This is a genomic window from Aquitalea magnusonii (genome assembly GCF_002217795.2).
Taxonomy (GTDB): domain Bacteria; phylum Pseudomonadota; class Gammaproteobacteria; order Burkholderiales; family Chromobacteriaceae; genus Aquitalea; species Aquitalea magnusonii_B.
The window spans coordinates 3726284-3783954 of record NZ_AP018823.1 but is presented as its reverse complement, the minus strand read 5'-3'; the positions used below and the strand labels follow the sequence as shown (position 1 = coordinate 3783954).

The window sequence follows — 57671 nt, the reverse complement described above, 5'->3', positions numbered from 1 at the left end:
GATTGCTATTGGCGTTTGTTGTGACTGGTTTTTTTGGTCGTAGCTTGGTGGATAGTAATATCCGCGATCATATGCTGGAGCAGTTTATGTTTTTGCTTTGCGTAATGCTTGTTTTTTCTCTGGAAAGGGACTCGATTGAATCCTGAAAAAATTCTGGTCATCCGTCGGGATAATATTGGTGATTTGGTTTGTACAACACCATTGATTCATGCTTTGAGGAAGCGCTTTCCAGAAGCTAGACTGGATTTGCTGGTAAATAGCTATAATGCCCCGCTTCTTGTTGGCCATCCAGATGTCGATAACCTTTATGTTTATACCAAGGCGAAACATCGTGAAAAAGGTGAAAGCGTATTGGAGGTTTACTGGAAACGCTTACTATTACTACTGAGGATGCGTAGTACCCATTATGATGTTGCCGTGCTTGCGAACGGGGGATGCATGCCCAGGCCATTGCGTTGGGCTAGACAGATTGGTGCCCGCTATATCCTTGGCTTTAGCGAACCGGGAAATCCGCTTTCCAGCCAGATCAATTTACCTGTGTCCAGTCCCGCACAAGTCATGCATGAGGCTGAGATGCTGATGACACTGATGCAGCCGTTGACGGGAGAGGTTGTACCAACGCCCCCCCTTTCTCTGGTAGCAGATGCAGATCTGACCGAAGCATTACGTGGGAAATTGGTAGATATTGCTGGAAAAAAACTGATTGGCTTGCATATCAGTGCGCGCAAACCTAGTCAGCAGTGGCCGGCTCAACGTTTCATTGAGTTGGCACACGCCATTGCCAAAGATAGTGCTGTTCATCTTATGCTATTTTGGTCACCAGGTAGTGCAGATAATCCTTTTCATCCTGGAGATGATGAAAAAGCAGCCATGATTTTGGAAGGCTGTGCTGGTTTGCCGCTTACTCCGTTGCCTACTCATCAACTGGATGAATTGATGAGTGGTTTGTCATTACTAGATGTTCTGATCTGCAGTGATGGTGGTGCCATGCATGTAGCTGCTGGCCTGGGTAAGCCTATTGTCTGCATGTTCGGTGATAGCGATGTAGCCAAATGGCACCCATGGGGTGTGCCATACAAAGCGTTGCAGCCCGTGAGCAGAAATGTTGTCGATCTATCGGTCATAGACCTGCTCTCTGCTTATCGGCAATTGATGGAGCAGGATGCCGACCAAGTGTCTACGGAAATTTCTGCATGAATAAAAATGGCAGCGAGAATCTTGGCTGGGTAACTTATCGTCGTCTGATTCGTTATATCTGGCAGTACTGGAAGGTCTTCGCCCTGTCGCTGGTCTCCATGACCATTGCCGCTTTGACCGAACCGGCGTTTGCCCGGTTGATGAAGCCGCTGATCGACGGTGGTTTTGTCAACAAGGACCCCCAAGCCATTGTCTGGGTGCCGATGGCCATCGTCGGGGTATTCCTGGTGCGTGGCATCACCAGTTTCATCAACGAATACACCTCCAGTTGGCTGGCCGGACATCTGGTTCAGACCCTGCGGCAGCAGATGTTTGCCAGAATGCTGCGTCTGCCGGTGCAGTACTATGCCGATAATCAGTCTGGCCGCCTGGTATCGCGGATCTCCTTTGATGTGAACCAGGTGACCGAAGCCGGTTTCAACGTGATTACCGTGACGGTAAAGGATGGAGTGACCGCGATCAGCCTGTTGGCCTGGCTGCTGTATATCGACTGGCAACTGACCCTGATTTGCCTGGTGGTGATGCCGGTGGTGACTGTGTGCATGCGTATGGTGGCCAGGCGTCTGCGCGGTCTGGCACTCGAGAACCAGCAGCACATGGCCGATCTCACCCAGATTCTGGGCGAAGGCGTGGATTGCCAGAAAGTGATCAAGGTTTACGGCGGCGAGCCGTATGAGGAAGCCCGTTTCAATACGGCGGCCCAGGCCATCCGCCGCAATGGGGTAAAACAGAGTGCTGCCAGTTCGGCCAATACCGGGGTAACCCAGCTGATGATTGCCTGCGCGCTGGCGGCAATTCTGTATTTTGCGGCCATGCGGGCACAGCACGGTGCATTCACCGCCGGTGATTTCATGTCTTTCCTGACCGCGATGATGTTGCTGTTTGCGCCGGTCAAGCGCATTACCGGCATTTCCCAGGCCATGCAGCGTGGCCTGGCGGCTGCGGAAAGCGTATTCAATTTCCTGGATGAGCCGGGCGAACCGGATCATGGCACGCAACGCCTGCCTGCAACGCGCGGTCAGTTGCGCTTTGAGGACGTCAGCTTCCGCTACCCCAATGCCGAGCGCGTGGTATTGCAGCAGGTAAGCCTGGAGGTGAATTCCGGCGAGACCGTGGCGTTGGTGGGGTCTTCCGGCAGTGGTAAAACCACGCTGGTCAGCCTGATCCCTCGTTTTTACGAACCGTTGTCAGGGCGTATCACGCTGGATGGCATACCACTGGACGATATCGTACTGGCTGATTTGCGCCAGCATATCGCCATGGTGAGTCAGGATGTCGTGCTGTTCAATGATACCGTGGCCGCCAATATTGCCTATGGGGCCGGCCCGCAGATCAGTCGCGCACAGATTATCGAGGCGGCGCGCGCGGCCAATGCGCTGGAGTTCATCGAGGCCATGCCCGACGGGCTGGACACCCAGATCGGCGAAAATGGTGTCCGCCTGTCTGGTGGCCAGCGCCAGCGGCTGGCCATTGCCCGCGCACTGTTGAAGAACGCACCGCTGCTGATTCTGGATGAGGCGACGTCGGCACTGGATACCCAATCCGAGCGCCTGGTTCAGGCTGCGCTGGAAAACCTGATGAAGAACCGTACCACCATCGTGATTGCCCATCGGCTGTCCACCATCGAGAATGCGGATCGCATCATCGTGATGCATCAGGGCAGGGTGGCGGAGCAGGGCAGCCATCAACAACTGATGCAACTGGATGGCTTGTATGCCCGCCTGCACAGTCTGCAATTCCGTGAGCCGGAGGCCGATGCCGGCTGAGTATTACGGTCTGTTGGCCAAGTAAAACAGGCTGCCCGCGGGCAGCCTGTTTATGTCGGGAAGAAGCCTGGCCTCAGGCTTTGGCGGCAAACAGCGGATCTTGCGGTGCCAGCAGACGGCCATTTTCCTGAATGGTGCGCCATACCGGCTGGTCCTTGACCTGAGCCTGCACATCGCGCGCCAGACGGCAGTAGGCTTTGCAGTTACCTGCGGAGGAGTAGGCACGCAGCAGCGTCACCTTGATGGAAAGATTCTGTGGCTCGTCTTTCATTGCCTCTTTCAGTACCCGCACTGCATCGCTGCTGCGACCGTAAGCCAGAAACACCTCGGCCTCGCCCACCGGGTCGATCCCCCGGGCCCGTGGCTTCTTGTAGGTTGCCTTGCGCCACAACTGGCGGGAAATGTAGTAGCTACTCATCAGGCCGAAACTGGCCAGTAATGCGGTTATTGCATCCACCTTGGCTTCCCTCCGAGATTCTCTCTCTGCTTGAATTATGCAGTCGATTATTCGGGTAGCCGAACATCCCCGCAATCCGTAAAAATCCTTAATGGCACCGTGGTTTCAGGATTTGCGGGGCGGTGTGCTCAGTGCGGGATGGTGGCGTCGATATGCGGGCCGCTGAACAGGGTGTCGAGCAGAGCCGGTGGCAGACCGGGCTGGATGACTGCCTGGCCCAGTTGTTTGAGCAGGATAAAGCGGATGACGCCGCTTTCCACTTTCTTGTCATGGCCCATGTGACGCATCCATTCGTCCACCCCAAAGTCGGGGCTGCGCACCGGTAGTCCGGCAGCGTCTATCAGTGTCACCACCCGCTGTACATCCTCTGCCGACAGCCAGCCCAGTGCCTGGGACGCGGCAGCCGCCAGCACCATGCCAGCCCCTACGGCTTCACCGTGCAGCCAATGGCCATAACCGAGGCCGGCCTCAATCGCGTGGCCAAAGGTATGACCCAGGTTGAGCAAGGCACGTACGCCTTGTTCCTTTTCATCCTGGCCGACAATTTCTGCTTTCATTTCGCAGGAACGACGCACGGCGTATTGCAGGGCTGCGGGATCGCGTGCGCGCAGTTTGTCCATATTGGCTTCCAGCCAGGCCAGAAAGTCGGCATCGCCCAGCAGGCCATACTTGATGACCTCGGCAATGCCTGCCGACAGTTCCCGCTCGGGCAGGGTGGCCAGCAGGTCCATGTCGGCCAGTACCAGCTTGGGCTGGTAGAAAGCACCGATCATATTTTTGCCCAGCGGGTGGTTGATGGCGGTCTTGCCGCCTACCGAGGAGTCCACTTGTGCCAGCAAGGTGGTGGGAATCTGGATGAAGGGGGCGCCGCGCTGGTAACAGGCGGCAGCAAAGCCGGTCATGTCGCCGATGACGCCGCCACCTAGTGCAATCAGCGTGGTCTTGCGCTCGGCATTGGCACCCAGCAGGGCGTCGAAGATCAGATTCAGCGTCTGCCAGTTCTTGTGTGCCTCGCCATCGGGCAGGATGACCGGAATGCAATGCACGCCGTGGCTTTCCAATTGTCTGGTCAGGCGCTCCAGGTAGAGCGGGGCAACAACGTCGTTGGTGACGATGGCAACCTGGGGGATGGGCAGGTGCGGCAGGATCAGTTCAACCTGATCAAGCAGTCCGTGGCCAATGTGAATGGGGTAGCGGGTATCCGGCAGGGTCAGGTCTAGCGTAATCATGCGTCAGGTCTTGGCTGGAATGTTATGCAGCTGGTCGAGCAGGCGGCTGACCAGCAGGTTGACGTTCTGTTGCGAGGTATCAACCACGATGTCGGCGACTTCGCGGTACAGGGGGTCGCGCTGCTCGAGCAGGCTTTGCAGTTTGGCACGCGGGTCGGCGGTTTGCAGCAGTGGGCGGTTCTTGTCGTGCATGGTACGCGCCAGCAGGTCGTCAATGGAGGCGCGCAGGTAGATCACCACGCCGTGTCTTGACAGCTCGGCCCGGTTTTCCGGACGCAGTACTGCACCACCACCGGTGGCGAGCACGATATTGTTCATTTTTGCCAGATCGGCAATCACGCTGCTTTCGCGGTCACGAAAGCGCAGTTCGCCTTCTATCTCGAAAATGGTGGCAACGCGAACGCCAGTGCGCGCCTCGATTTCATGATCCGAGTCGTAGAAGGTCTTGCCGGTCTTGCGTGCCAGTGCCCTGCCAACGGTGGTCTTGCCGGCACCCATCAGCCCGACAAGAAAAAAATTGCCTGCCATGTTCTCCATGGCAGGCATTGTAGCTGATGCTGACTGGGTCTGTCTGCGCAGGCAGAAGACAAAATGCGCGCAGATGCCCAGTGTTTAACGATTTTGCAGGTTCAAGTCCTCAACCACCTTCGGCGTGATGAATACCAGCAGTTCGGTGCGGTTGTTCTTGTCCACCTTGCTGCGGAACAGCGCGCCCAGGAAGGGGATATCACCCAGCAGCGGTACCTTGTTGATCGTGGTATCCAGTGTTTGCTGGTAAATACCGCCAATCACCACGGTGCCGCCGTTTTCCACCATCACCTGGGTTTTCACCACCTTGGTGTCGATGGCCGGGGTGCTGTTGACAAACAGGGTGCTGCTGACGCTGTCCTTGTTGATCTGGATTTCCATCAGCACACGGTTATCCGGCGTGATTTGCGGCGTGACTTTCAGGCTGAGGTTGGCCTTTTTGAACGACACGGATGTCGCACCGCTGGAGCTGGCTTCCTGATACGGAATTTCCGTACCCTGTTCGATACTGGCTTCAACCCGGTCGGCGGTCATGATGCGCGGACTGGCCAGAATCTTGCCCTTGTCGGCGGTTTCCATGGCATCCAGTTCCAGGCCGATGGCTGCACGGGAGCCGGCACCAAATACGGCACCGATGGAGTTATAGGTACCGGACAGGCCTAGATTCACTCCGGAGCTCAGTGGAATCGATCCGGTAGATGTGCCTTTGGCGATATTGAAGCTGGTGGTGGCATCACTCAGTGTGCCACCAATACTGGTACCGCCACTGCTACGTGCCACGTTGAGCTTGACCCCCAGGCTCTTGCTCCAGTCATCGGTGGCTTCGACGATGCGTGCCTCGATCAGCACCTGCTTCACTGGAATGTCGGTCTTGGTGACCAGATCGCGGATCTTGTCGATGACGGTTTGGGTGTCATTGATGATCAGGGTATTGGTTTTCGGGTCGATCAGCGCACTGCCACGTGAGGAGAGTAACCCGTTATTGGCGGTATTGTTGGCACCGCTGGTGGTACTGCTGCCATCCAGAATCTTCTTGAAGTCTTCCGCCGAGCGGTAGCGCAGCACAAAGGTTTCCGAGCGTACCGGTTCCAGTGCGTTCAGTTGCTGCTTGCCTTCCAGAATCTGCTTGTCACGGCTGAGCAGTTCTTCACGCGGGGCAATATTGATGATGTTGCCATTGCGGCGTTGATCCAGGCCCTTGGTTTGCAGAATCAGGTCCAGCGCCTGATCCCACGGCACGTCTTTCAGGCGCAGCGTGATGTTGCCGGTGACCGAGTCGCTGGTGACGATATTCAGCCCGGTGAATTCAGCAATCACCTGCAGCACGGTGCGTACTTCGATGTTCTGGAAGTTGAGCGACAGCTTGTCGCCCTTGTATTGCGGCTTGCTGTTCAGCTCATTCTTGCTGGCACTTTCCACCACGGCCTTGCGTACTTCCACCACCAGCTTGCGCTCGGTCTGGTAGGAGGAGAATTCCCAGTCACCCTGCGGCTGCACCACGATTCGGCTGTTACGGCCCTGATTGCTGGCAATCACCTTGTCTACCGGGGTGGCAAAGTCGCTGACATCCATGCGCTTTTCCAGCGAGCGTGGCAGGTTGGCATCCATCACGTCCAGCACCAGGTTCTTGCCTTCACGGCGCACATCAACCGGTGTGCTGTCGGAAGGCAGCATGATTTCCACGCGCCCTTCGCCACTACGGCCACGCCGGAAATCCAGGCCCAGCGGGGTGCTGGCCACCGCAGCCTGGGCACTGGCCTGGTTGGCGGCAGAAGCTAGGTTGGACGGCTGCTCCTGCGAGGTGGCGGCCTGCTGTGGCGAGGTCATGCTGTTGTTGATGCGTACCAGCAGTTTGTTGCCGGCGATGCTGGTGCTGTAGGACACGTTATGCGCCAGGTTCAGCACCAGGCGGGAGCGGCCATTGGCTTCCACCGCCACGGCAGATTTGACGATGGGGTTGCCCAGTTCGACAACGTTTTTCGGCAGCTTGACCTGGGTGCCGGCAAAGTCGAAGGCAACGCGGGCCGGATTGGCGATGGCGAAGCTGTTAGGTTTGATGGCCGGGCCATCAAAGGTCACTTGCAGCAACTGGGTATCGCCATCGCTCTGGGCTACGTCGATCGCGGTGATGGAGGCTGCATGGGCAATGGAAAATGCAATGGACAGACCCAGCCCCGACAACAGTTTGATTGAATGCTTTTTCATTATTTCTGCCCTTGTTCATCCAGGTACATGCTGGTTTCGCGCTGTACCCATTCTCCGTTCAGATCTTCCACGGTCTCGGAAAGTACTAGTTCGGTATCGCTGATGCGTTTGATCTGGCCGAAATTGGGGCCGATGAAATTACCCGGCTGCACACGGTAGATGCTGCTTTCCGGCGTGCGGATCAAGGCGTAGGTGATATTGTTGCGCTTGAGCAGCCCAACCATCTTCAGCTTGTCCAGATCGTAGTTTTCCAGCAGCTCACGCGGGCGCTTGAAGTCGGGCGCATTGGCTGCGTTCTGCTTCTTGGCCATCTGCAGTTTGACCGGATTGAAAGGGTCGGGAATGTCGAAGGCATTGTAGGTGAACGGCTGGTAGGCCTGGGCCTGTGGCAGCGGATCAATCTGCCCGCGCAGTCCCTGGCTGGCCTGTTGCATCCAGGCATGCAGGTCTTCGGTATTGCTGCTGCCGCAGGCAGTGAGCAGCAGCGGACACAGCAAGGTGGCGAGAGTTTTTTTCAGCATGGCGTCACGCTCACTTCTTGGGCGGCTGTGGTGCCGCAGCAATGCGCTCTTCCGGCTCCAGCGCGCGATAAGTCTTGGCCGTGGCTTCCATGGTCATGCGGGCAGCATCCTTGCCCTGGCCTGGTGTCAGGCTGATATCGCCGATGGTGACAATGCGGGAGAGCTGTGCCACATCGCTGACAAAGGCTGCCAGATCGTTGTAGTTGCCTGTCAGCCGGATGGCGATCGGGACTTCTGCCATTTCGGCGGTTTTTATTTCGCCATTGGGGCGGAACAGTTCAAATTGCAGACCGCGACCGATGCCGGCCTGGTTGATTTCAGTCAGCAGGGCATCCATGTCCGAGCGGGTAGGCAGTTGCTTGAGCAGGGCGCCAAAGGATAGTTGGATTTCCTTTAGCTGCTGCTGCAGTGCTTCGAGGTTGATGGCTTGGCGCTTCTTGTCGATGAAGGTTTGCTTGAGCTGCTCTTCTTGCTTGTGTGCCGCATCCAGCTTGTCCATCTGGTCGCTCAGGACAAAGAAATAGCCCAGAAACAGGAATACTGCGGCCATGAACACCAGTACCACCAACTGAGCGGGCAAGGGCCAGTTGGGCATGTCCTTGGGGTCAAGATTGCGAAACTCGTCTAGGGTCATGGTTTGGCTCCCTGCGGTGCGACCTGGCCATGGGGTGCGCTGGCGGCGGCTGCAGGCTGTCGGAACGTACTGGTAAGGCTGAATTCGCTCACGCGCTGGTTATTGATCAGGGCGGCTTTCACTTCCACCAACTGTGGCTCGTTGAAGACCGAGGACTGTGCCAGCGTCCGCATGTAGTTGGAGACACGCGCACCGGACAGGCCGTAGCCGGAGAAGCTGAAGGTGTTGCCACTTTGCTTGAATGCCTTCAGGTAAATGCCATCCGGCGTCTGGCGGACCAGTTGGTCGAAGATGTGTACTGCATCGTTACGGCCTTGTTGCAGGCGTTCTACCAGTTGCTTGCGTGCCAGCAGGTCGTCGCGCTGCTTCTTCAGCATGCCGATATCCTTGATTTGCTGGTCAAGCTTGCTGATCTCTGCCTGGAGAAACTGATTGCGCTCTTCTTGGCTTGACGCGCGTGCATCCAGAATGAAATAGCTCAGGCCGATGACCAGCAAGGCCGCGCCAATGGCACTGCCAAGCAATAACTGGAAGCGCAGGCGGTGAGCAGCTTTTTTCTGCTCGCGATGGGGCAGGAGGTTGATGCGAATCATCAGTCGAACCTCCGCATGGCAAGTCCGCAGGCAATCAGCAGTGCCGGCGCATCCAGCAGCAGCTCCTTCAGGCGGATGGAGCTGGACTGCACCATGGCAGTAAACGGGTTGGCAATCATGGTGCTGATCTGGGTGCGGGAGGCAACGGCATCATCCAGGCCGGCCAGCATGCTGCAACCGCCACCCAGCAGGATGTAATCCACGCGCAGGTATTGCGATACGCTGACGGTGGTATAGAAGAACTGCAGCGCGCGCTGGATTTCCTGTGCCAGCGAATCGACAAAAGGATGCAGCAATTCGGATTCGTAACCATCCGGCATTGCCATGCTGCGCTTGCCGTTTTCTGCTTCATCAAAGCTGATGCCGTAGCGGCGCTGGATGTCGCGGGTCAGTTGCAGGCCGCCGAACATCTGTTCGCGGTAGTAGATTTGCTGGCCGTTACGGATGACATTACAGTGGATTTTGCTGGCACCGATGTCAAACAGGGCAAAAGTCTGGTTCATGCCATGATCCGGCAATTGCTGCTGGATCTGCTCGAAGGCCGTCATCATGGCAAAGGACTCGACATCCACCAGTTGGGCGCGCAGACCGGCCATTTCCACTACGGCCACGCGTTCTTCCACTTTTTCCTTGCGTGCGGCGCACAGCAGGACTTCCAGATCATCCAGGCTGGTGCTGGATGGCCCCAGTACCTGATAGTCCAGGTTCACTTCGTCCAGTGGAAAGGGAATGATCTGGTCCGCTTCGGATTCGATCATGCCTTCCATGTCTTCCGACTGGCTGACCGGGACCAGCAATTTCTTGTAGATGGCCATTGCAGTGGGAATGGCGATGGCAACATTCTTGATCGGACTGCCAAGACGTTTCCATGCTTTGCGCAAGGATTCGGCAATACCTTCGATATCAACCAGATTGCCTTCGGAAACGGCCTCCTTGGGCAGGCTTTCGATGACGTAACGCTCAATCTGGTAATTCTTGCCAGATCTGGACAGCTCCACTAGCTTGATAGAAGTGGTGCTGATATCCAGACCAAGCAGTGGAACATTCCTGGATTTCCCCAATCCAAGCTGATCCAGCCAGTCCGTCCCGAACCGTAGTTTGTCGGATAGCATCAGTTAAGGCCCCGAATAGGTCTAGTGCGACAGTTTTTGCACCGTCGCGGTCAATGTTTGTCTTGCTTGTTCCCACAAGACGTTATAATCCGCTTTCTTCCGAAAGCCTATTTGTAATTATGTTCAAACGACTTCTTGCGATTCTGGCCGGCTTGGTCATTGGTGGGGCCGTACTGGCAGCCGGCGCGGCAGCCATTGCCATCATCATAACCTACCCGCGTTTGCCAAGTCTTGATGTGCTGACGGATTACCGTCCGAAAATTCCACTGCGCGTCTACTCGGCAGATGGCCAGTTGCTGGGTGAGTTTGGCGAAGAACGCCGCTCCTTTGCCCGCATCCACGAAGTCCCGCAACTGATGAAGCAGGCCTTGCTGGCTGCCGAGGACGAACGATTCTACCAGCACAGCGGGGTGGATTACGTTGGCGTCATGCGTGCCGCCGTGGGCAACCTGGTGTCAGGTCATGCCCGTTCCGGTGCCAGTACCATCACCATGCAGGTGGCGAAGAATTTCTTCCTTTCCAGTGAAAAGACTTTCACGCGTAAGTTTAATGAAGCTTTGCTGGCTTTCAAAATCGAACATACGCTTTCCAAGGATCAAATTCTCGAGCTTTACTTCAACCAGATCTATCTGGGCCAGCGCGCCTATGGTTTTTCTGCCGCCGCGCAAGCCTATTTCGGCAAGCCCATCACCGACTTGAGCGTGGCAGAAATGGCCATGCTGGCCGGCCTGCCCAAGGCACCTTCGGCCTACAACCCCATCGTCAATCCGGAGCGTGCCCACCTGCGTCAGCAGTATGTATTGCGCCGCATGCGTGAGCTTAATTTCATCACTCAGGACCAGTACGACGCCGCGGTGAAAGAGCCGCTGCATCTGGCCAGCGCTAGCGTAGACAGCAACCAGCCGGCGCTGTATGTGGCGGAAATGGTGCGCCAGGCCATGTACGAACGCTACAAGGATGCCGCCTATACCGAGGGCTACAAGGTCTACACCACACTGGACAGCCATCACCAGCAATGGGCGTACGATGCGCTGCGTGCCGGCCTGATCGATTTTGACCGCAAGCAGGGTTATCGTGCGCCGGAAAGCTATATCGACCTGGCCTCGGCGGAAGGCGAGGATCAGACCGAAGTGCTGGACGATGCACTGTCTGAAATTCGCGACAGTGGCGATATGCAGGCTGCCATTGTGCTGTCTGCCAGCCAGTCCGAAGTGCGTGCCTATCTGCGTGGTGGCAAGGTGGCGGTCATCAAGGGGCCGGGCCTGGAGTTTGCCCGCCGTGCGCTGAACCCGAGGCTGGCTGCCGATAAGCAGATTCGCCGCGGTGCCGTCATTCGTGTGCGTGCCAATGACAAGGGCTACTGGGAAATCGTGCAGATGCCGGATGTGGAAGGGGCATTTGTGTCGATGGACCCGCGCACCGGTGCCATCAAGTCGCTGGTGGGGGGCTTTGACTTCAACCGGCGCAGCTTCAACCATGTGACCCAGGCCTGGCGTCAGCCCGGCTCCACCTTCAAGCCCTTCATCTATTCCTCGGGCATCGAACGTGGCATCACGCCATCCACCATGTTTAACGATGCCCCGCTGACGGTGCCGGGAGCCCCCGGCTCACCCAGCTGGGAGCCGAAGAACGATGATGGCAAGTTTGCTGGTCTGATCAGCCTGCGTCGTGCGCTGACCCAGTCGAAGAACCTGGTTTCGGTACGCCTGCTGATGGCTGTGGGTACCGATTATGCCCAGCAGTACATCCAGCGCTTCGGTTTCTCGCCCAAGCAGCATCCGGCCTACCTGACCATGGCGCTGGGGGCCGGGGCGGCCACACCGCTGCAGATGGCCGAGGGGTACTCGGTGTTCTCTAATGGCGGCTACCGCATCAAGGGTTACTTTATTGACCGCATCGAGGACCAGTCTGGTCACGTGCTGGCCAAGACCCAGCCGGCAGTGGCAGGACAGAACGCCACCCAGGCGATTGATCCGCGCAATGCCTTCATCATGACTTCCATGCTCAAGGACGTGGTGCGCTACGGTACGGCAGCCAAGGCGATGAGCCTGGGCCGCATGGACCTAGCCGGCAAGACCGGTACCACCAGCGACTGGAAGGACGCCTGGTTTGTCGGCTTCAATCCCAATCTAGTGGCAGCCACCTGGGTGGGTTACGACCAGCCGCGTTCGCTGGGCCGTTACGGTTACGGCGGTACCGCCGCGCTGCCGGTATGGATGAACTACATGGCCAATGCGCTCAAGGGCGTGCCGGAGGTGGAACTGCCAGTGCCTGCCGGCATCGTGGTGAAACCGGGTGCGGGTCAGCGCGGTGGTGACGAGTACTACTATGAAGAGTTCCAGAAAACCAATCCGGAACTGAAGATTGACAACCATGGCACTATCCCAGGCAGCAATGCCTCGGATGCCGCTGCCGAAGACCCTGCCACCAAGGACCCGAATGCCCCGGCAGCCAAGGATGCGGTGGAGAACGTCAAAGAGCTGTTGTTCTGATCTGCGGTTGTCGTGGCCGTTGTTGAAGCCCACCCTGGCCAGGGTGGGCTTTTTCATATTCCAACCGCCGCTCTTGCCGGTGTTTGCCGCGGTTAACATCTATAAACAGCTTGCGCATAGGCAATGCGGGTGCGATTCCTTATTATCACAGCCTGTCTGCAGCTTGCATCAGGCTGCCTGCCCCAACCATGCTGATGACCCAAGACGGCCCTTTTCCGGAATACCACTATGTCCGCTTCTCCTGCCACACCCAAGGCTACCCTGCGCAATGTCTCCCTGTTACTGCTGATGCTGGCAGCGGCAGGCTGGTGGTGGAGCAGCCACCGCACGGCGGCCAGTGATGCAACTGGTGCCAGGCGTGGCGGCGGACCGGTGGCAGTGGCGGTGGCCACGGTGACGCAGCAGGATGCGCCCTTGCAACTAAGTGCCTTGGGTACGGTGACGGCCACCAACACGGTGACGGTACACAGCCGGGTGGATGGCCAGTTGATGGCCCTGCATTTTGACGAAGGCCAACTGGTGCAAAAAGGCCAATTGCTGGCTGAACTGGACCCGCGCCCCTTCCAGGCTGCGCTGACCCAGGCCGAAGGCCAACTGATGCGCGACCAGGCATTGCTGCAAAACGCCCGGCTGGACCTCGCCCGTTACCAGCAGTTGCTGGCGCAGAACTCCATTGCCAAGCAGCAGGTGGATACCCAGCAGGCGCTGGTGGCCCAGTATCAGGGCACGGTGAAGCTGGACCAGGGCGCGGTGGCCACCGCCCGTCTGCAACTGGATTACAGCCGCATCACCGCGCCCCTGTCCGGCCGGGTTGGTCTGCGTCAGGTCGACCTGGGCAATATCGTGCACTCCAGCGACAGCAACGGCGTGGTGGTGATTACCCAGACCCAACCCATCAATGTGCTGTTTGCGGTGCCGGAAACCAGCCTCAGCCAGGTGCTGGCCGCGGCCCGCACGGCCAAGGGCAAGCTGCAGGTGGAAGCCTGGGACCGTGACAACCGCCACAAGCTGGCCGATGGCGAGCTGCTGGCCATCGACAATCAGCTAAGCACCACCACCGGCACGGTGAACCTGAAGGCGCGCTTTGCCAATGCCGATGCCGCCTTGTTCCCCAATCAATTTGTCAATGTACACCTGCAACTGGGCGACCAGCCCAATGCAATCGTAGTCCCCAGCGTGGCCTTGCAGCAGGGCAAGGTGGGCAGCTATGTCTACACGGTGAATCCGGACCAGACCGTCAGCATCAACAAGGTGAAAGCCGGTGCGGTGTCCGGTGACAACACCATTATCGAAGAGGGTGTGAAAGCCGGTCAGAAAGTGGTGGTGGATGGCCTGGACAAGCTGCGCGAAGGTGCGCAGATCAAGGTGATAGACCGTGCCACGCAAAGCGCGGTGGAGGGAAGCAGCAAGGGCAGGGGCAAACCGCATGCGGCCAGTGGTGGCTGGGGCGGCCAGCGCCAACATGCCTCGGCAGCCAACTAAGCGCGGGATGATGGCATGAATCCTTCACGTCCCTTTATCCTGCGGCCGGTGGCCACCACCTTGCTGATGCTGGCCATCCTGCTTACCGGCCTGGTGGCCTGGAAGCTGCTGCCGGTATCGGCCCTGCCCGAGGTGGACTACCCCACCATCCAGGTGGTGACCCAATACCCCGGTGCCAGCCCGGAAGTGATCACCTCGTCCATTACCGCGCCACTGGAGCGTCAGTTCGGCCAGATGCCGGGGCTGACCCAGATGTCGTCCACCAGTTCCGGTGGTGCATCGGTGATTACCCTGCAGTTCAGCCTGGAATTGACGCTGGATGTGGCCGAACAGGAAGTGCAGGCCGCCATCAATGCGGCGGGTAATCTGTTGCCCAGCGACCTGCCCAATCCGCCGATCTACAGCAAGGTGAACCCGGCGGACACCCCGATTCTCACCATCGCGGTCAGCTCGGACACCCTGCCGCTGACCAAGCTGGAAGACCTGGTGGACACCCGGCTGGCGCAAAAGCTGTCGCAAGTGCCGGGCGTGGGTCTGGTCAGCCTCAGTGGCGGTCAGCGGCCTGCGGTGCGCATCCAGAGCAATCCCAAGGCACTGGCAGCGCGCGGCCTGACGCTGGAGGATATCCGCACCGCCATCAGCAATGCCAATGTGAACCAGGCCAAGGGCAGTTTTGATGGCCCGCAGCAAGCCTCCACCGTGGATGGCAACGACCAGCTCAAGTCGGCCGAGGAATACCAGAATGTCATCATCGCCTACCAGAACGGCGCAGCAGTGCGCTTGCGTGATGTGGCCAAGGTCGTTGATGCGGCAGAAAACATGCGGCTGGCCGCCTGGGCTGGTACGACGCCGTCCATCATCCTGAATGTGCAGCGTCAGCCGGGGGCCAATGTCATCCAGGTGACTGACCGCATCAAGGCCTTGCTGCCGCAACTGCAGTCCACCTTGCCCGGTGCGGTGGATGTGAAGGTGCTGAGCGACCGCACTGTCACCATCCGTGCCTCGGTGGAGGATGTCGAGTTTGAACTGATGCTGGCCATCGGCCTGGTGGTGATGGTGATTTTCGTGTTCCTGCGCAATGTGCCGGCCACCATCATTCCCGCCGTGGCGGTGCCGCTGTCGCTGGTGGGGACCTTTGGCGTGATGTACCTCACCGGCTTTTCCATCAACAACCTCACCCTGATGGCGCTGACCATTGCCACCGGCTTTGTGGTGGACGATGCCATCGTGATGATCGAGAACATTGCCCGCTACATCGAGGAAGGCGAAAAACCGATGGCGGCGGCGCTGAAGGGCTCGCAGCAGATTGGCTTTACCATCATCTCGCTCACTTTCTCGCTGATTGCGGTGCTGATTCCGCTGCTGTTCATGGGCGATGTGGTGGGGCGGCTGTTCCGTGAGTTTGCCATCACGCTGGCGGTGTCCATCCTGATTTCCGCCTTCATTTCGCTCACCCTGACGCCGATGATGTGTGCGCGCCTGCTCAAGCATGTGCCGGAAGAAAAACAGGGCCGTTTCTACCATGCCAGCGGGGCCTTCTTCGACCGCATCATTGCCCGTTACGGCCAAATGCTTGGGTGGGTGCTGGAGCGGCAAAAGCTCACCCTGCTGGTGGCGTTTGGCACCTTGCTGCTGACCGTGCTGCTGTATGTGGCGGTGCCCAAGGGCTTTTTCCCCTTGCAGGACACCGGTGCCATCATGGGCAGCAGCGAGGCGGCGCAGAGTATTTCTTTCAGCGCCATGGCGCAGAAGCAGGAACAACTGGCTCAGGCCTTGCTGAAAGACCCGGCGGTGGACAGCCTGTCGTCCTTCATCGGGGTGGATGGCAATAATGCCTCGCTCAACAGCGGCCGCCTGCAAATCAACCTCAAGCCCAAGGGCGAGCGTGATGACATCCGCACCGTGCTGGCACGGCTGCAGCAAAGTGCCGCCAGCGTGCCGGGCATGTCGCTGTATTTGCAGCCGGTGCAGGATTTGTCCATCGACACCCGTGTCAGCCGCACCCAGTACCAGTTCACCCTGCAGGCCACCAATCCGGACGAGCTGTCGCAATGGGTGCCCAAGCTGGTACACAAGCTGAGTCAATTGCCGCAACTGGCGGATGTGGCCAGCGACTTGCAGGACAAGGGCCTGCAAGCTTACGTGAACATCAACCGTGATACCGCCGCCCGGCTGGGTGTTACCACGGCGGCCATCGACAATGCGCTGTACGACGCCTTTGGCCAGCGGCTGATTTCCACCATCTTCACCCAGACCAACCAGTACCGCGTGGTGCTGGAAGTGGACGGGCAGAACCAGCAAGGCCCGCTGTCGCTCAAGGGCATCTACGTGCCCACCGCCAGTGGCGGCCCGGTGCCGCTGGATACGGTGGCCAGCATCGAGCAGCGCCCGACCGCGCTCACCATCAACCATCTGGGGCAATTCCCCACCACCACCATCTCGTTCAACCTGGCCAAGGGCGCGGCGCTGGGGCCGGCGGTGGAGGCCATCCGGCAGGCTGAGGCCGAGCTGGGCATGCCGGCCAGCCTGGATACCAAATTCCAGGGCGCGGCACTGGCTTTCCAGGCTTCGCTCAGCAACACGCTATGGCTGATCCTGGCGGCCATCATCACCATGTATATCGTGCTGGGGGTGTTGTACGAGAGCTATATTCATCCCATTACCATCTTGTCGACGCTACCCTCGGCCGGTATTGGTGCCCTGCTGGCCTTGCTGGTGTCCGGCAACGACCTGTCGGTGATTGCCATCATCGGCATCATCCTGCTGATCGGCATCGTCAAGAAAAACGCCATCATGATGATCGACTTTGCGCTGGAGGCCGAGCGCGAGCAGGGCATGAGCCCGCGCGATGCCATCTACCAGGCCTGTCTGCTGCGCTTCCGTCCCATCCTGATGACCACCATGGCGGCGCTGCTGGGCGCGCTGCCGCTGATGCTGGGCAGTGGCATGGGCTCCGAATTGCGCTCGCCGCTGGGCGTCACCATGGTGGGCGGGCTGCTGGTCAGCCAGGTGCTGACGCTGTTTACCACCCCGGTGATTTACCTGGCCTTCGACCGGCTGGCACGACGCTGGCGGCGTCCTGACCATGCCGCTGACGATGACCAGGCAGAGGCCGAGGCATGATTCCGTCCGCGCCCTTCATCCGGCGGCCCATTGCCACCACGCTGCTGACACTGGCCATCCTGCTGGCGGGCTTTCTGGCCTTCAAGCTGCTGCCGGTGTCGCCCTTGCCGCAGGTGGATTTCCCCACTATCTCGGTCAGTGCCAAGCTGCCCGGTGCCAGCCCGGAAACCATGGCGTCCACCGTGGCCACCCCGCTGGAGCGGGCGCTGGGGCGCATTGCCGGGGTGACCGAAATCACCTCGTCCAGCTCGCTGGCGTCCACCCGCATTACCTTGCAGTTTGATCTCAACCGCGACATCAACGGTGCCGCACGCGATGTGCAGGCCGCCATCAATGCCGCGCGTTCCTTGCTGCCCACCGGTATGCCGTCCAACCCGACCTACCGCAAGGTGAACCCGGCCGACGCGCCCATCATGATCATCGGCCTGACCTCGGACTCGCTCACCCGCGGCCAGATGTACGATGCCGCCGACTCCATCCTCGGCCAGAAGCTGGCGCAGGTGGAGGGCATTGGCGATGTGAATATCGGTGGCGGCGCACAGCCGGCAGTGCGGGTGGAAATGAACCCGCTACAGCTGAACCATTACGGTATCGGCATGGAAACGGTGCGCGCCGCCATCACCAGCACCAATGCCAACCGGCCCAAGGGCTTTGTCGAGGACGGCCAGCGTCACTGGCAGGTACAGGCCAATGACCAGGCCGGCAAGGCCAGCGACTACCTGCCGCTGGTGGTGAGCTACAAGAACGGCGCGGCAGTGCGCCTGTCCGACGTGGCCGAGGTAAAGGATTCGGTACTGGATGTGCGCAATGCCGGTTTGCTGGGCAAGCAACCGGCGGTGATGATCATCCTGTTCCGCCAGCCGGGTGCCAACATCATCGAAACGGTGGAGCGGGTGAAGGCCTTGCTGCCGCAGTTGCAGGCGTCCATTCCCGCCGCCATCAAGATGCAGGTGGTGATGGACCGCACCTCCACCATCCGCGCCTCGCTGTCCGAGGTGGAGCGCTCACTGCTGATTTCCATCGCGCTGGTCATCCTGGTGGTCTTCCTGTTCTTGCGTAATGGCCGCGCCACCGCCATTCCCGCCATCACCGTGCCGGTATCGCTGGTGGGCACTTTTGCCGTGATGTATCTGTGCGGCTTTTCGCTCAACAACCTCAGCCTGATGGCGCTGACCATTGCCACCGGTTTTGTGGTGGACGACACCATCGTGGTGCTGGAAAACATTGCCCGCCACATCGAAAACGGCATGAAGCCTTTCCAGGCCGCGCTGCAGGGCGCGCGTGAAGTGGGCTTCACCGTGCTGTCGATGAGCATTTCGCTGATCGCGGTGTTCATTCCCATCCTGATGATGGGCGGCATCATCGGCCGCCTGTTCCGCGAATTTGCCGTCACGCTGTCGGTGGCCATTCTGGTGTCGCTGCTGGTGTCGCTCACCACCACGCCCATGCTGTGTGCGCGCTGGCTGAAAAGCCATGGCGAACACCAGCCGGGCCGCCTGTTTGTCTGGAGCGAGCGCATGTTCGACGCCATGCTGGCCGGCTATCGCCGCAGCCTTGGCTGGGCGCTGCGCCACGGCCCGCTGATGATGCTGATGCTGGCGGCCACCATTGCGCTGAATGTCTACCTGTACGTGATTGTGCCCAAGGGCTTTTTCCCGCAGCAGGACACCGGCCGTCTCACCGGCATGATCAAGGCCGACCAGAGCATTTCCTTCCAGGCCATGCAGCAAAAGCTGCAACACTTTATCGACGCGGTAGGGCAGGACCCGGCAGTGGACAAGGTGATCGGCTTTACCGGCGGCGGCCAGCGCAACACTGCCAATATGTTTGTCAGCCTCAAGCCGCTGGGCGAGCGCACGGAAACGGCTGATCAGGTGATTGCCCGCCTGCGCAAGCGGCTGGCGCGCGAGCCGGGGGCGCAGTTGTTTTTGCAATCGGTGCAGGACATCCGCGTGGGCGGACGGTCGGCCAATGCCCAGTACCAGTACACCCTGCAAGGGGATGACCTGGAAGAACTGCGCCGCTGGACGCCCAGGGTGCAGCAGGCGCTGCAAAAACTGCCGATGCTGGCCGATGTCAGCAGCGATCAGGAAATCAAGGGCCTGCAAACCACGCTCACCTTCGACCGTGATGCCATGGCGCGCCTCGGCCTGACCCAGTCGCAAGTGGATGCCGTGCTGAACGACGCCTTCGGCCAGCGCCAGGTGTCCACCATCTACAACCCGCTCAACCAGTACCATGTGGTGCTGGAAGTGGCACCCCAGTACTGGCAGAGCGCCGAAGGCCTGCGCAGCATCTATCTGCAAACCACCTCCGGCCAGCCGATTCCGCTGTCTGCCTTTGCCCGCTGGCAGCCCACCAATACCGCGCTGGCGGTGAACCACCAGAGCCAGTTTGCCGCCACCACCGTGTCCTTCAACCTGCCGCCGGGCAGTTCGCTGTCCGACGCCACCGCAGCCATTGACAAGGCGACCGCGGACATCGGCCTGCCCGCCTCGATACACGGCAGCTTCCAGGGTACGGCCAAGTCCTTCCAGGATTCGCTGGGCAGCCAGCCGGTGTTGATTCTGGCTGCCATGGTGGCGGTGTATATCGTGCTGGGCATGCTGTATGAAAGCGTGGTGCATCCGCTCACCATCCTGTCCACGCTGCCGTCGGCCGGGGTAGGGGCCTTGCTGGCACTGCTGGCCACCGGTGGCGAATTCAACATCATTGCGCTGATCGGCGTGTTGCTGCTGATCGGCATCGTCAAGAAAAACGCCATCATGATGATCGACTTTGCCCTCAGCGCCGAACGCGAGCAGGGCCTCAGTTCGCACGATGCCATTCTGCAAGCCTGCCTGCTGCGCTTCCGTCCCATCATGATGACCACGCTGGCCGCCCTGTTTGGCGCATTGCCGCTGGCACTGGGGCATGGCGACGGTGCCGAGATGCGCACCCCGCTGGGCATCTCCATTGTCGGTGGCCTGCTGCTCAGCCAGTTGCTGACGCTGTACACCACGCCGGTGGTTTACCTGTATCTGGACCGCTTCCGCCTGTGGTGCCAGCAATGGCGTGACAACTGGCGCAGCCGGGCTGCCGCCGCACACAAGGAATGACACGCATGTCTGCATTCACCCCGTCCCGGCTGGCACTGGCCGGCCTGCTCAGCCTGCTGCTGGCCGGCTGCACCATCGGCCCGGACTATACCCGGCCCAAGATGGACATTCCGGCAACGTACAAGGAAGACGGCCGCTGGAAAACCGCCACCCCGCAAGATGCTGCCCCGCGTGGCAACTGGTGGGCGGTGTATCAGGACCCGCAGCTCGATAGCCTGATGGACACCCTCAACCGGCAAAGCCCCACCATTGCCCAGGCCGAGGCCAATTACCGTAATGCCCGCGCCTTGCTGGATCAGGCCGAAGCCAGCCTGTGGCCCACCATCAGCAGCAGCGCCAGCAAAACCCGCGGGGTGACAACGGCGGGCGGCAGCGTCAGCAATCAGTACAATCTGTCCGCCAGCGCCAGTTGGGAAGTGGATTTGTGGGGTACGGTGCGCCGCGCGGTGGAGGCGGGCAATGCCAAGGAGGCGGCCAGCGCCGCCCAACTGGCGTCCATCCGCCTGAGCAGCCAGGCCCAACTGGCCACTGCCTATCTGCAACTGGTGGCTACCGATGTGCAGCTCAAGCAATTGCAGGACAGCGAGGCCAATCTGCTGCAAAACCTGCAGCTCACCCGCAACCAGTTTGCCGTGGGCATGGTGTCGGACGATGTGGTGGCGCAGGCGGAAAGCAGCTGGAAAACCGCTCAGGCCACCCGCGTGGACAAGCAACTGAGCCGCGCCCAGCTGGAGCACGCCATTGCCGCCTCGCTGGGCGTGGCCCCGGCCAGCTTCACGCTGCCGGTCAGCAAAACCCTGCCCCATCTGCCACAACTGCCAGCCGGCCTGCCGTCCACCTTGCTGGAGCGCCGTCCGGACATTGCGGCGGCAGAGCGGGCGGTGGCACAGGCCAATGCCGAAATCGGCATTGCCAAGGCGGCGTTCTTTCCCACGCTGAACCTGACTGCCAGCGGCGGTTACAAGAGCAGCAGCTTTGCCGACTGGGTAAGCCTGCCCAACCGTATCTGGAGCGTGGGGCCGCAACTGGCATTCACCCTGTTTGACGGTGGCTTGCGCCGCGCACAGACCGCCGCTGCCGTGGCCAGCTACGACGCCAGTGTGGCCAGCTACCGCCAGACCGTACTGAGTGCATTTCAGGCGGTAGAAGACAATCTGTCGGCCCAGGCGCTGCTGGACGAGGAAATGCAGTACCAGCAAGCGGCACTGGCCGCGGCGCAGCGGGCGGAAACCATTGCGCTCAACCAGTATCGCGCCGGGGTGGTGAGTTATCTGAATGTGCTGACTGCGCAAAACAGCCGCATCAGCGCGGAAAACAGCCTGTGGACCTTGAAAAACCGCCAGTACACCGCCAGTGTGGCCTTGATTGCTGCTCTCGGTGGTCAGTGGTAGCTTTCGCCGTTTTTCCCGCAAAAACAGCCCGTCACGACGGGCTGTTTTGCATTGGATAAGCAGCTGGCTGAGTCGGCTCAGAACGGCCTTCTGCCGCTGATGGCAGCGGGAGGCTGTACGCTCCATTCGCTGATGACCAGATAACCATCCTGCACGGCAAACAGCATGGACAGGTCCACGCTGCGCAGCAGGGTGCCGGGCGTGTGGCTGTGTGGCTCCAGCCAGCCGTGGGCGCGATGCACCACAAAGCCCACGCCATTGGCCTCGGCCAGGCAGTTGATATCGCCAAAGGCGCGCAACTGGCGCAGGACGGCGTCCAGCGGGCCGCGCAGGTTCAGCGTGCGTTCGGCCTCGCTCCAGCGCGGCCAGTAGCTGCCAGTCCCTTGCGGCCTGGCCTGTTGCCACAAGCTGGCGAAATCCGCGATGACGCGGCGGCCCAGTTGCTCCAGTGCCAGTTGGCACTTCCATTCCAGCGTGGCCAGGGTTTCATCGGGGCTCAGGGCAAACAGTTGCTGATCCAGCAGCGCGCCGCTGTCAAAGCGCGGCTCCACCACATGGCAGCTCACCCCCCATTGGCTGCGTTGCTCCAGAATGGCGCGCACCAGCGGAAACGGCCCGCGCGCCTCCGGTAACGGCGAGGGGTGGAAGTTCACCGCATGGGGCAGGTAAGGCCGCCAGTCCGGCACTTTCCAGTCATAGCTGCCCAGCAGCAGGGCTTGGCAGCCCTGGGCGGCCAGTGCGGCCAGATCCGCCTCGCTCATTGGCGACAGTTGCACGGGAATGCCCAGCCGTGCCGCCTGTTCCACCACCAGCCGGTTGTCATGGATCTTGCCATCCAGCGGGCAGGTGAAGATTTTCAGCGGCTGCCAGCCTGCCAGCAAGGCCAGGTCCAGCAGCACCTTGAAACGGTCGGTCAGGGTAATGGCAAAGCGCATGGCGGCATCCGGGTGTGAATCAGGCTGACAGATATACCAGCTTGTCGGCCTGTCGGGGCCGGACTGGCAAACACCTTAACAAATCTGCTCAGCACGCCCCGGCTGACGGCGGCGGGGCCGGATGTACGCTGCCAGCGCCATCACTGCTGGCTGGAGTGGCGGACACCGCCTGTTGGCGCAGGCGGCTGGGGCGTAGCTGGCCGCTGGCTTCCAGCGCCGGATAGGCGGTGGCGCACAGATGGGAGTGGATGCGCTTGAAGTCGCGCAGGATATCCAGATGCAGCGAGCTGGTTTCCAGGCTTTCCAGCCGGCCTTCGCGCAGCCGCGCCATATGGCTTTCGGCGGCTTGCATTTCCAGTTCGCGCACCCGGGTTTTTTCGTCCAGCAACTGGCGTGCCGCCTTGACATCGCCAGTGAGGAATACGGTAAACGACAGCTTGAGATTGTCGATGACCAGGCGGTGAAAGGCCTCCAGCTCCTGTGCGCCCTCACGCGAGAACTGCAACTGATGCTTGATCTTCTTGTTGGCCAGCTCCATCAGGTTCTTGTCGATGATGTCGCCGATATGCTCCAGATTGATCGACAAGGCCATGATTTCCATCGCCCGCCGCCCTTCGGCTTCGTCCAGGCTGTCGCGGGTCAGCCGTACCACGTACAGCTTGATGGCCTCGTGCAGGCTGTCCACCGCATTGTCGCGTTGCGAAACCGCCAGTGCCAGCTTGCGGTCATTGCCCAGCAACACCTGCATGGATTCGCGCAGCATGGTTTCCACGATATCGCCCATGTGCAGGGTTTCGCGGGCGGCACAGGCCAGCGCCACGCTGGGCGTGTCCAGCGCGCTGGTATCCAGATACAGCGGCTGGGCCGGGTCGTCCGCGGCCTTGCTGTCCGGCAGCCAGCGGCACAGCAGGCGCGACAAGGGCTGGATGGGCGGCAGGAAAACCAGCGCCACCACCACATTGAACAGGGTGTGGAAATCAGCCGCCAGCCGCGCCGGATTGTCCTCCAGCGGCGTCAGCCAGCTCAGCAGCGGCTCCAGCAAGGGCAGGAACAGCGCACAGCCCGCCAGCCGGGTGAGCAGATTACCCGCCGGCAAGCGGCGGTGCGCCGGATTGCTGCTGGACAAGCCTTCGATGAAGGGGTTGAGCGCGCTGCCCAGATTGGCCCCCAGAATCAGCGCACAGGCGGCCAGTGGCGGAATGAAGCCGGAATAGGCCAGCGACATGGTGAGCAAGACCGTGGCCACACTGGAATGCGCCAGCCAGGTCAGCACTGCGCCCAGCAGCAGGGTAAGTAGCGGCTCGCCGGTAATCGCCGACAGGATTTCGCGCACCAGCGGCGCGTTTTCCGCCGGGGCCAGGCTGGTGAGCAGCAAGTGCAGCGACAACAGCATCAAGCCCAGGCCAATGGCCACCCGGCCCAGATCACGCCACCGTGCATCACGGCTGCGCTTGAACGCCACCACACCCAGCACCAGCAGCAAGGGCGAGATGGCGGAGGAGTCAAACGACAACAGCTGCACAATCAGCGTGGTGCCGACATTGGCCCCCAGCATCACCGCCAGCGCCGGGGCCAGCTCCACCATGCCGGAGGCCGAGAAGGACGACAGCATCAGCGCGGTGGCGGTACTGCTTTGCAGCAGCGCGGTAATGCCCAGCCCGGCCAGAAAAGCCTGCAGGCGGGTGCGCAATACCGTGGCCATCACCCGGCGCAGGCTGGCACCAAAGGCGCGCACGATGCCGCTGTGCACCATGTGCAAGCCCCACAGCAATAGCGCCACGCCACCCATCAGGTCCAGCAGGATGGAAGTCACCATATTGTTCTCCCCGACGATGTGCTGCCTGTGCCAGCCCGCCGCGGGAGCGCGGTGGCTGGCGTGTGGGCGGCGGTGCGGCTGACATCCTGCCAGTGTAGGAGGGGTAAACCGGCAAAATCCGCCAGCAGGCGACCTGTTCTTGTGTAAATCCGTAGCAAAAGCCGTGCCGGCAACTGATTTCGGTATACCTCACCCACCATACAAGCGCCATGAGGACTTTGCAGTGCAACACGACGCAGCGCCATCCTTTGACGCATGCGCCGCCCGCTATACAATGGGCGGCTCTTTATCCACAGATAGCCACCTGTTGCGCGGCATCCGCCCGATGCCGCCTGCCGGGTGCCAGGCCTTACATGTCTCTTCGTCCTTCCTCCAGCGTGAATGCTGGCAGTTACCGTCCCGATATCGATGGCCTGCGTGCCTTGGCCGTGTTGGCCGTGGTGCTGTTCCACATCGGCGTGCCCGGTTTTGGCGGCGGCTTTGTCGGGGTGGATATCTTTTTCGTCATTTCCGGCTTCCTGATCAGCGGCTTGCTGCGGCAGGAACTCATCAGCCAGGGCCGCATCGACTTCAAGGCCTTCTATGCCCGGCGTTTTCGCCGCCTGGGCCCGGCCTTGCTGCTGATGGTATGCGTGGTGTTGCTGCTGTCCTACTTTGTGCTGCTGCCGGACGACCAGAACAAGCTGGGCCGGGAAATCCGCGGCGTGGCATTGCTGTCGGCCAACCTGCACTTCCTCCAGCATGCGTTTGATTATTTCAATTCCGCGTCCGACCTCACCGTCATGCTGCACACCTGGTCGCTGGCGGTGGAAGAACAATACTATCTGGCCTGGCCCTTCATCATGTGGGGGCTGTACCGCCTGAATGGCCGTCAGCCGGACAAGGTGGCGCGCAGCCTGCCACCCTTGCTGTGGCTGATTTTTGTCGCCTCGCTCGCTTACTGCCTGTGGCTGTCCTATCACGAAACCCCGCGCGCCTTTTACCTGATGCCCACCCGCGCCTGGGAGTTTGCCGCCGGTGCGCTGCTGGCCATCACTCCGCTACCTGCTGGCTGGAAAGCGCATGCTGGCGTAGCCAGTGGCACCGGCTTGCTGCTGTTGCTGGGTTCGGTGCTGGGCCTGAACGAAGCCATGGTGTTTCCCGGCGTCATCGTGCTGTTGCCGGTACTGGGCAGTGTGCTGTTCCTGCTGGGCGGCCAGCTGAATGCGGACAATGCCGTCAGCCGTCTGGCCGCACGTCGGCCCTGGACCGACATCGGCATCCTCTCCTACGGCTTTTACCTGTGGCACTGGCCGCTGCTGGCGCTGGGCCGCTACTGGGGCCTGGGCGAGCGCAGCCTGCCGCGCGACCTGCTGCTGGGCGGCGTACTGGCCTTGTTGCTGTCTTGGCTGAGCTATCGCTATGTCGAGCAGCCCATCCGCCAGAAAAAGCTGCGCGCCTTCACCGCCACCAAGGCCACGCTGTGGAGCGGCTTTGGCATGATCGTGGGCATGTGGCTGCTGGGCAATGTGGCCATGTTCCTGCTGCCACGCGCACCGTGGTCCGGCCATCAGGCACTGTTGCAAGCCAAGGGCGATGCCATGGCCATGCACGGCAATTGCGCCATGCCCAGAGACGGCCTGCCCTTGTCGCCGGTGGCGCAGTGCGTGGAAGGCCAGCGCAATGGCCCGGTCAGGCTGCTGGCCTGGGGCGATTCGCACACCGACCACCTGATGCCGCTGTATGAAACCCTGGCGCAGCAACAGCATATTGCCATCCTGCGTCGGGTGTATCACGGCTGCCCGCCACTGCCGGATGTCACCCCGGTGGGCGAGGGCAAGCTGCGCACCTGGTGTACCAACTTCTCCCGCGCGGTACGGGACGAACTGCCGCAGCTCAAGCAACAGGGCGTCAGCGGTGTGCTGATGAACGTGCGCTGGAACGGCTATGCCGTGCTCAACAAACCGGGTGAAAACAGCATTGCGGTGCTGGCCGCCGGGCAGAACGGCATGCCGGACAGTGTGTGGAACAAACAGGTGGGCGTGGCACCGCTGGACCGTGCCACCTCGCTGGCCGTGCTGCAACAGGCGCTACAGCGCAATGCCGCTTACCTGCAGCAACTGGGGCTGAAGCTGGTGCTGGTGTTGCCGGAGCCGGAAATGCAGCGCTCGCCGCCAGAGTGCGTGATCCGGCTGGGAGCTGCCGCCTGCAATGTCAGCCGCCAGCACGCCGAGGCAGAGCGTGCCGACGTGGTGGCCATGCTGCGCAAGGTGGCCAGTCAGGCGTCCAATGTGCGCATCTGGGATGGTTTCGACCATTTCTGTGATGCCACCACCTGCTACGCCAGCCAGAACGGCCACATCCGCTATCAGGACAAAAACCACATCACCGCCAGCATGGCCCGTTCCATGGCGGCCGATTTCAAACCGGTATTCGACTGGGCTTTGCAGCCGCTGGCCAAACCCTGAAGCCATCAGCCCCGATATAACAAAGCCGCCAGTGATGGCGGCTTTCAAACCCCCTCTCGTTTTCTGAAAGAAAAGCGAGGCACCCTTACAGGGTAAGGGCGGGGGGATTGGGATTAGATAGACAGGCTGCGGGATCAATTACTTGGTCGGCAGGCCCGGCTTGGCCGGGGCCAATGCAAGCGCACCAAATTACTTGCGTAGCAGCCTGAAAGCCGCCAGTGATGGCGGCTTTGTGCTGTGTGGCCGCATTAACGGCATGGTCGCTTGGCTCCCTCTGCACTTTGGCATCAGAAGCTGGCTCACACACCACCAAGGCCAAGAATCAATCGCCCCAGTGCAAGAATGGACCGCAAGCCAACAAGCCCGCCATACTTGCATCATCAAGTGCAGCGTTGCCAGCTTCGGCAAGCCTGACCACGCCGGAAACAAGAGAGGGCCACACCATGCTCCGGGAACTGGAAATCGTCGAACAACTGATACTGGGCCAGGACCCGCTACACCGCGGTCAGGCCTTGCACACCCCGAAAGACCCGGCGCTGGACCAGGCCCGCGCCCACTACTACCAGCAGCTCAAAAGGGTAAGCAAGCAACACGCCGCCCAGCCCGTCCCGCCATCTGCCCCGGCCCGTCCCGGCCACAGCCGCGCTGGCGAGCGCTGGAGCATTGCCGAAGACAACCGCCTCAGCGCGCTGTGGGAAACCTCCAGCACCGTCACCAGTGCCGAACTGGCAGAAAAACTGGGCCGCAGCCGCGCCGCCATCCTCGCCCGGCTGGTGAAACAAGGCTATTTTGCCAACCAGGCCAGCGCCATGCAGGCCGACGATCAAAGGCTGGAACAAGCCGGCCAGCCAGCCTGGTGGGCCAGTCAACCGCCACCATTGCCACTGCCGGACCTCAACCCGCCGCAGCGCGACAATAACCCCAATGCCGGCAAAGCCTGGAGCGCCAGCGACGACGCCCGGCTACGCGCCAGTTGGCACGACCCCGCAGCTCCCGACTGTGCCAGCATCGCGCAAAGCATGGGCCGCAGCCGCGCCGCCATCATCGCCAGGCTGGTGCGTATCGGCGAATATCCCGACCGCGATGCGGTACGGGCGGCGGACAGGGAGCGACAGCAGGAGGTGTGAATCAGGATTCTGCCCCATCAAGCCAGGCGGCAAGCATGAAGTGAGCAGGCCGTGGGCTTGCGTAAACGACAGGCAACAAAAAAGCGCCTTGCAGCGCTGTTTTGATTGTTGCGGACTTCTTGGCTGTTAAGGACTTGGTGCCCGGCACCGCGGCCATGTGCTTGCTGGTGCAGTCGGGTAAGGTCGCGTGTCAGCCCCCCTTTCGGTCGTGGCCGCTACTACATCAGTACGGCGGCGCGGAGGTGCAGCACTCGGTGATGTTGGCCAGCAGGGCGTCATCCAGTGCCGGGCGCAGGTGTGCTTTTTCATGGTCTACTCCTTACAGGAGTTGGCCGATATCGGCGCGGGCGAGGCTGATTTGCTGATGCAGCGGGGCCAACAGCCCGGCCAGCTGGTTGGCTGCCAGCGGCATGTCCTCGGCGTGGTTCAGCAGATCAAGCAGGCATTGCATGCAGTCAGCGGCACGGTCCAGCGTGCAGATGCCATCAGCAATGGTGTGCTCGATGGTCTGGCTCAGGCGGGTCAGTTGGCTGATGGGTTCGCGCAGCGCGGCGTGCTCCGGCAGGGTCGCCAGGGTTTGCAGGCGGCTGAGTTGGTCTTGAACGGTGGCCAGTGCCAGATAGGCGGCGGGAAGGTCTTGGCTGAGCGGGAGCTGGGTGTTCATGCGCGGGCCTCCTGGCTGAAGGATGGCAGTGCTGCAAGGGGAATGACAATCGCGGGGGGAGGGCGCAACTGGGCGTGGGAAAGCTTAGGCATGGTGGCCTCCAATGTGTGGTTGGGCCTGTCGTCCGCTGCTAAACGGGGGTGGCAGGCACGTGGCAGGGTTAGCAGACCGGCACATTGGAACCGGCATACCCGAAGGTATCCCCACCACGACCCGCCATAGAAAATGGGCGTACCAATGGCGGTGTACGGACGTAAAAAACCGCCATGGTGGCGGGTGTCCGCCAATGTGTGTCAGGCTGCTAAACCCGGTGCCGCTATTGAACAGCACGCGGCAATTGTTGGGTGGTGGGCTTGCCTTGTCAATACCGGGGATGGGCAGGGCGCTGATTGAACAGGGCCGGTCCGGATGGCTCAGGCCCAGCGTGCTTGCCGCAGGGTGCGGCGCAGCTTGCCGGGCGCTTGAGTCACGCCCATTTTGGGGGGCAGGGGCAGATGACCCCAATGATGCCCCCGGCTTCCCCCGGCTGGTGCCGGATATCCTGGATGGCGGGGGAGAGAGGCGCGAAGTTGTTCTTTGTTTTGATCTTCCCGGCGACAACCCAGTGTGGAAATCCGCTCACGCGGATGATGGTCTGCATGCCGCTTCCGCGCGGCAAACGGGAAAGAGGGCTTGCCTGGCCAAGCCTTCCTTCACCTCCAAGGCCACCCCGCAAGCATGGCCTGCGGCTGCCCGACAGGACCCGACCCCGGCGAGCCGCCCTGAACCCGCGATTTGCTAAGGTCAAATCGCTCAGACATTGCAGGTGCTTACTTACCTCGCCCCTGCCACCCGTCGGCATGCGTGGCGGGGCCAAGGGTGGCGTCGGTACGATAGTTTTTCGATGGGGAAAATGGATTTATTCGCGAGCGTTGTGCGGTGGATCGCCCCTTCGGGGCATCCACCCTACGGGGGCGATGCGTAGGGCGGAAGCCCCGGATTTACCGGGGCGTTCCGCCATCATGCGGACCATTCCTGCACACAACAAAAATCAACTGTCCGGACTTTGGAGTAAGACATTTGTCGGAGCAGACCGGTCCCGTCAGCGCGAGCCGACACAGACGTGTTGCTCAGGGCGCGGCTGGGACGAGACCCGCGAAATGGACGTAAAAAAGCCGCAAACCCTTACTGGGTGCGGCTTTTGTGGACTTTATCGGACTTCGCTGGAACTGTAAGTGGTGCCCCGACAGGAATCGAATTTACATCTCATCTTCCTGATTTTTATGTAGTAATTTTTAAACCGTCTAAAAATGTACCAACATTTGTACCAACGTAGCGAAAAATGGTGATTTTGCGACGTTCGGAGGGAACCGAATTAAAACTGCTTGCCGATGTCATTGCAAGTGTTTGCGGGGCTGAAATAGATCACCAACACACGACGCAAGTATAGCAGATGGATTGCTCTCGACTCACGGCCAAACATCTGTGTAAACGCTCGATTGTAGTTCTGTTGTGCACCCGCTGAATCGCGAGGCACATCCTGCCAAGCGGATGCAGTGCTGCCGTGCCAAGCAGGACTACGACCTCTACAACCTTCCTGGCGGTAAATGGACTCTTTATGATTTGCGTCGCACGGTAGCCACGCGGATGGAAGAGTTGGGCGTTGAGCGGGACATGGTTGCCAGGGTCCTGGCTCATGCAAGGCCTGATGCCAAAACGACTGGGCGCTATGCAAGACATACCATTGGGAACAGCGTGTGCAAAACACTGGATCTGTTGGGAAACGCACTCGAGCACTGTGAGAGTGGCCAACTACCCTTGGTCGAAGGCGGGAATGTCGTTCAGCTCAAAAGAGCTTGATTTGAGCCCTCGTAATCGATTGCATCAGCTACTGGGTCTGTCAATATCAAGGACAGTATGCAGATCACCAACAAGATAGTGATGACTTTCTACCGCCCGACGTCCCCCCACTTTCAGTAGCAGGGGGCTTTAGAGTCCAAGCTTAATTTACCTGATTTCTCCGCAAATGATTCGGCATAGGCTGCCGGCGTCAAACCACCCAGTGCTTTCTTCGGCCTTTCATTGTTGTATTCCCTTCGCCAGGCTTCGATGACAACCTGGGCCTGGCGCAGGCTGGTGAACCAGTGTTCGTTCAGGCACTCATCCCGGAAATGCCCATTAAAGGATTCGATGTAAGCGTTCTGATTGGGCTTGCCCGGCTCGATGAGAAAGAGCTGAACCCCATGAGCGTGGGCCCAGCTCAACATCACTCGGCTGCAGAATTCCTTGCCGTTATCGGTCCTGATGGCTTTGGGCAAGCCACGTGTCTTCGCCAACTGGTCAAGGACGCGGGTCAGATGCAGGCCTCCCATCGCACGTTCCGGAACAATGGCGACTGCCTCATGCGTGGCATCATCGACCACCGTCAGATTCTTGATGACACGCCCCTCCGCCGTCCGGTCGAACACAAAGTCCATCGACCAAACCTGATTGGCCGCCAAAGGGCGAGCCAGTGGATGACGGTCGGCCACGGGAATTTTCTTGCGCTTACGCCGGCGAATTTGCAGACCTGCCTCAGCATAAAGCCGGTCCACCCGCTTGTGATTGACCACCATGCCGCTCTGCCGCAGCTTCAAATAGATCATGCCAGCACCGTAGCGACGGTGCCGTTGCGCGAGCGCGATGATCTGCGCTTTCAAGGCGACATTACGGTCGGTGGCGGGTTGGTAGCGGAATGAACTGGGGCTCATGTCGGCTAGACGGAGCGATCGACGCTCGCTGAGCCCTTTGCCCACCAGATGGCGCACCAACTCCCGCCGTGACGGTGCGCTCACCACTTTTTTCGCAAGGCCTCTTTGGCAATCTCGTTCTCGAGCATGGTCTCGGCCAGGAGTTTCTTCAGGCGCGCATTCTCGGTTTCCAGCTCCTTGAGACGCTTGGCCTCGGAGACATTCATTCCGCCGAATTTGTTGCGCCAAAGGTAATAGCTGGCTTCTGAGAAGGCGTATTTGCGGCACAACTGTGCAACGGGCATGCCGGCTTCCGCTTCGCGCAGGAAGCCGATGATCTGTTCTTCGGTGAAACGTTTCTTCATGTCCAATCTCCATATGGGGTTGATTGGACTCTAAAGTCACGTGCTACTCAATACCGGGGGGACGTCGAAAAGGGTATCACATAGAGGGGAGGGCAATGCACGACTTTCGAAGGCCAACAACTGGACGAGTCCTGGATTTTGTGTAACCAACCATTCAACATTCGCATGTCGAAAGGCAGCTCTGGCCGACGAACTGCCCGTTGTGAATGCACAGCATGATCCTCCGGCTCCTTCCTCCTGCATGCAGGCGTATCCGTAGAACTACGCATTCATGCCATTCAGCCTTGTTCGAGCCATGCTGAAGGCATAAACTGTTGAACTTTCAACAGAATGTGATGATTCACGTCAGCCGACGTGATAGCCCGCACCATGGACTTCTCCTCCCTGCTCGCCAGCTTCGCCGCCGCCTTTTCCCAGCACCAGCGTCTGCTCACCCTGCAGCTGGATGGCGGGCAGATCGCCGCCGAGCAGTTATTGCCACACACGCTGGATGGCAGCGAGGGGGTGTCGCAAGCCTATCGCTATCAGCTCAGTTGTTTGTCGCCGGATGGCAATATCGAGCTCAAGTCGCTGCTCGGTGTGGCCGCCCGCCTGGGGGTGCTGGATGCCGATGGCAGCCAGGTGGTGCGTTGCGGGGTGGTGTCACGGGCCGAGTTGCTGGGTTCGGATGGCGGTTTTGCCAAGTACGGCCTCACCATCGAGCCGCCGTTTGCGCTGCTGCGGCTGCGTCGTACGTCGCGGGTGTTTCAGGACTTGTCGGTGCCGGACATCGTCAAGCAGATCCTGGCCGAGCATCAGGCCAATAATCCGGTGTTTGCCCAGGTACAGACGCTGGAGTTTCACACTGCCTCCGCCAACCCGCGCAGTTACTGTTTGCAATACCGCGAGAGCGATTTCGACTTCATCGTGCGCCTGCTGCACGAAGAGGGTTACGCCTGGCGTTTCGAGCATGTCGATGGTGAGCATCCGCAGGTCAAGCTGGTGGTGTTTGATGATGCGTACAGCCTGCCGCCCGCCGCCAGTGAGCGGGTGCGCTTTCACCGCAGCGATGCCACCGAGGAAGAAGACGGCCTGACGGATTGGAGCGCCGCCCGTCAGGTGGTGTCCGGTGCGGTGGCGCTGGCCAGTTTCGATTACCAGCCGGTGAGCACCCAGCACAGCGGCGATCAGAGCCGCATCCAGCAAGGCCGCAGTGGCGATGCCTTGCAATCCACCCTGCAGGATTACGACCCGCAGTCGCTGTACTACGCCAGCGATGCCGAGCAACTGAGTCAGTATGCGCAGCGGCGTCAGCAGGCGCACGATGTGCAGGCCAAGCAATTCTCTGGCAGCGGCTCAGTACGCAGCCTGCTCGCTGGCCAATGGTTCCGCCTGGATGAACATCCGCTGCACGAGGGCGACAGCAGCGAGCAGCGTGAATTCGTGGTCACCGGCCAAACCTTCCGTGCCAACAACAATCTGCCGGGTGATCTGGCCAGCAGCCTGCGCGGCTTGCTGGGAGATAGCAGCACATCAAACGACAGCCAGAACAGCAGCCCCTTCCAGACCCAGATCACCGCCCAGCGCCGCGGCATTCCGCTCACCCCGGCTTATGCCCACAGCACGCAGGCCAAGCCGACATCTAAAGGTGTACAGACCGCCACCGTGGTGGGGCCCGAGGGGGAAGAAGTCCACACCGACGAGTTGGGCCGCATCAAGGTGCAGTTCCACTGGCAGCGGCCAGACGAACACCCCGGCAGCGGCGCCAATCTGGACGACCGCTCCTCCTGCTGGCTGCGCGTGGCCATGCCCAGCGCCGGGGCCGGCTGGGGCCACCAGTTCATCCCGCGCATCGGCCAGGAAGTGCTGGTCGACTTTATCGAAGGCGATATCGACCGCCCGGTGATTGTTGGCGTGCTGTACAACGGCAGCCACGCCACCCCGGCCTTCAGCGGTGCCGGCGCTTTGCCCGCCAACAAGACCCTGTCCGGCATCAAATCCAAAGAACACCAGGGCGGCCAGTACAACGAACTGCTGTTCGACGACACGCCCGGTGAAGTCCGCGCCAAGCTCAGTAGCGAAGCGGGCAAGACCCAGCTCAACCAGGGCTACCTCACCCACCCGCGCAGCAATGGCAAAGCCCAGCCGCGCGGCGAAGGCTTCGAACTACGCACCGACCAGCACGGCGCCATCCGCGCCGGCCACGGCCTGCTCATCAGCACCGAAGCGCAAAACGGCGCATCCGGCAAACAACTGGCGCGCGAACACGCACAAAGCCAGCTCGACGCCGCGCTCAGCCTCAGCCAAAGCCTGGGCGACACCGCCGCCGCGCAACTGGCCGACAGCATGGAAACCGGGCCGGACGCCATCAACCCTGACAACGGCAAAGACGGCAACAAGGACAGCGGCCACCTGCAACACCACGCCGCCGCGCTCAAAGCCTGGGAAGCCGGCAGCAATACCGACAAGGACGGCAAGACGGCAAAAGACCAGGCCGGCCAACAGCCGCTGCTCATCCTGTCCGCCCCGGCCGGCATCGCCAGCCTGACCGAACAAAGCCACACAATCTCTGCCGGAACCAACCTCAACCTCATCGCCCAACGCGACAGCAACCACACCACCGGCCGCCGCTGGCTGCACAACGTCGGCCAGCACATCAGCCTGTTTGTGGCCGGGGTGAAAGACAAAGTGGCGCTGAAGCTGATTGCGGCGAAGGGCAAGGTGCAGGTGCAAGCGCAGAGTGATGCGCTGGAACTGACGGCGGATAAGGAACTGACCATTACATCGGCCAAGGGAGCAGTAACGCTGGCTGCCAAAGAAGAGATTCTACTCACCAGCGGCGGCGGTTATATCCGGTTAAAAGGCGGCAATATCGAAATCCACTGCCCGGGGACGGTGAGCGTGAAGGGGGCGAGTCATGCGCTGAGCGGGCCGGCCAGCCTGAACTACAGGATGCCCACCTTCGGTAAGGTCTATAGCGGCCGCTTCCAGTTGCAAAACCAGAAAACCGGTGAGCCGTTGATTGGCCGGGCGTACTCCATCAAGCAAGCGGGCGGTCGCACCATTAATGGTTACACCGACCAGGAGGGCTGGACAATGACCGCTATGAGTCGGCAACCCGAAGGTATGACCTTGCAGGTCCTGGAAAAGGCCCCATCCAAAACGGAGACCTTGCACTTGGCGGGTGGCGGCCCGCATGAGCTGGAACTTGAAATGCGCGATGACGTTCAGCAAGGATAATCACATGACCACCCTGACACCTAAAATGGCCGGTAACGGCGTCACGCGATTGGAAGAAGACCTGCAATACGCCAAGCTGCCGACATCGGAAGACAAGCCCTATCTGCAACCCAAGGCAGAAGTGGCGATCCGAACACCTGACGTCCGTTTGGCAGTCAGTAAGTCGGGAAAAACCTTCACCATTAACGCTCGCCAGGTGGTGATGAGTGCCGAAATCCGGGGGGATGAGAGGCACCATGAATATTTGTGGTATTACAAGGCTGAAGTTAGTTTTGATATGCCTCTTGATCCAAAGGGCGTACCAAAGCCGTTCTTGAGCAGTTCGGAGAGGCCAGATCCAAATCGACGCCACTCACTGACACCATTCCCAAAAGGCATGCGCACGGGATTTTTGCGCCGTCCTGACTTGATCATTGTAAAGAACAAGTCACGGCGTTGGCCTGGGCGGGCTACCACTGATCACGATGGTGTGGCGCATGGTGACAATTTGCACCGCGTGGTCGAGGTCAAGTTTCCGGGAGATACCTTGAGTATTAAACAGGAAGAGGCTTACAAGCAGATCGCCGGGGGGGCCGACCGCTTTACGCTGCTGCATGTGATTCCTCCACGTGAAAAGCAAAGACAGGCCGAGCCGGTGAAACAACCTGCTCCGATATTCGCACCCAGGGCGGACGGTATCCCGCGTGGCGAGAATCGGCGGGTGCCTATTTATGGCCCGAAGCCGTTGCCCGATCCGGCTTTTTATGAAGTATGGTTGGATGATGCGAAGCAATTGGTTTATAGCTTGGCCGAGGATGGCAAGGCCTTGGCCAAGGACTTGCGTCAGGCTGTGGGGCAGCTATCGGCCAAGGTACAAACAGAGTTAAAGCAGAATGCGCCCTGGTTGTTTACCGCAGGTCATTGGCTGCAAGACAGAGCCAGCGGAGCATGGAATTTCGTTAACGAACAGGGGCAGAGAATTGCCAGTTGGACTACTGCTCAGTTGCAGGCCGCATGGAAGGAAATTCAGCGCTACACAGATCTGACCTTAGATACCTTACGCCAGATAGACTGGACGCAGGTATTGCTGGATATTGGCCAGGGCCTGCTAGCGGTCGCGGTTGTTATTGCTGGTGCAATCGTTGTGTTCGTTCTTGGCGGTTGGTTAGTAGCGGCATTAACCGCATTAGTTGAAATGGGAGCGATAGCCTGGGCTGCTGTCGCAACCATGCTTGGTGGTAGTGCTCTGGCGACAGCCTCGTAATGTTGGAGTGGATGAATAATAAATGACTGTTAATACCTATCAGCGTATGCAAGCCTATGCCAGCATCTCCAAGAATGTGGATTTTATTGAAGGCGTGACGCCAGAGGGAGTGGTGTTGGTCAGGCTGGGCCTGATTTGCACGGTGTACTTCCGTCAAGGCGGGCAGAGCGATGTTGGCCATAAGGTGCTGGGCTGTTTCGAGCGCTTTGTCGAGCAGTTTGGCGAGCATTTGCAAGGACAGTTTCATGACTTTAGCGGACGCGGTTTTACTTCTCTGCGCAAAGACAGCATAACAAAAGCTAAGGAAAAACTGAGTAAGCTGGTGGACGCAGGACTGGCATTCGAGTGGACGTTACAGAGTGAAAAAAATGGTGAACGGGCTGCCGAGTACTCAATCCAGGCAATGACTGCGCACGCCGAACGTGACCCTTATGGGGTGTTATCTTATGTCAAGATCGTATTGCCATGGGAGCGGCTGGAAACCCCTGAAGGTGAGCAACAGTTCCTGGACTGGGTGCGCTACTTGTGCCAAACGCTGGACATAGACCATGGTTATGCTGGACTCGCCTGCACACTCCCTTATGATCGACACCAGTTTCAACCCTATGAGTTTCAGATCGCGCAGCGTTATAGCGGCCTGATGGTGGATTCCGCCCCTCACATGGATTTGGCCGAGTTGCAGGACGGCATTAAAGGGGTCAACTGGCTGACATTACTTGGACCGCGCTATATCGAGAAGCTTGGTGGCATGGCCGCGCTGAAACAGCGCTTGCAGTTGCCTGACATTGGCCTGCAGGAAACCAATAATGGTAGGCTGATCATCCAGGCTGGTCTGTTGCCAGATGTGGGTGCGCCCGAAAGCGGCCATCCACCCGCTTATGTAGCGGTAAACCGTGTTCTCAAGTCCATACGGGTGTCCAATCCGGATCAATTGCATACCTGCATGGATGATGCCGAAGGGTTCACCAAGACCAACACGCTTGCGTGGTATGCACGATTCGATGATGTGCCACTGCCAGATGAGTCTGCAGAGCAGACAATACCCGTAGGCAAGCGCTGCGAAGCCGGCCAACCCTGCCCGGAAAGCGGCACTTGGTGGACGCCGGCTAAAGAAAATGCTCAGCGCTATTTCGAGCAAGGTGAGCAGATGCCTGATTTCCCTGACTCGGTTTATGGCAGTACCATCTGGTATCTGCAGTGCGAATAACCGAATTCTGAACTGTTACCAAGTTTTCCACCAAAAAAAGAAGTCCAGTACTAGTACAGCATAGCGGGCAAGGCCGAAGCCTTGCCCGCTATGCCCTACCAGTTGAACAGCTTGTCCAGCCAGCTTTCCACCTTGCTGGAAATCACCGACCAGCCTTCCCGCAGGATGCTGGTGGCAGTCTCCTTGATGGTTTCCCATAGTCCTTTGCTTGCCGTTTGGTAAGCCTTACCTGACACGTACTCGGGCTTGGCTTCCCGGGCAATTGCCCACTTTTTTTGATTAGGCAGCAGGGTGACGATCTGCTCGACCAGGCCGGTCAGGCCATAGCCTTCTTCGGCGGAGGTGACGCAGATGTGATCGAGGGCGATGTCGAAGGTCTGGGAGAGCTGGATCTGTTTGCGGCTCAGATTGCGCTGTTGAGTGCTGCTCGGTAGATGCCGTTCGTGGTCCCACTCCCAACAAGGGGAGACTTTGTCCACCTGGCTGATCACAAACAGTACCGGGATGTCCCGATCTGCCAGGTAGGGGCGGATAACGCTGTTGAACACCTGCTGATCAATGGCCAAGGCCCGGTCATCGGCTTTGACCACCCACAGGATCAGATCCAGTTCCGGCAGCAGGCGCTGGTACAGATCGGCGTATTCCTGATCCCGACCGATGCTTTCACCAACACCTGGTACGTCAATCAGGGCAATGCCTTTCCCATTTTTATACGCCAGAGTGTATTCCTGTGGGTAGCGTGTGCAGGCGGTAATGTCATCGACTTCGGCAACATCCTGGCCAAATAGCGCATTGCACAGGCTGGACTTGCCACCCCCGGTTTTACCCATGATGCCGACCACGGCCTGATAGTTGACCAGCTCTTCGATACGCGCCTGTAGTTCTTCACGCTGTGCCTGGGTAAAGGCCTGTCCATGCAGGTTGAGGGTACTGCTGAGGTAGGAGAGCATCTGCTCGCCATGAAATGTCGGTAAGAACATATGAAGCTCCGTGCTGGAAACGACAACGCCCATCCCGTGGTCACGGCGATGGGCGCTGGCTGGTGTATGGGGGAGGGGGGGGTTACTGGCGTGCCATCCAGCCGTTGTCTGTTTTGATCATGGCGTAGGTATCGTTGAAGGGGATGTCGACGTCACCGGCAAATTTCTCCAGCGGCTTCGGTACCCCCACCATCCGGATGGTTGTGCTGGGATTGACCTTGGGGCAGGCATCCACCATGTTCCGTTCGATCATGCTCATGGTGTCGTTCACAAAGCTGTTTAACTGTGGTCCAGAGTTGGCTTCATTCAGCTTTGCAAACAGTTGGGCCAGATCAGGGTATTTAGCCAGCAGATCGTTCTCTGTCGCCATCGGCTCTGTTGCCTCAAGCGCATGCAAGCGCTCGAAGTACTGGGTACGTAATTCCTTGAACAGGGTGTCCTTGGCTTGCAGCTCCGCCAATGTTTTTGGATAGGTATCACGCATATAGCTGGAGATGCTCTCCGGTGGGGTGAGTCGTACGGTGTATTTCACCTGGACCAGATAGCTACCATCGTTCTGCGGAATACCGTTCACCCGTTCGAAGTCTTTGACTTTCAGGTTGTCACAGCTGGCAAAAATCCCTTCCGCGACTTGTTGAGCCTCACTGGTAGAAGGTGCATCCGAGTTGCACCCGGTCAATAGGGCACCTGCCAGCAGCAGGACGGGGAGGGCGATCAGTGTCTGTCTGGATTGCATGGTGTTTCCTTTCTTAAGCATTTCATCATCCTGCATTGTCTAATTTCACCCTAATGAGTTGATATTCAGTCTTTGAGGATGTTCATGTCAATGGGGTGATTTGCCACCATTCGAGTGGAATGGAGAATAAGATGGCAAAAATAAAGGTGGACGCGCTGTCTCTGAGTGTTGGCAAAGCGATTGCGGCACGACGGCAGGACGCCGGACTGACCCAAGAACAGGTCGCGGAACAACTGAAGATCGGCAATGAAGCGGTATCCCGTATGGAGCGGGGACTGGTAATGCCGACCGTGGCCCGCCTGCTGGAACTGGCCAGTCTGTTCCACTGCGATGCTTCAGCCTTGCTGGTGGAGTCCAGCAACCGCCCGGCCGAGCAGGCGCAGCACTTGGCACAGATGCTGGCCCGCCTGGATAGTGCAGATCGGGAGATGGTGCTGGCGATGGTGGAACAACTGACCAACCGGCTGGCTAAGCCGTCTTAACGGTACCCAACTTGGAAGAGAGCCGGGTAGGGCGAGACATCGCCTTCGGCTTCTCTTCCGGTTCACCAGCACCTTCCACTGCTGGATAAAACTCCTCCAGCAGCAGCGGTACTTCCTCCTCGGTATCCTCGAACTGGCCGTTCTGCAGTAACTGCCGGGCGGCTTGCTCCAGTTCGGCAGTGTCGATACCAGCTTCCAGCTGTTCATCTGCTACCTTGCGTGCAGTACTGACGGCTTCGGCCAAGGTCTGGCCATCGCGCAAGGTTAGATCCACGTAGTACACCGGGGTACGGTGCGACTGAGTGGTGCTCTTGGCCCGTAGACGTAACAGCAGCGGCAGGTGCTTGGTATTACCGCCACTGGCTGCTTCGTAATACTTCAGCCGTGCTGCCAGGGTACGCACCGAGTTGTAGCCGGTGGTGCGGAAGATGAAGCTGCCTAGCTCATCCTGCTGACCTTCCACCTGTACGTTGAGCCGACCATACAGCTTGCAGCCCAGCTCCTTGGCCAAGGGACAACGGTCTGGTCCGGCACAGCCAATCTCCTCCATGCCCTGACTGGTTACCCGTCGTGCTGTCTCTCCGTTACCGACACACACCGGACGCCCATTATTCCGGTCGAAGGCACTGTATTCGGCACGCAGATTCAGCTCGCTGTCGTTGAACAGCAGCTGGATCGGAATGGCGCGGATCTTGCCGTTTTGTGCCTGTTCCGACAGCGCCTGGTGCAAGGGATGCAGCAACCAGCCATCCCGGCTCTGCACCTGGGTGGTCAATGAAAAGCTGTCGTCTTTCTCCGGCAGCCAGCGTTCTTGTTTCTGCACCAGCTTGCCAATGCTGATACGCCCGATCACGGGCGGGGTAATGGTGAGACCTTTAATCACGATGCTTTCCTTTCAGTCTGAATGACAAAGCGCCGGGAACCGGCAATGGACTTGCTGTACTGGGCCAGCAGGGTGGGGTGGTCTTGCGACAAGCGTTCGACATCAGGCGCAATGCGATCCTTGGCGCGCTTCCAGGTGATACGGCCAGACTCAAACACAGCCGCAGAGGCATGACCCAGCACGTTCTGGATCTGCTGCCGGATGGCCGCCTCCTTGGCCTCTGCATCCTCTTTACGCTGCCGCTCTGCCAACAAGGCTGAGAACAGTCGATTTCCCTCAATCGATTCCGACAGATCGATGGTCTGACCATCATCACGTGGGAATAGCCAGGACAAGGCTGACGCCGCGTCATCCGACCCATCCGGTGCTGGCTGGGTGTCCAGCACCACGTGCTGCCAGAACACCGTTTCTCGGGCGATCAGATCCGCGATCTTGTTTTCATCGCGATTCACCTGATAAATCCGGAAATCCTGTCCACCGATCAGCACTGCTACATCAGCCCAGTCATGGCCAGTCACCGCCAGCTGATGCAGTACCTGACACTGATAGGCCACCGGGATGCCTTCCTCCCACTGCGGGGCTGAGTGATAACTGGCGGTCTTGATTTCCAGAATGCCCCAGCCTTCCTCCGGACAGCGCACTTCCCGGTCCAGATTGGCTAGCATGAAACGGTGCTTCGGGTGCTGCAGTACTGCATTCACCCGCCGTACCTTGCGACCGGTACGCTCGGCATACACCCGGGCCAGGATGGGTTCCAAAATCGTGCCCCAGATGACAGGCTCTTTCTCCGACAGATCCTCCGGCTGTTTGCGACCCGTCTTCTCCAGCCACAGTGACAGCGGACATTTGTAGGGCGACAGCCCAATGGACGGGGCGGCATCGGAAGAACCAATGCCCAGCTGCCGGATGCGCAGCCATTCATCACGAGACAACTTCAGGGTAGAGGCCAGACGAATGGCCTGTGCGTAGCGTTCAGCCATGGCAAAACACTCCTTATAAAGGCATAAAGCCCGGCAGCAAGGCTGACCGGGCGATAGGTTTGATAGGGGGAAGCTGTGGGAGAGTAGAAACAAGAGAAACGACAGCAGGGCAGGACAACAGAACCAACAAGACAGAATCAGGCCAACATCAGACCAACCGTAGATTCACGATGGTGCTACCGGCACGATTACCGGCAGCTCAGGAGAGAGCGTCAACAGGATTTGACGAATAGCCGGCCACTGCTGTGGCTGGCCACGCAGCATGAATTCCCCAGCCAGCCGCACCAGGCAGGCTTTGACCCAATCGAGGGAAGGGGGCTGGCCATTATGCAAGACGATCCACTCGGCAATGGCACTGCCCAGGGCTTCGGTCACTTCGTAATGCCACACCCCCGGTGCAGCCTGATTCAGCTGGTCGTACAAGGTATCTGCCAGGGCTGCCACCATCGGCGCGTACTGCACCAGTTCGTCATGCAGCTCCAGACAGCCAGCACCCCAGATCACCAGCAGGCTGCGCTCGGCATCCGGACCGTCGTATGCCACACCCAAGCCGTTCCAGGAGCAGAAGTCCCGCATCCCTGCCGTTAAACACGCAGCGGTCAAAGCAATGGATTGCACGGAGGCCATGGCATCACTCCACCAAGGCCAGTGCATGTTCCAGCGCCTTGCCCTTGAGTTGCGCACCCTGACCGAACCAGGAGGAATCCAGCCGGTAGTCCTGACTGCGAGCACGACGGCGATGATCCACATACTCGGTCATCGCATTCACCAGCCCCCAGGCCGTACCACGAGTACCGGCTAGCATTGAACCCATGCCACCACCGCTATACAGTGCCGACACCTGCTGCAGTGCCTTCGAGGTGACTGCATCCTCCGTACCCTCCGCCAATGGCTCATCCAGCACCTCGCGGAAGAACTGACAGGCTTCTTCAGGAGAAACCGAGCGCTGCGACAGCTGCTTGATGTTCCCAATGAAGCGGTCCCAAGCGGACAGACCAAGGCCCAGCGCATCCTTCACGGACTGCGGATCAAACACAGTGGAGTGGGGCACCTTCACCGCACCGGTTCTATCCTTCACCGCCATCTGCAGGGTGTTGTTGCACACCACCCGTACCGACGTGAACTGGGCGGTTGTGCATAGCGTGCCATCACAACTGGTGGCTAGCAGCAAATAGGCTTTCATCCGATCACCGCCTTTGAGCAGGGCTTCCTGCCCTGTCTTGGCCAGTGCCCACAGTTTACGGCCCCCCTTCAATACCCCAGCGGTTTCCAGCTCAAAGCCACCGGCGCTGACCAGGTCGCGATAGAACTCCAACACTTCAGACGGCTGCACCACCTTGTAACGCGGCGAGACCACCGACAGTGGTGCCAGAGAGTCGGAGCGATACAGCACCTTGGAATCAGCAAACGGCCGGATGTGCATGCCGTCGTCGGCTACGTTGAACAAGACATCACTCTGCTCGATACGCCAGTCCATGCCGGCTTCAGTCAGCCACACTTCCAAAGGTTGTTGGGGAGAAAGCGGATTGCCCAGACCATGCCAGGGCGTGGCCCCGACAAAGGCCATGGATTCGATGAGATGGGACATAGATCACTCCAATGAAAACGCCCCAGACAACGCTGGGGCGAGGGCATAAAAGACACCCGGAGTGGGTGTCGCTGTGCATGTTCAAGGGGGTGATATAGGTCTGAAACAAACTGGATTTATAAGGATGGTCTGGTGTTCGTCCGAAGCTGCCGGTCACATACGAGATGCCGAGCGGCAGTTTTACACCGGAATTTGGATATGCCCAACTATGCCACTCGGATGCGGCCTTCACAGCGGTCAGCTAGATCCATTGCTTCAAGTCTCTGGTGGCATCTGAAATCTCAATTCAAGGATGCGCAGATGACGTGCCTCTACAAATCCCTTATTTGAAAATAATGGAGTGCACAAACTCCATTATTGGTAAAAATGTATTGTAGTCACTCCATTATTGGTAGAGAGAGTAGCATTTTTGGTGAATCATTCACTCACTTACAGCGGACAACCAAATGACAACTCAAGACATTGGTCAAATTCTCGCAACAAACCTGACAAACATTTTGAAAGTAGCGGGATCGCTGGATGAATACGGCAAACCAAAGCGGATTCGTTCAACTGACCTGCAGCGTGCAACAGGGGTTGCCAGGAGCACTCTTCGAACCCTTCAAAAAGATGGTGGCCGGGAGTCAAATCCGGATTTACGAACGCTTTGTCGGATAGCAGATGAACTTGGCATACCGGTAGCATTTTTACTAATGGACTCGCAACAGTGGCTAGCGCTTATTGAAGCAGCATTGGACATGCCGACGATGCTTGGAGCTGCGGCATTGCTTGATGAAGAACAGGGAATTCAGGGCCCGCTAAGCGCTATCAAGATTCTCCGCTATGCAAAGGTCTATCCGTTGGAAGCACCACTCGGGGGTACCCCTACTGGAAATCAGGCGCGTTACGATGAGTTGGCATCAAAAAATGAGGAAAAGAGGCGCAATGCGACTATCGCCGAGGCTCTTATGCAAGCCGGTGCTCGGACTCACGTCGCGCGCAAACAACTTACAGCATTTGCCGCCTCACTCGCTAATCGTGGTTTGGCGAACAAAGGCAGTACGTAACCAAGTAACACCTTAACTTAATCAGGAGATATGTAATGAGTATTAATTCTATTATCGACAGTGATCTCGAAGACCTGATCCAAAATGCAGATGGTGAAGATCTCAGCATTCTCGCAGACTTCATCACGGACAAAGGAAGTGGACGTATCGCACTGGATGCTAGTGTTTGCAAAGTTCTGAATGATGCCAGTAAGGCCGGCATGTTCACGCAGAGCGAACGTTCGCTACTTGCTGAAGAGCTGCGCCTTTTTGGGGGAAATGGCTTTGCAAATATGATGCGCGGCGGACGAGGCGTCCAATACCGGGAAATTGTTTGCGATGTTGCTGACCATGTGAAGGCCAATTACAACGCCAAAGCACCCATCGCTGACATTGAGTTCTCCGTTCTGACAAAAGTGCTCGAAAAATCGATGGAGGACATGTCTGAAGAAGACAAAAAGAAGCTATTTGAAGACTTTGGTGTGGGCTATACGCAGGGTGCCGGTCCGATGACTACTGCAGCACTGATCGCAGCAGCACGGGCGAGTGGGTTCGGGATTTATAAACTTACCGTCATTGTGGCCAACGCAGTTTCGAAGGCGATTCTGGGACGCGGTATTCCTGTAGTCGTGATGGCTCCGTGGTTGCGCGGTATTAGCATTCTCACTGGGCCGGTTGGGTGGGCGCTCACCGCACTCTGGACAGCATTTGACCTAGCTGCTCCAGCATACCGCGTCACAGTCCCTTGTGTGGTACATCTGGCCTACATGCGTCAGAAAGCGGCAGTTAAGCGGTGCAAGAAATGTGATGCACCTATGGCTATTGATGCCAAATTCTGTAGTGAGTGTGGACAGGCTGTCGCGTAATTGAGCGCGTGTTGCATGGTAACCCGAACCGACTGCCAGGCACCTTAACCATATGCAATGGGGGGTCCACTGCTTGCCGTAATAACTGGTACAGCAGTGGACTGACGGTGCAAACCTGACAGAGCTCTGCCAATCGCACTCTTTCTGCTGCATCCGCACTCACGAAAGTATTCAGCCTGACAATAGGCCCCAGCATCTGCATTTCATGCTCGATACCGGCTGAAACCCGAACTAAAAGCGGCATTGCTGCAGCCTCAATTCCAACGTAAGTGGACGGCACATTACAATTCGATCGATGAGCTGCTATTAACGTGAGTGGCTCTCTAAGAATTTAGCCCACCATTCCATCATCTTGACTCTCTCTTCTATGTACTCCGCACGGTTATAGGCAGCACGTACCTTGTTGGTCTCTACGTGAGATAGCTGACGTTCGATCGCATCAGGGTTGAAGCCTGCTTCGTTCAGGATGGTTGATGCGGTTGCCCGGAAGCCATGTACGTCGGCCTTTCCCTTGTAGCCCATGCTGTGCAGGGCTCTGCGTAGGGTTTCCGGCGACATCGGGCGGCGTGGGTCGTTACGGTTGGGGAATACGTGCTCCCGTCCCCCGCTGATCTCTTCCATGCTGCGCAGTACCGCTATGGCACTGCTAGAGAGCGGTACCAGGTGTGGCGGAGCGGTGTTCTTGAATTTCTCCTGCAGCTTGCGGTGCTCCGGTGGGATTGTCCACAGGGCCTTCTCGAAGTCGATTTCTTCCCACCTAGCTTGTGACAGTTCACCCACTCGGGTGAAGGTGAGCAGGGCCAGTTCCATCATCAGGGCAGTCTGCTTGTTGCCATCGAAGCTGGCCAGGCGTTTGAGAAAGTCTGGTAAGTCGTCCTGATGCAAGGCCTTGCGCGGTGTTGATTGTTGGGTACGCAGCGTCTTGCTGAGCGGAGCTACTGGATTGGTATCGCAGCGCTCAGTGCGAACAGCCAAGTCAAAGATGGATGCGCAGCGCTGTTTCAGGCGTAGAGCGGTATCGATTTTACCTGCACGTTCAACTTTCTGCAGGACGGCCAGCAATTGCATCGGCTTGATCTGCGAAATTGGCAGTTCACCCAGGAAAGGGAAGATGTGAGTTTCCAAAGATGCCAGGACTCGGTCAGCGTGGTCCTGGCTCCACTCGTGGCTGGCGCTGGCGTGCCATTCTCTGGCAATTAGTTCGAATGTTGTCGCATTGGATGCACTGGCATTGAGCTTATCCACCTGCTTTTGTAGGCCGGGGTCAGTATTTTGATCCAGCAGGCGTCTTGCATCTTCGCGTTTGGTGCGGGCTTGCTTGAGGGGGATGTCTGGGTAGACCCCCAGGGCAAGTGTCTTTTGCTTACCAGCAAAGCGGTAGTGATAGCGCCAGTATTTGGAGCCGTTTGGCATCACCATCAGGAACAGCCCTTGACCATCGGCCAACTTGACTGGCTTGCCGTCCTCTGAGGGCCTGAAAGCCTTTATCTGCGCGTCTGTCAGGGGCATTGCACCCTCCAAATGTTGGTACAAGATTTCTGCTGCGAAAATTGTACCAACATTTGTACCAACAAAACCACTGGAAGTGGCAGGACGTCCTCGGATGTCACAGGCATAAAAAAAGCCGCAAACCCTTACTGGGTGCGGCTCTTGTGGACTTTATCGGACTTTTTTGGAAGTGCAAGTGGTGCCCCCGACAGGAATCGAACCTGTAACTGCCCCTTAGGAGGGGGCCGTTATATCCATTTAACTACGGAGACGTCAATCCGGCTTAGGCGTTGCGGTCCACCGACAGGCGGGCCAGTTCTACCAGCGCCTGTTTCACCGGGGTGTCCGGCAGGTCGGCAATGGCGGCAATGGCTTGTTCGGCGGCTTTGATGGCTTCGTTTTTGGCGTAGTCCAGCGCGCCGCAGGATTGTACCGCAGCCAATACATCGTGGAAACGGTCGCGGCTGGCGTTTTCCAGTGCCTGGCGCACCACGTCGGCAGCGGCGGCGGGGCCTTGGCGCATGGTGTAGATCAAGGGCAGGGTGGCCTTGCCTTCGGCCAGGTCGTCGCCCAGGCTCTTGCCGATGGTGTCGGCGTCGCCACTGTAGTCCAGCACGTCGTCGATGATCTGGAAGGCGGTGCCCAGATACATGCCGTAGTCGGACAGGGCTTTGATCTGTGCCTCGCTGCCCTGGGCAATCAGCGCGCCGACGCGGGCGGATGCTTCAAACAGCTTGGCAGTCTTGTACTGGATGACTTGCAGGTAGTCCTGTTCGGACAGTTCGGTATTGCCGATATTCAACAGTTGCAGCACTTCGCCTTCGGCGATGATGTTGGTGGCTTCGGCCATCACCTGCAGAATCTGCATATTGTTGGTGGTCACCATCATCTGGAAGGCGCGGGTGTACAGGAAGTCACCCACCAGCACGCTGGCGGCATTGCCGAACAGGGCGTTGGCGGTTTCGCGGCCACGGCGCATGTCGGATTCATCCACCACGTCGTCGTGCAGCAAGGTGGCGGTGTGGATGAATTCGATCATCGCAGCCAACTCGTACAGATGTTCCCCTTCATAACCCAGTGCCTTGCCGGACAGCAGGGTCAGTACCGGACGCAGGCGTTTACCGCCCGCCGTGATGATGTACTCCGCCACCTGGCGGATGAGAACTACATCGGAGTGCAGGCGTGTGCGGATGACGCGGTCTACGGTCTGCATGTCTTCAGCGATCAGGGTACGAAATAGCGGGGTGGACACGGTTTTAGCCAGATGTTGTATTAGCGGAGCCAGAAGCGCGGAATGTTACCAGAAAAGCCATGCAGCCAGCCATGCCCACCTTTGCTGCGCGGCTAAACTGATGAAATTATTGACAACTTTTTGCACACTGCGTATAGTTTCGCGTTCTTCTTCGCGTGATGCGAGGAAGATTCCCTCTTTAGGAGCTATGCGAATGTATGCGGTCATAAAAACCGGCGGCAAGCAGTACAAGGTTGCCATCGGTGAAAAACTCAAAGTAGAACAGATACCTGCAGACGTCGACAGCCAAATCGTACTCGAAGAAGTGCTGATGGTCGCTGACGGTGAACAGGTTGTTGTAGGCGCCCCGCTGGTTGCAGGTGCCACCGTTACGGCTACTGTTGTTTCCCACGGTCGTGGCGACAAGGTACGTATCTTCAAGATGCGTCGTCGCAAGCACTACCAGAAACATCAGGGTCATCGTCAGAACTTCACCGAAATCCGCATCGACGCGATTTCGAAGTAAGGATAAACAGTCATGGCACACAAAAAAGCAGGCGGTAGCTCCCGCAACGGTCGTGACTCCGAAGCCAAACGCCTGGGCGTTAAGGCTTACGGTGGCGAACTGATTCCGGCAGGTTCCATTATTGTTCGTCAGCGCGGCACTCGTTTCCACGCTGGTGAAAATGTTGGTCAGGGCAAGGATCACACCCTGTTTGCCAAGGTTGACGGCTATGTTCAGTTCACCGTTAAGGGTGCTCTGCAACGCAAGATCGTTACCGTGGTACCGTACACCGGTGTAGACGGCGAATAATCGCTTTCTGCAGACAAGAAAGCCCTATCCTGTGAGATAGGGCTTTTTTTTATCCGGCTTGCCATGTGGCGGGCCAGACGAGGGGCAAGGCGTGAGGGCTGGTTGCCGGATGCAACCTTGACGCCTGACTCCTCAAGGAGGATGTATGAAGTTTATCGACGAAGCCCGTATCGAAGTGTTTGCGGGCAAGGGCGGCAATGGTGCCGCCAGTTTCCGTCGCGAAAAGTACGTGCCGTTTGGCGGCCCGGATGGTGGCGACGGTGGCAAGGGTGGCAGCGTGTTTGCCGTGGCAGACGAAAACGTGAATACCCTGGTGGAATACCGTTTCGTCAAGAAATACCTGGCGCAGCACGGCGAGCGTGGCCGTGGTGCCGATTGCTACGGCAAGGGCGGTGACGATATCGAACTGCACATGCCGGTGGGCACGGTGATTACCGACCACGACACCGGCGAGCTGGTGGCCGACCTTACCCATCACGGCCAACGGGTGATGATTGCCCGCGGTGGCAAGGGTGGCCTGGGCAATATCCATTTCAAGTCGTCCACCAACCGTGCGCCGCGTCAGAGCACGCCGGGTGAAGAAGGCGAACAGCGCACGCTGAAGCTGGAACTGAAAGTGCTGGCGGACGTAGGCCTGTTGGGCATGCCCAACGCCGGCAAGTCCACCTTCATCCGCTCGGTATCGGCCGCACGCCCCAAGGTGGCGGACTATCCGTTTACCACCCTGCACCCCAATCTGGGTGTGGTGCGCATGGACGATACCAGCAGCTTCGTGATTGCCGATATTCCGGGGCTGATTGAAGGTGCTGCCGAAGGCGCTGGCCTGGGCCATCGCTTCCTCAAGCATTTGCAACGGACCGGCCTGCTGTTGCACATCGTGGATATCGCGCCGTTCGACCCGGATGTCGACCCGGTACGCGAAGCACGTGCCATCGTGGCCGAGCTGGAAAAATACGATGCCGAACTGCACGGCAAGCCGCGCTGGCTGGTGCTGAACAAGCTGGACATGCTGCCGGAAGAAGAGCGTGAACTGACGGTAAGCGCCTTCCTGGAGGCTTATGGCTGGCCCAAGACCCAGCCGGACGACAGCCTGGCGTTTGATGTCGACACCCCGCGTGTATTTGCCATTTCCGCGCTGACGCACGAAGGCACCCGCGAGCTGGTGCGCGCGATTGATAACTATCTGCGCATCATGCGTGCCCGCGCCCGTGCGGCAGCCGAAGAAGCCGAACGTCAGGCCGAAGAAGCCCGCCTGGCCCGCAAGGCCGCCGCCCGCGCCCAGTTGGAAGCGGCTGAAGCAGCCAAGGCAGCCGCTGCTGCGGCTAAGGCCAACGGCGAAGAGGGCTGAGCCAGAATAGGCAATATGCAAGCCGGTTCCGGATGGGACCGGCTTTTTTACGTCCCTTGTCTATTGCTGGCGGGGCTGATTTTGAAAGTTTGATGTCGCGCCATCTGATGGTATAAGTAGTTCTACGTGGGTTTGTTGTATTTTGTACTCAAAAATACAATCGAATGCGACTTGGTTTTCCAGATATGGGCGTCAGCAAGCCTGGCTGTCCTCTCCGGTCAGGATGGATGCGTTATTTATCCTGTATCCGGAAGCATGCTTCTGGACAATTTGCGCTATTCATATAACCATTGCGCCAGTCAGCCTGCTCCGCCCATAAGGCAGCAGGTTGATGCAGCGTATCGATATGTTGCGGTGGCAGGGGCTGCCCGGCATGGTGTTAACAATAAAACCAAGCAGTAAGGAGAAGTCTGATGAGAAAAGTGATTACCGCCGTTTCTCTGGCGCTGATGGCCACTTCTTTTGGCGCTTTTGCCAAGGACTGGAAAGAAATCCGTTTTGGCGTTGACGCCAGCTATGCGCCGTTCGAGTCCAAGGCACCGAATGGTCAACTGGTGGGTTTCGACATCGACCTGGGCAATGAAATCTGCGCCCGCCTGAAGGCCAAGTGTGTCTGGGTGGAAAACGACTTCGACGGCATGATCCCGGCCCTGAAAGCCAAGAAATTCGATGGCGTGCTGTCCTCCATGTCCATCAACGAAGCACGCCTGAAGGAAATCAACTTCTCCGCCAAGCTGTTCAATACCCCGACCCGTATGGTTGCCAAGGCCGGCTCGGGTCTGCAGCCGACTGCCGCCTCCCTGAAGGGCAAGCGCGTTGGTGTTGAGCAAGGCACCATCCAGGAAGCTTACGCCAAGGCCCACTGGGCTCCGGGCGGTGTAGAAGTGGTTCCGTACCAAAACCAGAGCCTGGTGCTGGCTGACCTGGCATCCGGTCGTCTGGACGCTTCCCTGCAAGACGCCATCCAGGCTGACGAAGGCTTCCTGAAAAAGCCGGAAGGCAAGGGCTTTGCCTTCGCCGGTGGCAACCTGAACGACCCGAAAACCCTGGGTACCGGTGCCGGCATCGGCCTGCGCAAGGAAGATACCGATCTGAAAGCTGCCATCGACAAGGCGATTGCCGGCATGCTCAAAGACGGCACCTACAAGAAAATCGAAAAGAAATACTTCACGTTTGATGTATACGGCAAATAAGTCGTAACACGGACAGAGGCACCGCGCCCCGCTGCTGCAGCCGGGGCGCGTTTTCATCACGGCTGCGGAGGAGATGCGTAACACCCACTGTTACGTCCGCTGCCACGCGCTGATCCTGACGCCAATGCGGGCAAGATGCTGGCACCAAGCGCTCACGCAGAGCAGGTGCGGGCCATGTGCGCGCGCTGACCCGGGGACGGCGATAACAACATACAGGGGAAACGGCCATGTTTCTGGATGGATTCGGGCCAATCATCCTGGACGGTGCATGGGTCACGCTGGAGCTGGCAGTCATGTCACTTCTGGTGTCTTTCATCATCGGTCTGGGTGGCGCTGGCGCCAAGCTGTCGAGCAATCCCGTGCTCAAGGGCATTGCCACGCTTTACACCACATTGATTCGCGGCGTACCGGACCTGGTACTGATGCTGCTGATCTTCTACAGCCTGCAAATCGGCATGAATCATCTGACCGAATGGCAAGGCATGGAGCAGATCAACCTCAACCCCTTCGTGTCCGGTGTGTTTACCCTGGGCTTCATCTACGGGGCCTACTTTACCGAGACTTTCCGCGGGGCGTTCCTGTCTGTGCCCAAAGGCCAGATCGAAGCCGGCATTGCCTATGGCATGAGCAGCTGGCAAACCTTCTCCCGCATCCAGTTTCCCCAGGTCATGCGCTTTGCCCTGCCGGGTATTTCCAATAACTGGCAAGTCATGCTCAAGGCCACCGCGCTGGTGTCCATCATCGGTTTGTCCGATGTGGTGAAAGCATCGATTGATGCGGGCAAGAGCTCCTACCGCGTGTTCTTCTTCACCCTGGTGGCCGGTGCCATTTACCTGATTCTGACAACGGTTTCCAGCGTGGTGCTGATGTGGCTGGAACGCCGCTACTCCACCGGCGTGCGGGAGGCAGACCTGTGATCGACATCATCCAACAATACTGGAAAGCCTTCCTGTGGTCGGACGGCTATCACCTGTCCGGCCTGGCCGTCACCATGTGGCTGCTGGTGGTTTCCATTGCCTTCGGTTTTTGCGCATCCATTCCGCTGGCTATTGCCCGGGTGTCCAAGTCCAAATGGCTGTCCAGCCCGGTATGGCTGTTTTCCTACGTGTTCCGTGGCACGCCGCTGTACATCCAGCTGCTGTTCTTTTACACCGGCATGTACAGCCTGGACGTGGTGCGCGAAGTGGGCTTTCTCAACCACTTCTTCCGCGAAGGGTATAACTGCACCATTCTGGCTTTCGGCCTGAATACCTGTGCCTATACCACCGAAATCTTCGCCGGTGCCATCAAGGCCACGCCGTATGGTGAAATCGAAGCGGGCCGTGCCTACGGCATGAGCAAGTTCACCCTGTATCGCCGGGTCATCATTCCGTCGGCCTTGCGCCGCGCGCTGCCGGCCTACAGCAACGAGGTGATCCTGATGCTGCATGCCACCACCGTTGCCTTTACCGCCACCGTGCCGGACATCCTGAAAGTGGCGCGCGATGCCAATGCCGCCACCTATGATTCGTTCAATGCCTTTGGTCTGGCTGCATTGATTTACCTGTGTATCACCTTTGTTCTGGTGGCCCTGTTCCGCAAGGCGGAAAGCAAGTGGCTGGCGCATTTGCGCCCGATGAAGGCCTGAGTTACCCGCAAGGATAAAAGATGGAAAAGCTAGTCGTTAAAGACCTGCACAAGAGCTATGGCAGCCACGAAGTGCTCAAGGGCATCTCGCTCAAGGCCAAGGCAGGCGATGTAATCAGCATCATCGGTTCTTCCGGCTCCGGGAAAAGTACCTTCCTGCGCTGCATCAACTTCCTGGAAAAACCCAACGCAGGCAGCATCAGCCTGGGTGGCGAGGAAATCACCCTGCAAAAGAACAAGCAGGGCGAACTGGTACCGGCCGACCACAAACAGCTGCAAGCCATGCGTGCCAAGCTGGCCATGGTGTTCCAGCATTTCAATCTGTGGAGCCACATGACGGTGCTGGAAAACGTCATCGAAGCCCCCATTCATGTGCTGGGCCTGTCGCGTGACGAAGCCATTGCCCGCGCCGAAAAATACCTGCGCAAAGTAGGGCTGGACGCCCAGGCCCAGGCCAAGTATCCGGCGCACATGTCCGGCGGCCAGCAGCAGCGTGTGGCCATTGCCCGTGCGCTGGCGATGGAACCGGAAGTGATGCTGTTTGACGAACCCACCTCGGCGCTGGACCCGGAACTGGTGGGCGAAGTGCTCAAGGTGATGCAGACCCTGGCCGAAGAAGGCCGCACCATGGTGGTGGTGACCCATGAAATGGGCTTTGCCCGTAATGTGTCCAACCACGTGATGTTCCTGCATCAGGGCCGGGTGGAAGAAGAAGGCCACCCGGACGAAGTATTCGGCAATACCAAGAGCGAACGCCTGAAGGCTTTTCTGTCCGGCAGCCTGAAATAAGTTATCTGTTTTTAAAAAAGCAAAAGCGGCCCATTGTGAGATGGGCTGCTTTTTTGCGCTTGTCGTTTTAGCGACTAAGCGCAGTCAGCAACAGGGTGCTCGGTTACGCCGCAAGTAGCAGGCTGTGGCTTGGCCGCGTTACAGCCGACCATACCAATCCGGAACCGCCGGTATCTGGCAGCGTTTCTCCACATCCGGAATATCCCGCTGGTAGTCCTTATTGGTTTTGTCATTGTACAGAATGGTACGCAGCCGGAAATAACTGGCATACGGCTCGCGGTTGCCGGTGCTGGCCACCATGAACCAGGCCCGCGAATCGTGAATGTGCTCATCAAATAGCGCCAACAAGTTAGGGTCTGCCATCAGTTGGGCATACATCTGCTCGCTGTGGCGCAATAGAAAGACCGATTCATAAGCATGCTCCGGTGCCATGGACTGCACGCTGCCAATGCCAACCAGGCGCAGCAGCCAGTCTTTCCAGGTGAACGTCCCCACCCTGGGGGGCGGTGGAATGGTTTGCCAGGCTGGGCGCTCGCCTTTTATGGCCAGCGGGTCGGGTACGGCAATGGCCTGGCCTTGGGCGTCGTAGCGCGGCTCCACTTTTTTCCAGTGCAGATAATGCACCCGGAATTCCCTGGCCGCATTGCGCAACTGCGATTTATCCATGCTGGGGTCGAAATCCTTGGCGTAAGACGGCAGCTTGTCACTTACCTGCTGGCCGGTGGCCGGGTTGCGCACCCCGCTGGGCATGGGCTGCTGGGCCACTTGCTGCTGCGCCCGTTCCAGTGCGCGCTGGTCGATGGCTTTGCCTCGCTCCTTGCGGGCGGTATTGTCGGCTTGCACCTGTTGCAGCCGGGCCTGGGCCGCATCGCTGGCGCGGGCTTGCTCCCAGGCCTGGCGCGTCCAAGCGATTTGCGCCGGGTTATCCTCCGGAATGCTGCGGTAATACGGCAACTGCTCCTGCGACACCCCGCCTTCCCCGCCCAGGCCGCCGGCATAGCGGGCAATGCGCCAGGCGGTTATCAGCGCAGTCTGGCGGGCGATGATGCGTTCCACAGTGTCTTGCTGGCAGTCCTGCCGTACGGCCCAGGCATTGAAGCGTTGGATGAGTTCGTCATCTACTTCAAACGTCTTTGTAATGCGCTCATCCATCCAGCGCCAATCCTCGATAAATTGGATGCTGGCCTGTGTGTCGATAAACACCTGCTTGGGCAGCCTCAACGGCGCGCCAGCGTGAAAAGCAAACAGATACATGCGGCGCAGGGCGATCTGCGACAGCTGCGAGCCAATACCGTCGCGTGCCTTGCCCTGTTCGCCCAGGCCATAGCCACCGCCCACATCGGAATGTACGCCGGGGTAGACAAATTCCCCCAGGTGGCCGGGTGGGTAGTGGCCGGTATCCCAACGTGTGGAATCCAGCGGAAAGCAGATGCGCTGCTCGTGCGCCGATACCAGGTGCACATGCTGGCCGATCAGGCCGGGGGCATCCGGCAGCGGCATGGTGTCGTCCGCCCAGCCCATATGGCCCAGCGCCGGGGCGGTCAGCGCGGCCAGGCCCACCGATGCCACGGTATCAAACAGGCCAATAAACGGAATCTTGATCGGGATGCCAAATAACGTATAGCCACCGTCATCGCCACGCTCACACATTTCATGCAGCCAGTAGACAAAGGTGCGCGCCTCGGCCGCCCCGCGCGAAAAGCCATATACATACACTTTCAGGCAGGCCACGGTAGGCACTTCCTGGTTCTGTCGGTGGGTGAGCACCTTGGCCAGGCCCAGCTTCATCGCCTCCTTGCGCCGCCAAGCTGCCGGCCAGTTACGCTTTTGTTGCTGCAACTCATCGTTGGGGTCATTTAACGGGGGAAACTCCATGGCGCTGGCAATGTTGTAGGCATCGGCATCTTCCAGCCGGTTCGGGAATTTATCCACATCCGGGCTGATGGTGCGTTGCAGGGCATCAATCAGGCGGGTAAAACCCCAGTGAATGCGCATCTGCCCGCCAGCGGCATATTGCAGCCCCGCGGATGACGGCCCATCCTCCTTGATCTCGCGAAACTGGGTGCCCACCCCTTGCAGGTAATAGGCAAAAAAGCCATCCCTTGCTGCTCTGTCTCCCTGAATGGCGGCGCGGAACAACCGGCCAATATTGGAGTGGTTGTTCTGCGCTTCGTCGGTGTACAGATGGTTATTGGTGCCATCAAAAAACAGCGAGACATTGCATACCATGCCGCAGGGCGGCGGCCTGCGTTTGACATGGGCGGCAAAGTAAAGCGCATCCATTTCCCGGCTTTGGCTCATGCGGTTGGCGCGCAACACCTGGGCATCACTGGGGAAGGCATCACGTGTTTCATCCCAGGGTGGGGCGGTGTGGGCGGTGGCCAGGTTTACGGTGTGTTGGGACATGACTTTCCTTTCATCGCGGCGGCTTGTTGCCGCCATTGGCTGACCAGGGGGCCTTCCTGATCGCAATCAATGGTGACGCGGACTTGATCGCACGGCAGAAACACCAGGGTGACACCACAGGTGCGGGTATAGGGCAGCAGTTCCACCTGGGCGCTGAGGCGTTGGTAGGTGGCTTCTTTCTTTTTCATGTATTCCTTAAATTTCTTCTTCTCCTTGTCAATATTGGGTGCGCAATCCAGACAGGCGTCAGGATCTTTAAGCCAGCGCACGGTGGCGATCATGCCGGGATACCACTTCTTCGGCAGGCTGGCGCAGCACACCTCACCTCCAGCGCCAGGCGCGCCCGTGCGGCCGATGAAGTCGAATTCGGCATCCAGAATGGTGTAAATTTTCCCGGTCAGGTCATACACCCGCACCGGTGCGCCGATCAGGCTGAAGGAGGAGGAGCTGCCGGCGCAGGCGGTCAGCAGGGCGAGCAGGCAGCTGGCCAGTAGCCGCCGTCGCCTGCGTGGTGGCGGTGGACGGGGCTGGATGGTGCTGTGCGGGTTTACGGTGTGTTGGGACATGACTTTCCTTTCATCGCGGCGGCTTGTTGCCGCCATTGGCTGATCAGGGGGCCTTCCTGATCGCAATCAATGGTGACGCGGACTTGATCGCACGGCAGAAACACCAGGGTGACACCACAGGTGCGGATATAGGGCAGCAGTTCCACCTGGGCGCTGAGGCGTTGGTAGGTGGCTTCTTTTCTTTTCATGTATGCCGTAAATGCTTTTTGACCCGTTGGGTAGAGCAGCGACGCATCGGGATCTTTCACCCAGCGCACGGTGGCGATCATGCCGGGATACCACTTCTTCGGCAGGCTGGCGCAGCACACCTCTCCCCCTTCTCCAGGAGCGCCCGTGCGGCCGATAAAATCGAACCCGGCATCCAGAATGGTTCCTCGTTGCCCGGTCAGGTCATACACCCGCACCGGTGCGCCGATCAGGCTGAAGGAGGAGGAGCTGCCGGCGCAGGCGGTCAGCAGGGCGAGCAGGCAGCTGGCCAGTAGCCGCCGTCGCCTGCGTGGTGGCGGTGGACGGGGCTGGATGGTGCTGTGCGGGTTTACGGTGTGTTGGGACATGACTTTCCTTTCATCGCGGCGGCTTGTTGCCGCCATTGGCTGATCAGGGGGCCTTCCTGATCGCAATCAATGGTGACGCGGACTTGATCGCACGGCAGAAACACCAGGGTGACACCACAGGTGCGGGTATAGGGCAGCAGTTCCATCTGGGCGCTGAGGCGTTGGTAGGTGGCTCTTTTCTTTTTTATATAAGCCCTAAATTCATCAGGATCTGTTGGGTAAAGCAGGGACGCATCAGGGTCTTTCACCCAGCGCACGGTGGCGATCATGCCGGGATACCACTTCTTTGGCAGGCTGGCGCAGCACACTTCACCTCCCCGGCCAGGCGCACCCATACGATCGATAAAGTCGAATTCAGCATCCAGAATGGTGTCCATCTTTCCGGTCAGGTCATACACCCGTACCGGTGCGCCGATCAGGCTGAAGGAGGATGAGCCGCCGGCGCAGGCTGTCAGCAGGGCGAGCAGGCAGCTGGCCAGCAGCAGACGTCGCGGGGGTTGTGTCATTGGTGGGCTCCTGAGGGCTAGCTGGCCAATCTATTGCCCGACACAGCAGGG

At 59.0% G+C, this 57671-nt stretch carries 48 protein-coding genes and 1 tRNA gene (1 of these 49 cut by a window edge); 23 read left to right on the top strand and 26 right to left on the bottom strand.

Annotated features, from left to right (window positions below; translation table 11 throughout):
* The 3 genes in view from DLM_RS17815 to msbA are tightly spaced (each overlapping or abutting the next) and all read left to right on the top strand, a layout consistent with a single transcriptional unit that may run on beyond the window.
* Nucleotides 1-146: the end of an O-antigen ligase family protein gene (locus DLM_RS17815; protein ID WP_089083585.1), read on the top strand. It extends 1222 nt beyond the left edge of the window; only the last 146 of its 1368 coding nucleotides appear in the window; its start codon lies off the left edge, out of view; the stop codon is at nt 144-146.
* A complete protein-coding gene (locus tag DLM_RS17810; RefSeq protein ID WP_145985884.1) occupies nt 136-1197 on the top strand; it encodes a glycosyltransferase family 9 protein in 1062 nt (353 codons plus the stop codon). The genes DLM_RS17815 and DLM_RS17810 overlap by 11 nt, the downstream gene beginning before the upstream one ends.
* Entirely contained in the window at nt 1194-2963 is a 1770-nt protein-coding gene (msbA, locus tag DLM_RS17805) for a lipid A export permease/ATP-binding protein MsbA (RefSeq protein WP_089083583.1), read from the top strand. Before DLM_RS17810 ends, msbA begins: the two co-directional genes overlap by 4 nt.
* A gap of 73 nt (nt 2964-3036) precedes the next feature.
* Here the strand turns inward: msbA and DLM_RS17800 are convergent, their stop codons facing one another.
* The 8 genes from DLM_RS17800 to DLM_RS17765 form a co-directional block, all read right to left on the bottom strand.
* Nucleotides 3037-3420, bottom strand: coding sequence for a FimV family protein (locus tag DLM_RS17800; RefSeq protein WP_231959888.1), 384 nt, complete (start codon nt 3418-3420; stop codon nt 3037-3039).
* A gap of 128 nt (nt 3421-3548) precedes the next feature.
* Nucleotides 3549-4649: a 3-dehydroquinate synthase gene (gene aroB / locus DLM_RS17795; RefSeq protein WP_089083582.1), complete on the bottom strand. Its 1101-nt coding sequence runs from the start codon at nt 4647-4649 to the stop codon at nt 3549-3551.
* 3 nt (nt 4650-4652) lie between these two features.
* Complete coding sequence (gene aroK, locus DLM_RS17790) at nt 4653-5195, bottom strand: shikimate kinase AroK (RefSeq protein ID WP_045847771.1); 543 nt, start codon at nt 5193-5195, stop codon at nt 4653-4655.
* 66 nt (nt 5196-5261) lie between these two features.
* Nucleotides 5262-7382, bottom strand: coding sequence for a type IV pilus secretin PilQ (gene pilQ, locus DLM_RS17785; RefSeq protein WP_089083581.1), 2121 nt, complete (start codon nt 7380-7382; stop codon nt 5262-5264).
* On the bottom strand, nt 7382-7903 hold the full coding sequence (locus tag DLM_RS17780) for a pilus assembly protein PilP (RefSeq protein ID WP_089083580.1): 522 nt from the start codon (nt 7901-7903) through the stop codon (nt 7382-7384). The genes pilQ and DLM_RS17780 overlap by 1 nt, the downstream gene beginning before the upstream one ends.
* A gap of 10 nt (nt 7904-7913) precedes the next feature.
* Entirely contained in the window at nt 7914-8537 is a 624-nt protein-coding gene (locus tag DLM_RS17775) for a type 4a pilus biogenesis protein PilO (protein WP_089083579.1), read from the bottom strand.
* Nucleotides 8534-9130, bottom strand: a complete 597-nt coding sequence (locus DLM_RS17770) for a PilN domain-containing protein (RefSeq protein WP_089083578.1) — start codon at nt 9128-9130, stop codon at nt 8534-8536. The genes DLM_RS17775 and DLM_RS17770 overlap by 4 nt, the downstream gene beginning before the upstream one ends.
* A complete protein-coding gene (locus DLM_RS17765) occupies nt 9130-10128 on the bottom strand; it encodes a pilus assembly protein PilM (RefSeq protein WP_231959887.1) in 999 nt (332 codons plus the stop codon). Before DLM_RS17765 ends, DLM_RS17770 begins: the two co-directional genes overlap by 1 nt.
* Before the next feature lie 233 nt (nt 10129-10361).
* Here DLM_RS17765 and DLM_RS17760 point away from each other — a divergent pair, with 233 nt between their 5' ends.
* The 5 genes from DLM_RS17760 (at nt 10362) to DLM_RS17740 (ending at nt 21828) form a co-directional block, all read left to right on the top strand.
* Nucleotides 10362-12734 carry a penicillin-binding protein 1A gene (locus DLM_RS17760; RefSeq protein WP_089083576.1) on the top strand — a complete coding sequence of 791 codons (2373 nt, stop codon included), beginning with the start codon at nt 10362-10364 and terminating at the stop codon, nt 12732-12734.
* A 228-nt stretch (nt 12735-12962) separates the two neighbouring features.
* Nucleotides 12963-14216 carry an MdtA/MuxA family multidrug efflux RND transporter periplasmic adaptor subunit gene (locus DLM_RS17755; protein ID WP_089083575.1) on the top strand — a complete coding sequence of 418 codons (1254 nt, stop codon included), beginning with the start codon at nt 12963-12965 and terminating at the stop codon, nt 14214-14216.
* Nucleotides 14217-14231: 15 nt separating this feature from the next.
* Nucleotides 14232-17339 carry an MdtB/MuxB family multidrug efflux RND transporter permease subunit gene (locus DLM_RS17750; protein ID WP_089083574.1) on the top strand — a complete coding sequence of 1036 codons (3108 nt, stop codon included), beginning with the start codon at nt 14232-14234 and terminating at the stop codon, nt 17337-17339.
* The gene (locus DLM_RS17745) at nt 17336-20437 is read left to right on the top strand and encodes a multidrug efflux RND transporter permease subunit (RefSeq protein ID WP_089083573.1); all 3102 of its coding nucleotides are present in this window, start codon (nt 17336-17338) and stop codon (nt 20435-20437) included. Before DLM_RS17750 ends, DLM_RS17745 begins: the two co-directional genes overlap by 4 nt.
* Before the next feature lie 5 nt (nt 20438-20442).
* Nucleotides 20443-21828: an efflux transporter outer membrane subunit gene (locus DLM_RS17740; RefSeq protein ID WP_167467157.1), complete on the top strand. Its 1386-nt coding sequence runs from the start codon at nt 20443-20445 to the stop codon at nt 21826-21828.
* A gap of 77 nt (nt 21829-21905) precedes the next feature.
* Here DLM_RS17740 and DLM_RS17735 read toward each other — a convergent pair whose 3' ends face one another.
* Together DLM_RS17735 and DLM_RS17730 are read right to left on the bottom strand one after the other, a co-directional pair.
* The gene (locus DLM_RS17735; RefSeq protein ID WP_089083571.1) at nt 21906-22763 is read right to left on the bottom strand and encodes a formyltransferase family protein; all 858 of its coding nucleotides are present in this window, start codon (nt 22761-22763) and stop codon (nt 21906-21908) included.
* A gap of 88 nt (nt 22764-22851) precedes the next feature.
* Entirely contained in the window at nt 22852-24579 is a 1728-nt protein-coding gene (locus DLM_RS17730) for a Na/Pi cotransporter family protein (RefSeq protein ID WP_089083570.1), read from the bottom strand.
* Between the two features lie 353 nt (nt 24580-24932).
* Between DLM_RS17730 and DLM_RS17725 the strand changes: the two genes are divergently transcribed.
* Nucleotides 24933-27026 carry an acyltransferase family protein gene (locus DLM_RS17725; RefSeq protein WP_167467156.1) on the top strand — a complete coding sequence of 698 codons (2094 nt, stop codon included), beginning with the start codon at nt 24933-24935 and terminating at the stop codon, nt 27024-27026.
* Between the two features lie 443 nt (nt 27027-27469).
* Complete coding sequence (locus tag DLM_RS17720) at nt 27470-28153, top strand: hypothetical protein (RefSeq protein WP_089083568.1); 684 nt, start codon at nt 27470-27472, stop codon at nt 28151-28153.
* A gap of 319 nt (nt 28154-28472) precedes the next feature.
* Here DLM_RS17720 and DLM_RS17715 read toward each other — a convergent pair whose 3' ends face one another.
* From DLM_RS17715 to DLM_RS17705, 3 genes are all read right to left on the bottom strand, one after another.
* Nucleotides 28473-28817 (bottom strand): DUF1484 family protein, encoded by a 345-nt coding sequence (locus tag DLM_RS17715; protein ID WP_089083567.1) that lies wholly within the window; start codon nt 28815-28817, stop codon nt 28473-28475.
* 466 nt (nt 28818-29283) lie between these two features.
* Nucleotides 29284-29457 carry a hypothetical protein gene (locus tag DLM_RS23435; RefSeq protein WP_167467155.1) on the bottom strand — a complete coding sequence of 58 codons (174 nt, stop codon included), beginning with the start codon at nt 29455-29457 and terminating at the stop codon, nt 29284-29286.
* A 1312-nt stretch (nt 29458-30769) separates the two neighbouring features.
* Nucleotides 30770-31890, bottom strand: a protein-coding gene (locus DLM_RS17705) for an IS3 family transposase (RefSeq protein ID WP_119313267.1) whose coding sequence is annotated in 2 segments (ribosomal slippage) — nt 30770-31632 and nt 31632-31890 — 1122 coding nt in all. Because the reading frame shifts where the segments join, the coding sequence is not laid out codon by codon here.
* A gap of 369 nt (nt 31891-32259) precedes the next feature.
* Here DLM_RS17705 and DLM_RS17695 point away from each other — a divergent pair.
* The 3 genes from DLM_RS17695 to DLM_RS17685 are packed head-to-tail and all read left to right on the top strand — an operon-like array spanning nt 32260 to nt 37559.
* Complete coding sequence (locus tag DLM_RS17695) at nt 32260-35109, top strand: type VI secretion system Vgr family protein (protein ID WP_119313266.1); 2850 nt, start codon at nt 32260-32262, stop codon at nt 35107-35109.
* Nucleotides 35110-35113: 4 nt separating this feature from the next.
* On the top strand, nt 35114-36352 hold the full coding sequence (locus tag DLM_RS17690) for a VRR-NUC domain-containing protein (protein WP_167467154.1): 1239 nt from the start codon (nt 35114-35116) through the stop codon (nt 36350-36352).
* Nucleotides 36353-36374: 22 nt separating this feature from the next.
* Complete coding sequence (locus DLM_RS17685; RefSeq protein ID WP_089084114.1) at nt 36375-37559, top strand: type VI immunity family protein; 1185 nt, start codon at nt 36375-36377, stop codon at nt 37557-37559.
* Nucleotides 37560-37654: 95 nt separating this feature from the next.
* On the opposite strand, the gene DLM_RS17680 is transcribed toward DLM_RS17685, so the two are convergent.
* Nucleotides 37655-38539 (bottom strand): GTPase family protein, encoded by an 885-nt coding sequence (locus DLM_RS17680; RefSeq protein ID WP_167467153.1) that lies wholly within the window; start codon nt 38537-38539, stop codon nt 37655-37657.
* A gap of 82 nt (nt 38540-38621) precedes the next feature.
* Entirely contained in the window at nt 38622-39275 is a 654-nt protein-coding gene (locus DLM_RS17675) for a hypothetical protein (RefSeq protein ID WP_089084112.1), read from the bottom strand.
* A 131-nt stretch (nt 39276-39406) separates the two neighbouring features.
* Here DLM_RS17675 and DLM_RS17670 point away from each other — a divergent pair, with 131 nt between their 5' ends.
* Nucleotides 39407-39757 (top strand): helix-turn-helix domain-containing protein, encoded by a 351-nt coding sequence (locus DLM_RS17670; RefSeq protein WP_119313216.1) that lies wholly within the window; start codon nt 39407-39409, stop codon nt 39755-39757.
* Here DLM_RS17670 and DLM_RS17665 read toward each other — a convergent pair.
* From DLM_RS17665 to DLM_RS17650, 4 genes are all read right to left on the bottom strand, one after another.
* Entirely contained in the window at nt 39744-40640 is an 897-nt protein-coding gene (locus tag DLM_RS17665; RefSeq protein WP_089084125.1) for a hypothetical protein, read from the bottom strand. The two genes, DLM_RS17670 and DLM_RS17665, sit on opposite strands and share 14 nt — an antisense overlap.
* Nucleotides 40637-41620, bottom strand: coding sequence for a YqaJ viral recombinase family protein (locus tag DLM_RS17660; RefSeq protein ID WP_089084126.1), 984 nt, complete (start codon nt 41618-41620; stop codon nt 40637-40639). Before DLM_RS17660 ends, DLM_RS17665 begins: the two co-directional genes overlap by 4 nt.
* Before the next feature lie 165 nt (nt 41621-41785).
* The gene (locus tag DLM_RS17655) at nt 41786-42163 is read right to left on the bottom strand and encodes a hypothetical protein (protein WP_145985804.1); all 378 of its coding nucleotides are present in this window, start codon (nt 42161-42163) and stop codon (nt 41786-41788) included.
* Between the two features lie 88 nt (nt 42164-42251).
* Entirely contained in the window at nt 42252-43208 is a 957-nt protein-coding gene (locus DLM_RS17650; protein ID WP_119313217.1) for a DUF932 domain-containing protein, read from the bottom strand.
* Nucleotides 43209-43654: 446 nt separating this feature from the next.
* Between DLM_RS17650 and DLM_RS23165 the strand changes: the two genes are divergently transcribed.
* Together DLM_RS23165 and DLM_RS17640 are read left to right on the top strand one after the other, a co-directional pair.
* Nucleotides 43655-44254 carry a helix-turn-helix domain-containing protein gene (locus tag DLM_RS23165; RefSeq protein WP_145985883.1) on the top strand — a complete coding sequence of 200 codons (600 nt, stop codon included), beginning with the start codon at nt 43655-43657 and terminating at the stop codon, nt 44252-44254.
* 35 nt (nt 44255-44289) lie between these two features.
* Nucleotides 44290-45099, top strand: coding sequence for a ubiquinol-cytochrome C chaperone family protein (locus tag DLM_RS17640; RefSeq protein ID WP_089085205.1), 810 nt, complete (start codon nt 44290-44292; stop codon nt 45097-45099).
* A 306-nt stretch (nt 45100-45405) separates the two neighbouring features.
* On the opposite strand, the gene DLM_RS17635 is transcribed toward DLM_RS17640, so the two are convergent.
* From DLM_RS17635 to DLM_RS17625, 3 genes are all read right to left on the bottom strand, one after another.
* On the bottom strand, nt 45406-46608 hold the full coding sequence (locus tag DLM_RS17635) for a tyrosine-type recombinase/integrase (RefSeq protein ID WP_089085204.1): 1203 nt from the start codon (nt 46606-46608) through the stop codon (nt 45406-45408).
* 176 nt (nt 46609-46784) lie between these two features.
* Nucleotides 46785-46859, bottom strand: a tRNA-Arg gene (locus DLM_RS17630).
* A gap of 11 nt (nt 46860-46870) precedes the next feature.
* Nucleotides 46871-47800: a polyprenyl synthetase family protein gene (locus DLM_RS17625; RefSeq protein WP_231960268.1), complete on the bottom strand. Its 930-nt coding sequence runs from the start codon at nt 47798-47800 to the stop codon at nt 46871-46873.
* Nucleotides 47801-48032: 232 nt separating this feature from the next.
* On the opposite strand from DLM_RS17625, the gene rplU reads away from it, so the two are divergent.
* The 7 genes from rplU to DLM_RS17590 all read left to right on the top strand — a co-directional run bounded on the left by rplU (nt 48033) and on the right by DLM_RS17590 (nt 53588).
* Nucleotides 48033-48344, top strand: a complete 312-nt coding sequence (gene rplU, locus DLM_RS17620) for a 50S ribosomal protein L21 (protein WP_045847786.1) — start codon at nt 48033-48035, stop codon at nt 48342-48344.
* Nucleotides 48345-48356: 12 nt separating this feature from the next.
* Nucleotides 48357-48632 carry a 50S ribosomal protein L27 gene (rpmA, locus tag DLM_RS17615; protein WP_045847787.1) on the top strand — a complete coding sequence of 92 codons (276 nt, stop codon included), beginning with the start codon at nt 48357-48359 and terminating at the stop codon, nt 48630-48632.
* A gap of 145 nt (nt 48633-48777) precedes the next feature.
* Complete coding sequence (obgE, locus tag DLM_RS17610; RefSeq protein WP_089085202.1) at nt 48778-49980, top strand: GTPase ObgE; 1203 nt, start codon at nt 48778-48780, stop codon at nt 49978-49980.
* A gap of 413 nt (nt 49981-50393) precedes the next feature.
* Entirely contained in the window at nt 50394-51173 is a 780-nt protein-coding gene (locus tag DLM_RS17605; RefSeq protein WP_089085201.1) for an ABC transporter substrate-binding protein, read from the top strand.
* Nucleotides 51174-51400: 227 nt separating this feature from the next.
* Complete coding sequence (locus tag DLM_RS17600; protein ID WP_045847790.1) at nt 51401-52090, top strand: ABC transporter permease; 690 nt, start codon at nt 51401-51403, stop codon at nt 52088-52090.
* Nucleotides 52087-52800, top strand: coding sequence for an ABC transporter permease (locus DLM_RS17595; protein WP_089085200.1), 714 nt, complete (start codon nt 52087-52089; stop codon nt 52798-52800). The genes DLM_RS17600 and DLM_RS17595 overlap by 4 nt, the downstream gene beginning before the upstream one ends.
* A 20-nt stretch (nt 52801-52820) precedes the next feature.
* On the top strand, nt 52821-53588 hold the full coding sequence (locus tag DLM_RS17590; RefSeq protein WP_045847792.1) for an ABC transporter ATP-binding protein: 768 nt from the start codon (nt 52821-52823) through the stop codon (nt 53586-53588).
* A gap of 138 nt (nt 53589-53726) precedes the next feature.
* Here the strand turns inward: DLM_RS17590 and DLM_RS17585 are convergent, their stop codons facing one another.
* Genes DLM_RS17585 through DLM_RS17570 form a run of 4 tightly spaced genes read right to left on the bottom strand, consistent with a single transcriptional unit; the run spans nt 53727 to nt 57620 of the window.
* Nucleotides 53727-55994 (bottom strand): T6SS phospholipase effector Tle1-like catalytic domain-containing protein, encoded by a 2268-nt coding sequence (locus DLM_RS17585; protein WP_167467152.1) that lies wholly within the window; start codon nt 55992-55994, stop codon nt 53727-53729.
* On the bottom strand, nt 55976-56560 hold the full coding sequence (locus tag DLM_RS17580) for a DUF3304 domain-containing protein (RefSeq protein WP_167467151.1): 585 nt from the start codon (nt 56558-56560) through the stop codon (nt 55976-55978). Before DLM_RS17580 ends, DLM_RS17585 begins: the two co-directional genes overlap by 19 nt.
* Nucleotides 56542-57114, bottom strand: a complete 573-nt coding sequence (locus tag DLM_RS17575; RefSeq protein ID WP_167467150.1) for a DUF3304 domain-containing protein — start codon at nt 57112-57114, stop codon at nt 56542-56544. The genes DLM_RS17580 and DLM_RS17575 overlap by 19 nt, the downstream gene beginning before the upstream one ends.
* The gene (locus DLM_RS17570) at nt 57096-57620 is read right to left on the bottom strand and encodes a DUF3304 domain-containing protein (protein ID WP_089085197.1); all 525 of its coding nucleotides are present in this window, start codon (nt 57618-57620) and stop codon (nt 57096-57098) included. Before DLM_RS17570 ends, DLM_RS17575 begins: the two co-directional genes overlap by 19 nt.
* Nucleotides 57621-57671: the final 51 nt, after the last annotated feature.

Bases quoted from the DNA above. Each gene is read 5' to 3' on its own strand.
- aroK (WP_045847771.1), bottom strand. From the start codon at position 5,195: ATGCCTGCCATGGAGAACATGGCAGGCAATTTTTTTCTTGTCGGGCTG.
- DLM_RS17690 (WP_167467154.1), top strand. From the start codon at position 35,114: ATGACCACCCTGACACCTAAAATGGCCGGTAACGGCGTCACGCGATTG.
- pilQ (WP_089083581.1), bottom strand. From the start codon at position 7,382: ATGAAAAAGCATTCAATCAAACTGTTGTCGGGGCTGGGTCTGTCCATT.
- DLM_RS17600 (WP_045847790.1), top strand. From the start codon at position 51,401: ATGTTTCTGGATGGATTCGGGCCAATCATCCTGGACGGTGCATGGGTC.
- DLM_RS17750 (WP_089083574.1), top strand. From the start codon at position 14,232: ATGAATCCTTCACGTCCCTTTATCCTGCGGCCGGTGGCCACCACCTTG.
- obgE (WP_089085202.1), top strand. From the start codon at position 48,778: ATGAAGTTTATCGACGAAGCCCGTATCGAAGTGTTTGCGGGCAAGGGC.
- DLM_RS17660 (WP_089084126.1), bottom strand. From the start codon at position 41,620: ATGGCTGAACGCTACGCACAGGCCATTCGTCTGGCCTCTACCCTGAAG.
- DLM_RS17685 (WP_089084114.1), top strand. From the start codon at position 36,375: ATGACTGTTAATACCTATCAGCGTATGCAAGCCTATGCCAGCATCTCC.
- DLM_RS17625 (WP_231960268.1), bottom strand. From the start codon at position 47,800: ATGCAGACCGTAGACCGCGTCATCCGCACACGCCTGCACTCCGATGTA.
- DLM_RS17775 (WP_089083579.1), bottom strand. From the start codon at position 8,537: ATGACCCTAGACGAGTTTCGCAATCTTGACCCCAAGGACATGCCCAAC.
- DLM_RS17695 (WP_119313266.1), top strand. From the start codon at position 32,260: ATGGACTTCTCCTCCCTGCTCGCCAGCTTCGCCGCCGCCTTTTCCCAG.
- DLM_RS17755 (WP_089083575.1), top strand. From the start codon at position 12,963: ATGTCCGCTTCTCCTGCCACACCCAAGGCTACCCTGCGCAATGTCTCC.
- DLM_RS23435 (WP_167467155.1), bottom strand. From the start codon at position 29,457: ATGCAGACCATCATCCGCGTGAGCGGATTTCCACACTGGGTTGTCGCC.
- DLM_RS17575 (WP_167467150.1), bottom strand. From the start codon at position 57,114: ATGTCCCAACACACCGTAAACCCGCACAGCACCATCCAGCCCCGTCCA.
- DLM_RS17580 (WP_167467151.1), bottom strand. From the start codon at position 56,560: ATGTCCCAACACACCGTAAACCCGCACAGCACCATCCAGCCCCGTCCA.
- DLM_RS17770 (WP_089083578.1), bottom strand. From the start codon at position 9,130: ATGATTCGCATCAACCTCCTGCCCCATCGCGAGCAGAAAAAAGCTGCT.
- DLM_RS17725 (WP_167467156.1), top strand. From the start codon at position 24,933: ATGTCTCTTCGTCCTTCCTCCAGCGTGAATGCTGGCAGTTACCGTCCC.
- DLM_RS17740 (WP_167467157.1), top strand. From the start codon at position 20,443: ATGTCTGCATTCACCCCGTCCCGGCTGGCACTGGCCGGCCTGCTCAGC.
- aroB (WP_089083582.1), bottom strand. From the start codon at position 4,649: ATGATTACGCTAGACCTGACCCTGCCGGATACCCGCTACCCCATTCAC.
- DLM_RS17650 (WP_119313217.1), bottom strand. From the start codon at position 43,208: ATGTCCCATCTCATCGAATCCATGGCCTTTGTCGGGGCCACGCCCTGG.
- DLM_RS17670 (WP_119313216.1), top strand. From the start codon at position 39,407: ATGGCAAAAATAAAGGTGGACGCGCTGTCTCTGAGTGTTGGCAAAGCG.
- DLM_RS17635 (WP_089085204.1), bottom strand. From the start codon at position 46,608: ATGCCCCTGACAGACGCGCAGATAAAGGCTTTCAGGCCCTCAGAGGAC.
- DLM_RS17675 (WP_089084112.1), bottom strand. From the start codon at position 39,275: ATGCAATCCAGACAGACACTGATCGCCCTCCCCGTCCTGCTGCTGGCA.
- DLM_RS17585 (WP_167467152.1), bottom strand. From the start codon at position 55,994: ATGTCCCAACACACCGTAAACCTGGCCACCGCCCACACCGCCCCACCC.
- DLM_RS17780 (WP_089083580.1), bottom strand. From the start codon at position 7,903: ATGCTGAAAAAAACTCTCGCCACCTTGCTGTGTCCGCTGCTGCTCACT.
- rplU (WP_045847786.1), top strand. From the start codon at position 48,033: ATGTATGCGGTCATAAAAACCGGCGGCAAGCAGTACAAGGTTGCCATC.
- msbA (WP_089083583.1), top strand. From the start codon at position 1,194: ATGAATAAAAATGGCAGCGAGAATCTTGGCTGGGTAACTTATCGTCGT.
- DLM_RS17745 (WP_089083573.1), top strand. From the start codon at position 17,336: ATGATTCCGTCCGCGCCCTTCATCCGGCGGCCCATTGCCACCACGCTG.
- DLM_RS17570 (WP_089085197.1), bottom strand. From the start codon at position 57,620: ATGACACAACCCCCGCGACGTCTGCTGCTGGCCAGCTGCCTGCTCGCC.
- DLM_RS17720 (WP_089083568.1), top strand. From the start codon at position 27,470: ATGCTCCGGGAACTGGAAATCGTCGAACAACTGATACTGGGCCAGGAC.
- DLM_RS17680 (WP_167467153.1), bottom strand. From the start codon at position 38,539: ATGTTCTTACCGACATTTCATGGCGAGCAGATGCTCTCCTACCTCAGC.
- DLM_RS17605 (WP_089085201.1), top strand. From the start codon at position 50,394: ATGAGAAAAGTGATTACCGCCGTTTCTCTGGCGCTGATGGCCACTTCT.
- DLM_RS17715 (WP_089083567.1), bottom strand. From the start codon at position 28,817: ATGAACACCCAGCTCCCGCTCAGCCAAGACCTTCCCGCCGCCTATCTG.
- DLM_RS17590 (WP_045847792.1), top strand. From the start codon at position 52,821: ATGGAAAAGCTAGTCGTTAAAGACCTGCACAAGAGCTATGGCAGCCAC.
- DLM_RS23165 (WP_145985883.1), top strand. From the start codon at position 43,655: ATGACAACTCAAGACATTGGTCAAATTCTCGCAACAAACCTGACAAAC.
- DLM_RS17760 (WP_089083576.1), top strand. From the start codon at position 10,362: ATGTTCAAACGACTTCTTGCGATTCTGGCCGGCTTGGTCATTGGTGGG.
- DLM_RS17735 (WP_089083571.1), bottom strand. From the start codon at position 22,763: ATGCGCTTTGCCATTACCCTGACCGACCGTTTCAAGGTGCTGCTGGAC.
- DLM_RS17730 (WP_089083570.1), bottom strand. From the start codon at position 24,579: ATGGTGACTTCCATCCTGCTGGACCTGATGGGTGGCGTGGCGCTATTG.
- DLM_RS17640 (WP_089085205.1), top strand. From the start codon at position 44,290: ATGAGTATTAATTCTATTATCGACAGTGATCTCGAAGACCTGATCCAA.
- rpmA (WP_045847787.1), top strand. From the start codon at position 48,357: ATGGCACACAAAAAAGCAGGCGGTAGCTCCCGCAACGGTCGTGACTCC.